We start from the raw sequence: 40,979 nt of genomic DNA, 5'->3' as shown, positions 1-40,979 counted from the left end.
GCGCACGCTCCGAGTCGCCGCGGGAAGCACCCACCCGGGAAGAGCCGGGAAACAAAAATGCGCCTGCGAATACATCAGCAGGCGCACACAAAGTTCATGGGAACCACTACTGCAACTAAAACGACTCTAGCAGGCCCGAGCGCGCTTCGGGTGAACATTTCGCCCGCAGTTTCCGGAGGGCGCCCCCGTGATCGCCGGGCCTGAGCCGTCATGGTCCTCAACACGCCTTGACAGCAGCCTCGTTGACACGTCCGCGAGGTTCCGGCGCCGAGAGCCCGGAAGGACGATCCCGGCGGACACGGCGAGCCCCCTCGTCCCGACGGCGCCGCACAAGTGATCACCTCGCGCTCGCCGGCACCGCTCAGGCGCCCCGGACTGCGCGTGCGGCATTATCACCCCTCACTCGAACGCAAGTGCACCGAATGGGCCCGCTCCCGCGATTTCCGGCGCATACTGGAGGGGATGAACAACTTCGCAGCAGCCCGCCGCCCCCTGCCGAACAGCCCCTTCAAGGCCCCGCCCGAGGCGCCCCGCAAGCACTTCGCCGTCGGCGACCGCGTCACGCACGACCGGTACGGCCTCGGCCGCGTCATCGGCGTCGAAGGCGACGGCGACACCGCCGTACTCGTCGACTTCGGATCGCAGCGGGTACGCGTCTCCCCGCCGTACAGCACGCTGTTCGTGCTCTGACCCGGCCGCCCCCGGCCCCCGCGCCAAGGGCGCACACGCCTCCCGGGTGGAGCACCCGGGAGGCGTCGCCAGAGGGCGGGCCGGGGGTGCCCGCGCGGGCGGACACGGATCATGGGCAGCGATGGTGCCCATGGACGGACAGGGGCAGGCTGAGAAGTGCACCCCGCGACGGACGGCCGATCGGACCCGCAGCCGTTACGGGCCGCGCCGGCCGCGCTCCACTCCACGCACCGAGTCCTCGGAGGTCACCCATGACCGATCCCGCTGCCCGCCACACGCTCGGCCCGATCGTGGTCGGCACGGACGGTTCGCCCCAGGCCCGGAATGCCGTAACCTTCGCGCTCCGCGAGGCCCGAATTCGCGCCACCGGCCTGCGGGCCGTCTGCGCGTACGAGTACACCCCCACCCGGCGCTCCGGCTTCGAATGGACGGTTTCCTCGGGCCCCGACCGCGACCCCGTCCCCCAGCAGCGCGACCTCGTCACGCAGGCGGTGGCCGACTCCGTCAAGGAACTGCAGGAGCAGCTCGGCGAACCGTTCGTGAACGTGGAGATCGTCTGCGAACCAGGCCGCCCGGCGCAAGTCCTCCTCGAAGCGAGCAAGGACGCCGGCCTGCTGGTCGTCGGCTCCCGAGGGTCGGGTGCCTGGGGACGCCTCGCCCTGGGATCGACCAGTACCGAGGTCGTCCACCACGCCCGTCTCCCGGTCGTCGTCGTCCCGGCGGAACACGACACCGGAGCTTCCTGAGCGGGTTCATGGCCGACAGTGGGGCCGGGGCCGAGTTCCGCGAGGGCGATCCGCTCAAGCTCCACCGCCGTCAGCAGTTGGCGCAGAGCGACCACCGGAGTTCGAACGTCGATCTGCGGTCAGACCGGCGACGACGGGACGGGGGCCGGTTCCTCCGGCGCCCGGGTGCCGGGGGGCTCCTCCTCGGTCCCGGGAGCGATGCCGCGGCGCTTGGCCACCCACACCGCAATGATGACGACCGCCAGCGCCACCAGGGCGATGGTCAGCCGAAGGCCGAGGTTGGCGTGGGAACCGAAGCCGAGTTTGACGATGGCCGGGGCGATCAGCAGCGAGACCAGGTTCATCACCTTCAGCAAGGGGTTGATGGACGGTCCGGCGGTGTCCTTGAAGGGGTCTCCCACGGTGTCGCCGATGACGGTGGCCGCGTGGGCGGGACTGCCCTTGCCCCCGTGGTGGCCGTCCTCGACCAGTTTCTTCGCGTTGTCCCAGGCACCGCCCGATGTCGCCAGGAAGACGGCCATCAGGGTGCCCGTTGCGATCGCACCGGCGAGGTACGAGCCCAGCGAGCCGACACCGAACAGGAAGCCGACCGCGATCGGGGCCATGACGGCGAGCAGGCCCGGCGTGGCCAACTCGCGCAGCGCGTCGCGGGTGCAGATGTCCACCACCCGGCCGTACTCCGGCCGTTCGGTGCCGTCCATGATCCCGGGCCGGGTGCGGAACTGTCGGCGGACCTCGAAGACCACCGCACCGGCGGAGCGCGAGACGGCGCTGATGGCCAGGCCGGAGAAGAGGAAGACGACGGCGGCACCGGCGAGGAGACCGACCAGGTTGTTGGGCTGGTCGATGGCCAGGCTCAGGCTCGACCCGTGGGCGGCCGGGCCGACCTGGGCCTCCGCGGTGTTGATGGCGTCGGTGTAGGAGCCGAACAGCGCGGTGGCCGCGAGTACGGCGGTGGCGATGGCGATGCCCTTGGTGATCGCCTTGGTGGTGTTGCCGACCGCGTCCAGTTCGGTGAGCACCTGGGCGGCCCGGCCGGTGACGTCGCCGGACATCTCGGCGATGCCCTGCGCGTTGTCGGAGACCGGACCGAAGGTGTCCATCGCGACGATCACGCCGACGGTGGTCAGCAGCCCGGTGCCGGCCAGCGCGACCGCGAAGAGCGCGAGGATCAGTGAGCCGCCGCCGAGCAGGTAGGCGCCGTACACGGCTGCGCCGATGGCCACCGCGGAGTACACGGCTGCTTCCAGGCCGAGCGCGACACCCGAGAGCACCACGGTCGCCGGGCCCGTCAGCGAGGTCCTACCGATCTCCCGCACCGGGCGGCGGCTGGTCTCGGTGAAATAGCCGGTGAGCTGCTGGATCACGGCTGCCAGCACGATACCGATGGCCACTGCGGCCAGAGCGAACAGCCGCGGGCTGCCCGCGTGCCGGGTGATCTCGGCCGGCACCCCGTGGAGACCGGAGAAGTGGGCCGGCAGGAATGCGAATACGGCGCCGGCCACGAGAACCAGCGATACGCCGGCGGAGGCGAAGAAACCGCGGTTGATCGCGGTCATCCCGCTGCGGTCACCGGCCCGCGGCGACACCAGGGCGATGCCGAGCACCGCCGTGAGCACCCCGATTCCGGGCACCACCAGCGGAAAGGCCAGCCCGATGTCGCCGAACGCGACACGGCCCAGGATCAGTGCCGCGACGAGGGTCACGGCGTACGACTCGAAGAGGTCTGCCGCCATGCCCGCGCAGTCCCCGACGTTGTCGCCCACGTTGTCGGCGATCGTGGCCGCGTTGCGCGGATCGTCCTCCGGAATCCCCTGTTCCACCTTTCCCACCAGATCCGCCCCCACGTCGGCGGCCTTGGTGAAGATCCCCCCGCCCACCCGCATGAACATCGCCAGCAGTGCCGCGCCGAAGCCGAACCCTTCCAGCACCTTGGGTGCGTTCGCCTGATAGATCAGCACCACCGCCGTGGCCCCCAGCAGACCGAGCCCGACGGTGAACATACCGACCACCCCGCCGGTGCCGAAGCCGATCCGCATCGCCTGGTGCGAATCCGAGCGCACCGCCTGCGGCGCGGCCGACGCCTCTCCCTCGGCGGGTGCCCGTGTCGCGGCCGCCCTCGCCGCCGCGGCCACTCGAACGTTGGCGCGTACCGCCAACTGCATCCCCACGTACCCGGTCACCGCTGAGAACACGGCCCCGACCAGGAAGAACACGGAACGGCCGATCCGCTGCCCCCAACCGTCCGCCGGCAGCAGCAACAGCACGAACGGCACCACCCCGGCGAACACCCCAAGAGTGCGGAACTGGCGCGCGAGATAGGCGTTCGCACCTTCCTGCACGGCTCCGGCGATCTGCCGCATGGCCGGGGTGCCCTCATCTGCTGCGAGCACCTGCCGTGCCAGTGCCCAGGCCACCACCAGGGCACCGGCCGCGATGGCCGCGACGACGACCACAAGGGTTCGGTCCGACCCGGTCAGCACCGGTGCGACCGCGGTCCGGACACCGACCATACCGTCCTCCTTGACGTTGCGCTGGTGCGCCCTGCGCCAGGCGCCCGTCAGGGGTTGGCCCCTGTTCAGACCGAGGCTAACCCCTGGTGCCAGAGGCCCTCAGAGCATTGGCGCCAACCGGGTGACCCACCGTGCGACCACTGCTGACCCGCCCGAGAATGGAGGCCTAGGGGCCGGCGGCGACGCATGACGCCGACGAACGCGCTAGGAGACACCGCCATGGACTTCGAAGTGATCGTCGAGATCCCCGAGGGCTCGCGCAACAAGTACGAGATGGACCATGAGACCGGGCGGATCCACCTGGACCGGATGCTGTTCACTGCTACGCGATATCCAGCCGACTACGGGTTCATCGAGCACACCCTCGGCGGGGACGGTGACCCTCTTGACGCGCTCGTCATCGTCGGGGAGCCGACCTTTCCGGGATGCAGCGTCACCTGCCGCGCCATCGGCATGTTCGTGATGACCGACGAGAAGGGGCCGGACGAAAAGGTGCTCTGCGTGCCCGCGCACGACCCTCGATTCTCCCACCTGCAGGACATCGAGGACGTACGCTCCTTCGACCTCATGGAGATCACCCACTTCTTCGAGGTCTACAAGGACCTCGAACCCGGGAAGTCGGTCGAGGGCTCGCACTGGGCCAACAAGGCCGAGGCGTACGCCGAGATCGAGGCCTCCCGCGCCCGCGCGGCGACCGGGAGCAGCTGACGCCGGGAGCTCGGCGCTGAGCACTACGCCAGGCAGGTCGTCCACCTCCACTGCCGCACCCGACTACCGTTCACGACCCGACCGGTGAGCAGAGATCAGGTCGCGGTACCACGCGTACGACGCCTTCGGCGTCCGCCGCTGCGTCGCGAAGTCGACGTGGACGAGGCCGAAGCGCTGGTGGTAGCCCTCGGCCCATTCGAAGTTGTCGAGGAGGGACCAGGTGTAGTAGCCGCGGACGTCGACGCCTTCGGCGGCGGCCTGGGCGAGGGCGTCGAGGTGGGTGGCGAGGTAGTCGATGCGGGGGTGGTCGGGGGTGGCGGTCTCGTCGACGGAGCAGCCGTTCTCGGTGATGGTGAGGGGCGGGAGGGCCGCGCCGTAGGTGTCGCGGAGGTGGACGAGGAGGTGGCGGAGGCCGTCGGGCACGACGGGCCAGCCGAAGGCGGTGTGGGGGACGTCGGGGATGTCGACGAGGTCGAAGGGGAGGGCCGGGTCGGTGGGGGCGGCGATGCGGGTGGGGTTGTAGTAGTTGACGCCGAGGCCGTCGAGGCCGGGGGTGTGGATGAGCTCCAGGTCGCCGGGGCGGACGGAGCCGTAGATGTCGTCGGGGACGCCCAGCGCGGAGAGGTCGGGGTAGCGGCCGAGGAGGACGGGGTCGGTGAACAGCCGGTTGTGGAGGGTGTCGTAGGCCGCGGCGGCGGCCAGGTCGGGTTCCGAGGCGGAGGCCGGCTGCACGGGGGTGAGGTTGTTGGAGAGCATGACCGCGTGACCGCGCTCGTGGAGGGCGGCGGCGGCCAGGCCGTGGCCGAGGAGCTGGTGGTGGGCCGCGGGGAGCGCCTCGAACATCAGGGCGCGGCCGGGGGCGTGGGTGCCCAGGGCGTAGCCGAACACCGTATGGACGAAGGGCTCGTTGAGGGTGATCCAGGTGGGGAGGCGGTCGCCGAGGCGGTCGGCCATGACGGTGGCGTACTCGGCGAAGCGGTGGGCGGTGTCGCGGTTCAGCCAGCCGCCGTGGTCCTCCAGGGCCTGGGGCAGGTCCCAGTGGAAGAGGGTGGGCAGCGGGGTGATGCCGGCGTCGAGGAGGGCGTCGACGAGGCGGTCGTAGAAGGTGAGGCCGGCGGCGTTCACGGCACCCGCGCCGGTGGGCTGGATGCGGGGCCAGGCGATGGAGAAGCGGTAGCCGTCGAGGCCGAGGCCGCGCATCAGCTCGATGTCCTCGGGATAGCGGTGGTAGTGGTCGCAGGCCACCGCCCCCGTGTGCCCGTCGCGGACGGCCCCGGGCCGGGCGACGAAGGTGTCCCACACGGAGGGGCCGCGCCCGTCCTCCGCCACTGCCCCCTCGATCTGGTAGGCGGCGGTGGCGGCACCCCAGCGGAACCCCGGCGGCAGGTCGTAGCGGTCCGGCACATCAGCCTCCCGGGCGTGAATATGAGGAAGGCTCATGTTACTGACGTCACGCCGAAACACCAGGGGGACCGACCGCCGGCGCCGAACCCGTCGGCCCCCGGTCAGCCTCCGACAGCGACATCGGCGAAGGGCACGGGACTCAGGCCGAGCGGGCCCCCGAAGGGAGAGTTCAGGGCGTAGACGAGGACGACCATGAAGGCGATGAGGCTGGTGAAGCCCATGGCCAGGACGAGGTGCGTACCGGTGCGCTCGATGCCGAAGAGGAACATCAGGCCCAGGGTGAGTGCGCCGCCGGCGAGCAGGCCGAACCACATGACGCCCGACATTCCCCGCCTCCCGTCCGCCTCACGGCCGTGGCGCGCCTGGTAGGCGACCGAGATCTGCCCGAACGCCAGCTGGTCGACCTGCTGCTGGGCATTGGTGGTGGGCTCGAAGGACGTCCAGGCGTTCTGTACGTCGTGCAGGAGCGTCCAGCCACGCGTGCCCAGCGGCCTGCCCTGCGCCATCAGGGGCCACTCGTCGTTCCGGACGTAGGCGGCGTAGGTGTCGGCCGCCGCGCGGGCCCGCTGAGCAGCGGCGGGTGGCAGCCCGTCGGCGAGCAGATAGGTCTGGTGCAGTGCCCCCGCCTCGGCGCTGATGTTGGTGTCGGCGTCCGACTTCGCCTCCCACACCGTCACCAACGCGAGGCCCAGCACCAAGGCGTACAACACGCCGACCATCATCGTCAGGTACTCGGCGGTGTCGTCCCGCACCAAGCCTTCCCGCGCCGAACGCCTCGCCCTACGGCCGTTCAGCAGGACAGCACCGCCGGCGACCACGACGAACCCGACGACGATGCCGATCACGGCGATCACGTGTTCCATGGCGCCCCCGAGCTCGGGTAGGTCCGGCGCCGCAGCCTCCGGCGACGCCACGCGATGGCTGCGGCGGCCGTCGCAGGAACGAACAGGAGCAGGAAGAACAGGAGAAATCTGTGCAGCAGCGGGGGCGTGCCGTGGCCGAACCGGCCGGAGTGCAGAAGGGGTGACGACACGTGGTTTCCCCCTGCGAGTGGCCCCGGGGAGCCGGAGGGTGTCGGCGTCGTGGACGCCGCGCCGCCGGCGCCACTCGGTGAGGCCTGTCCGGATCTGTGCCCGTTGCCCGGCGACCCGGCACCGGAAGCGCCGGTCCTCGGTGCCCTCGGTCCGCCCGAGGGGGACCCGGATGCGGGCGACCTGGGTGCACGGGCCCCGACCGCGGGAACTCCGGCGCCGACTACCCCGCCCGTCGTGGGTGTTCCAGGAACAGGGGCTGCACCGGCTGCTCCTGGGACACCCGCGGATGCTCCAGGAGCGGAGGCCGCACCGACTGCCCCCGGAACGCCCGCGGATGTTCCAGGTAGTACAGGAGCCGGGACCCCGGGCGCAGCGACTCCGGGTGCGGGGCCACCGGGCGCGGGGCCACCGGGCGCGGGGCCACCGGGCGCGGGGCCACCGGGCGCGGGCGCTCCGGCTGCGGGAACTCCGGGGGCGGCAGCCCCGCCCGCGGGCGCTCCAGGAGCAGCGGCCCCGGGCACAGGTGCACTGGGCGCAGGTGCCCCGGCTGCGGGCGACGCGGGTACAGGAGCTCCGGGGGCGAGGCCCCCGCCCACAGGGACCCTCGCTCCGCCTGCAGGGCCGCCCGGCGCCGGACCGCCAGGTGCAGAACCGCTGGGCGCAGGACCACCCGGCGCAGCGCCACCAGGTACAGGACCGCCGGGCACAGAACCACCAGGTACAGGACCACCCGGCGCAGCGCCACCAGACGCCGCACCGCCAGGTACAGGGCCAGGAGGTACAGAACCACCAGGGACAGGACCACCCGGCGCAGCGGCACCAGGTACAGGACCGCCGGGCGCAGAACCACCGGGCGCCGGACCGCCAGGTACAGGGCCAGGAGGTACAGAACCACCAGGTACAGGACCGCCGGGCGCAGAGCCGCCAGGTACAGAACCACCAGGCCCCCCTGCTCCGCCCGGGGGAGCCTCGGGTGCTGGGGCCCCGACTCCGCACGCAGGCACTCCAGCCATTCCAGCCGTTCCCGGCGCCACCGGAGCTCCCGGCATTCCCGGAGCTCCCGGCGTTCCCGGCGTTCCCGGCGTTCCCGGCGCTACCGGCGTTCCCGGCGTTCCCGGAGCAGACGCGCTCGCGCCCGGCGTCGCGGTTCCCGGCGTCGCCGCTCCCGGGGGCGGCGGTGCGCCCGGAGCCGGTGCACCCGCGCCGGGGGGTGGTGCCGGGTTGGCCTCCACGCCGGTGTAACCCGAGTGCGCCGTGCGGGAGAGGGCGCGGTGGCCGTAGGCCGTCACCCCGTGGGCGGTGACCAGGCCCTGGTGTTCACCGGGCAGGGCACGCACGGTCGCCGTGCAGACGATGGTGGCGACCGGCTGGAGTCGCGGGATGCCCCCTGCCTCGCCGTCCTGGCAGTGCGGCTCGGTCCCGGGCGCGAGGGTGTCGGCGATCCGGATGTCGGTCACCGGGGATCCGCCGCTGTTGCGCAGCAGGTAGCGCACCCGCACCTGGTCGCCGGCCTTCACCGTGGGGGTGCCTGATTGGCCGTCGACGGTCACGGACAGCTCCAACTCCCCCGCTACAAAGCCATCCTGGGGAAGGACGGCGAATGCGTTGGCCAGTGGCTGACCGGCGACCGAGCCGGCCAGCACAAGGCCGGCGACAGCCGCACAGAAGGACGATTTCCAGCCAGGCATATGATCCAGTTATGGCCTGGGGAGCGGCCCGCGCTCCTTCTGACACGCCATCCGGGGGTATCGACCCGCGCCGATCACACCACAGGGCTATCGGCAGCAGAGGCGGCCGTGCAGCGACCGCAGCCCCGCACCGTCCCGAACGTGCCCCACGGACGGGCACTGCCGGAGGACCTGCGTGACCACTGAGGAGCGGGTGCCAACCCGCTTCATTCGCTGGGCAATTCATGGACAAAGCCCGGTAAAGGCTGCGCGCGACGCCTTGAGGCGCCGGAAGACCCGTCAGTAACCTCGGGGCGACACCGCGCGACAAGGAACGCCTGCGGTGCGGCCCCCCGATGCCACCTCGGCTGTCATGCGCCTGACATGCCGCATTCCGGGGCCATCCCCCACCTCCCGTACAGCGCAAGCACCACGCCGGTCCGCGGCCACCGCCGGGGCCGGCCAGCACATGCCGCGATCCGTCAGCACGGGCCCGAGCCCGTACCGGCGAACACCCCGTTGCCGGCACAGGCCGCGCCCTCGTCCCCCACGGAGGGTCGACTCTTGCGCTCCCACTCCCCCAGCAGCAGCCTGCGCCCGCCCAGGGCGCGCAGGTTGCTCGCCGCCCTGCCGGCCATGGCCATGGCCGCGACCGGTCTGCTCGCGATCGCCGCGCCGAGCGCGAACGCCCAGAGCGACGCGCCCACGGCCGGCGCCGCCACCAAGCGGGTCTGTGCCGCCCCGAGCCACCCCGGCGAGATGGCCTGCCTGGCGCTCGTCCGCACCGACCTGGCCCAGCACCTGACGCTGGCCCCGGACATCAACCCGTCCGGGTACGGCCCGAGCGACCTCGCCTCGGCGTACAAGCTCCCCGCCTCGGCCGGCTCCGGCGCCACCGTCGCCATCGTGGACGCCCAGGACGACCCCAGCGCCGAGTCCGACCTCGCCACCTACCGCTCGCAGTACAACCTGCCGGCGTGCACCACCGCGAACGGCTGCTTCAAGAAGGTCGACCAGCGCGGCGGCACCAGCTACCCGACCGCCGACAGCGGCTGGGCCGGCGAGATCTCGCTCGACGTCGACATGGTCAGCGCGGTCTGCCCCAACTGCCACATCCTGCTGGTCGAGTCCGACGACGCCTCCATGGACAACCTGGGCGCCGCGGTCAACACGGCCGTCTCGATGGGCGCCAAGTACGTCTCCAACAGCTACGGCGGCTCCGAGGACTCCACCGACCCGACCTCCGACGCCAGCTACTTCAACCACCCGGGCGTCGCGATCACCGTCTCCTCCGGTGACTCCGGCTACGGCGTCGAGTACCCGGCGGCCTCGCAGTACGTCACCGCGGTCGGCGGCACCAGCCTCAACCACGCCTCCAACACCCGTGGTTGGAGCGAGTCGGTGTGGGGCAGCAGCTCGGGCGGTGACGGCGCCGGCTCCGGCTGCTCCGCCTATGACGCCAAGCCCGGCTGGCAGCACGACACCGGCTGCGGCAAGCGCACCGTCGCCGACGTCTCGGCCGTCGCCGACCCGGCGACCGGCGTCGCGGTCTACCAGACCTACGGCGGATCCGGCTGGAACGTCTACGGCGGCACCAGCGCCTCCTCCCCGATCATCGCCGCGGTCTACGCCCTCGCCGGCGCCCCGGCCTCCGGCACCACCCCGGCCTCCTACCCGTACGCGCACACGGGTTCCCTGTTCGACGTGACCAGTGGCGCCAACGGCAGCTGCTCGCCGTCCTACCTGTGCACCGCCGGCGCCGGCTACGACGGCCCGACCGGGCTCGGCACCCCCAACGGCACCGCCGCCTTCACCTCTGGCAGCACCGGCGGCAACACCGTCACCGTCACCAACCCGGGCAGCCAGAGCACCGCCCAGGGCTCCTCCGCCAGCCTGCAGATCCACGCCACCGACTCGGCCACCGGCCAGACCCTGAGCTACGGCGCGAGCGGCCTGCCGGCCGGGCTGTCCATCAACGCCTCCACCGGCCTGATCACCGGCACCGCGACCACCGCGGGCAGCTCCACCGTGACGGTCACCGCCACCGACGGCACCGGCGCCAGCGGCTCCACCACCTTCGGCTGGACCGTCACCGGCACCGGCGGCGGCTGCACCGGCACCCAGCTGCTGGGCAACCCCGGCTTCGAGACCGGCAGCGCCTCGCCCTGGACGGCCAGCTCGGGCGTGATCGACAACTCCAGCGGTGAACCCGCGCACGGCGGCAGCTGGAAGGCCTGGCTCGACGGCTACGGCAGCACGCACACCGACACGCTGAGCCAGTCGGTCACCGTGCCGGCCGGCTGCAGGGCCACGCTGAGCTTCTACCTGCACATCGACACCGCGGAGAGCACCACCTCCACCCAGTACGACAAGCTGACCGTCCAGGCCGGCTCCACCACCCTGGCGACCTTCAGCAACCTCAACGCGGCCGCCGGCTACACCGTGCACAGCTACGACCTGTCCGCGTTCGCCGGCCAGACCGTCACCGTCAAGTTCACCGGCACCGAGGACTCCTCCCTCCAGACCAGCTTCGTCCTCGACGACACCGCCCTCACCACCTCCTGACCCGACGACAGCAAGCGGGGGCCGCGGCGTGCACACGCCGCGGCCCCCGATGCCGTCCACAACACCCGGTCGGACCGGACGGCCAGGCCACCGACCGCCCGACAACCGGCACCGGGGCGGGGCCGGGGCGGCGGCGAGCGCGGCCGGGCCCGGCTACTCCGGGAGCAGTTCGGCGCGGCGGTCGGCGACCTCCCGGTGCAGGGCGTCGCGCACCGCCCGTACGGCGGGGTGGGTGACCGCCTCCCGCCGGACGGCCAGCGTGATCGGCAGGCGGATGTCGACCTCGTCGGCCAGCAGCCGCCGCAGCCCGGCCCGACCGGTGAGGAAGGCCGGCAGCACGCCGATGCCGGACCCCAGGCGGGTGGCTTCGAGCTGTGCGAAGACGTTCGTGGAGGAGAACGCGGGGGTGACGCCCGGCAGATGGCGTTCGATGTCGAGGTCGCCGACCTGCAGCATCGACTCGATGTAGAACACCAGCGCGTGGTCCCGCAGGTCGGCGACCGTCCCGGGGGACCCGCAGCGCGCGAGGTACTCCTCGCTGGCGTACAGGCCCAGCGCGTAGTCGGTGAGGTGCTCGGTCACCAACCGGCTCTTGGGCGGCCTGCCGATCGCCAGGGCGAGGTCGAAGCCGGCCGGGCGAAGGGTCAACTGCCTTGTGGCCGTGATGAGTTCGACCTGAAGTCCGGGGTGTTGCCGGCGCAGCCGGGCCAGTGCCGGGGTGACGACGAGGGTGCCGAAGCCGTCCGGGGCGCTCACCCGGACAGTGCCGTGGAGGGACGGCGCGTCCTGCCCGGACACCGCGTCGACGACGTGGACGAGGGCTTCCTCGATCGCGCGGGCGCCCTGGGCGACGGCCTTTCCGGCCTCCGTCAGGGCCCAGCCCTCGGTGCCGCGTTCCATCAGCCGCACGCCGAGGCTGCGCTCCAGCGCGGTGATGCGGCGGGACACCGTGGTGTGGTCCACGCCGAGCGCGTCGGCCGCCGCCACCAGGCGCCCGGTGCGGGCGACGGCCAGCAGGTAGCGGAGGTCGTCCGCGCGGAGCCTGCGCGGGTCGATCCCGCGCGGGTCGGGTCCGGGCACTTCGGACGGACGCACCTCGGGCGGGCGCGGGTCGAGCCCGCCGCGGTCCGGCTGCGGCGGTGGGGCCGGATCCTCGCCGACCGGGCCGGAACGGGGGTGCACCCGGCCAGCGTATCTGCATTTCTGCACACCAGGTCTGCGCGATTGACGATTGAACGCACAACGCGCGGGCGTCACAGTCGAACCCGCGCCGGGCGGAGCGCCCACCCACCCTCCCCCACCGTCGAGAGGTCCTCCATGGTTGCCAGCCTTTCCCTGCCCCGGATCCTGCGCGTCGGGCCGGGCGCCGCCGAGGAGTTGGGCGACGTCATCCTCGGGCTGGGGCTGAACCGCCCCCTCGTCGTCACGGACGCGTTCCTGGTCGGGACGGGCGCGGCGGAGCGCCTGACGGCCACTCTGCACAAGGCCGGTCTGCACCCGCGGGTGTTCTCCGACACCGTGCCCGACCCGACGACCGCCTCCCTGGCCGCGGGAGTGAAGGCGCTCGACGAGCACGAGGCGGACTCGGTCATCGGCTTCGGCGGCGGCAGCCCCATGGACACCGCCAAGGCCCTCGCCCTGCTCGGAGTCCAGGGCGGCCACATGCGCGACTTCAAGGCGCCGCGCGTCAACGTCGGGCCGGCGCTGCCGGTGATCGCCGTCCCCACCACCGCCGGCAGCGGATCGGAGGCGACCCAGTTCACCATCATCACCGACAGCGCCACCGACGAGAAGATGCTCTGCCTGGGCCCGGCGTTCCTGCCGCTCGCCGCGGTGGTCGACGTGGAGCTGACCATGTCGATGCCGCCCCGGCTGACCGCCGACACCGGCATCGACGCCCTCACCCACGCCGTCGAGGCGTACGTGAGCCGAAAGGCCAACCCCTTCTCCGACAGCCTCGCCCTCACGGCGATCGGCACCATCGGCCGCCACCTGCGCCGCGCCTACGCGGACGGCTCCGACGCCGTGGCCCGCGAGGCCATGATGCTCGCCGCGACCCAGGCCGGCATCGCCTTCTCGAACTCCAGCGTCGCCCTCGTGCACGGCATGAGCCGCCCGATCGGCGCCCACTTCCACGTCGCGCACGGCCTGTCCAACGCGATGCTGTTCCCCGCGGTGACCGCCTTCTCCGTGTCCGCGGCGCCCGGCCGGTACGCCGACTGCGCCCGCGCGCTGGGCGCGGCGACCGCCGCGGACTCCGACGACGCGGCCGCCGACAAGCTCGTGGACGCGCTCCGCGTCCTCTGCCGGGACCTGGCGGTCCCCACGCCCCGCGTGTACGGCGTCGACGAGGCCGCCTGGAAGCGGCTGACGCCCCTCATGGCCGAGCAGGCCCTGGCGTCCGGCTCCCCCGCCAACAACCCCGTCGTCCCGACCGCCGAGCAGATCCAGGACCTCTACGCCCGGATCTACGGCTGACCGCGGCGGCGCGCCACGACCGGGGCAGCCGCGTCAGTGCGCCGTCGCCGGGGTGTCGACGAGGAGGTCGAAGGCGAGCCCGCTGGAGCCCTCGCCGCGGCCGGTGCCGCGTTTGGCGCTGAGCCAGACGCAGACCCGCCCGTCCCGCCAACGGGTCCGGTTGTAGGCGACGGCGAGCCGGGTGCCGGACTGCGGGACCTCCTCCTGGTTGACGAAGTACGACTGCGGCGGCGTCGCGTCCAGGCCCTCGCGCAGCAGCGAGGTCCGCGGTTGGACGGGCGGCAGCACGTCGACGACGTTCGGCATCGCCGCACGCTGGAGCTGGATGGTGCGGTTGTCTCCGGGGACGTGCACCGGGATGAACGGGATCCAGTTCTCCGGGACGGAGTTCATCGCCTCGTACGCGATCGGCGCGAGCGGGCCGCCCGGCTCGGTGGGCGGGTGCAGCCGCAGGTGCCGCGCCTGGATCCCGGCAGCGACCTCGCTGCCCCGGCGTCCCTCGCCGGTGGCCCGCGGGACGGTCAGTTCGATGCCCCACACCAGGTTCGCGTTCTCGTCGCGGATCAGCGACACCTCCTCCAACGCCGGGCCGTCGGCGACCTTCGGCACGCTGGCGGGCAGGAACAGGCCGGTGTCGGCGGCCGCGCCGGGGGCGCTGTCGATCGTGTCGAGGGTGAACATCGACCAGCGCTGCCAGTCGTCGTCGAGCCCGGTGCCCGCCGAGGTGATCCACAGCCGCTCGCCGAACACGTCGGTGACGGCGAGGCCCTGGATCGTCGCCACGGTGCCGACCGGCAGCTCGCACGGGAGTTGGAACCAGTCGTTGCTGTAGACCAGCGCGAACTCCAGGAAGACCAGCCGGGCCAGGTCCGTGCTGTCCGGTGACACCGCGGCGAAGTTGGTGGCGCCGTCCTCCACCGCCCACCAGCGCGGCAGCGGCATGCCCGCGTACCGGAGCGGCGCCGGGAACACCGTGCGGTTGATCGGCGGCAGCGGCGGCTCGGTGCCGCCGACCGGGGCGGCCGGGTCGAGCGAGAAGGCGTGCCAGTCCAGTTCGCCGCCCGGGTACTCCTGCGCGGTGAGGACCTTCTCGCCGCCGCCCGGGGCGGAGCCGGCCACCGAGAAGCGGTGCTCCAGCCGGCGCGGGTCCCAGGCGCCGTCGGCGTCCGGCTGGTCGATCAGGTCGTCGAACCAGGCGACCAGGCGGTCGCCGAGCGCGTCGAGCGCAGGGCGGTGCAGGTGCAACAGGTCGCTGATGCCGTCCGACGCATGACCGCCGTCCTTGAGGTGGCGGTAGAGCAGGTAGCCGTCCATCCGGCGCCCGGCGACGGCCTGCAGGGTCGACCAGACCTCCGGGTCGGCGACCCGGGAAGCGTCGGCGTCCGTGGCCGGGTCGGGCAGCGCGATCGGGTACAGCCGGACGTACTGGCCGCGGAAGTCGAAGGCCACGCTGCCCAGCACCGGGGAGCGGCCCAGCAGCTTGAGCCACCGCCGGCCGATCGCCAGCCGCAGGTCGAAGGCGATCCGGTCGGCACCCGCCACGAACGGCACCGGACGCCGTTCGGCCAGCGCCTCCAACGGCCGGTCCGGCGGCAGCGGTTCGGGCGTCCCGCCGGCCGGGCGGAAGCGGCTGGGCCGGGCGACGGCGATCGAGTAGGTCGCGGTGACCGGCGAACCGCCGTCGCTGCCGCGGAACTCGCCGAGCTGCCACTGCCGGGTCAACAGCCAGAGCGGGTCCCGCACTTCGGCGCGCAGCGCCCGCTCGAAGTCGGTGGTGCGCGGCCGGCCCTCCAGCCGGTTCCACACCCCGACGGCCGGACGGTCCCGGGCGGCGAGCGCCTCGGCCAGGTTGTCGATGCGGGGCTCAGGCATGGGCGGCCTTCCAGCGCTGGTTGGCGATCGCGAGGTCGGTGGAGATCGTGATCGGCTGCCGGGTGGCGGACATGACGGTGGCCGGGAGCAGTTGGGCGTAGGCCGTGCCGTCGAGGTGCTCGGGTTCGACGCCCCGGGACTTGGCCAGGTCGAGCGTCTCCCCGATCGCGGCGATCAGGTCGTCGGTGTTCCAGGTGCCGGTGCGCACCGGCGGCACGACCAGCAGCATCGCCTGCGGCGGTTCGGAGTCCGGTCCGTCGTAGTGCAGCGCGATCCCGGTGGTCTCGCGCTCGGCGGGGATGACCTCCGTCCACTCGTCGAGCAGCAGGCCGACCTGGGTGGGCGGGGGGATCAGCGGGTCGGACGCGTAGTGGGCGGTGAACAGCACCTTGTCCTCGGTGATGGCCGTTCCGGGCTTGAACTCCATGGCCAGCCAGTGGTCGTCCGGCCGGTACGGGAGCTGGATCGGCACCAGCTGCGGTTCGGCGGACTGCAGCAGGTCGCCGAGGATCCCGCCGGGCCCGCGCAGGGCGTCGCTCAGCACGACGGCCTTCTCCCACAGGCGGGGCTTCTCGCGGACCCGGGCGATGCCGTGCGCCCAGTCGTCGACGGGGAAGTCCCGGCCGAACGGCGGCTGGGTGAGGTGCTGGACGAGCTTGCCGCTGTCGGCGCGGGCCTTCTTCCAGTCCGCGGCGAGCTGCGGGTCGGGGGTGAACTCCGGCACGGCGAGGACGTCCTGGCCGAGGAGGGCCTTGAGTGCGTCGGTCGCCGCCCCGACCCGGTCCGGCCCGGTGACGGCCACGTCGTGGGCGGCGAGGGCCGTGTCCGCGGCGGCGAGCCGGGCGAGGACCTCGGTGCGCAGCGCGGTCGCGCGGTCCAGCAGGTCGCGCCCCAGCAGGACGACCCGGTCCTGGAAGGGCCGGAGGCTGAGGTCGGTCGGGTCGAAGTCGGTCAGCGGGAGCTTGGCCGCGACTTCGGCGAGCAGGCCGCTGAGGGTCGTCCGGGTGGTCCTGGCCTCGGACCTGAGCGACTGCAGCTTGGCGTTGAAGGCCTGCCGCCGGTTGGCGACGACGGCGCGCATGGTGGCCGGCTGGGCGGGCAGCGGTGCGGTGGGCTTGGTGGCGATCAGGCGTTCCGCCTGTTGGAGCAGCCGGAACCGTTCGGCGGCGGAGGTGGCGGCCGGCAGCGCGTCGTAGGCGGCGAGCAGCGCGTCGGCCCTGGTCAGCGCGCGGGTCATGCGGTCCGCGGCCGCGGCCACGGCGGCCAGGACGTCGGTGAAGACGCCGCGGCGCCACATCGCGAGTTCGCCCCAGCCGCTGCGGACCATGCCGAAGCCGGAGGCCGTGGTGACCAGTCCGGCGTATCCGGTGAGCAGGGTGTCGACGGCGGCGAGGATCCGGTCGCGCTGGGGCTGGGCGTCGGCCGGGTAGAGCGGTGCCAGCGTGGCGAGGTAGTCCTCGACGTTCTTGCGCAGGGCGTCCAGGGAGGCGCGGACCGCGGCGGGGCGCTCCCGGGGCAGCGAGACGGCCGTGTCGGCGGCCCGGTCGGCGGGGGCGGGGCCGGAGGCGGGCACCAGGTCGCTGGGGCGCAGCGGTCGGGCGGTGGTCAGCAGTGAGCGCAACGCGGCGATCAGCGGGGAGAGTTCGAAGAAGGTGATCCGCCCGGCGACCCGGTCGGTGTAGCGGATGGTGAGTTCGGCGTCGGGCCGGGGGTTGTCGGTGGCGAGGACGACGCCGACGATGCGGTCGTCGAGGTCGGTCATGGCGCCTTCGCCGACCGGGCGCAGCGCCCAGAGCAGGTCGATCGGCTGCAGGCCGGTGTCGGCCTGGGTCACGGCGCGGCTGCGGGACTGTCCGGTCAGCGGGTCGGTCCAGGTGACCTGGGCGACGACGGTGACGGGTGCCGGGAGCAGGGCGGGCAGCCAGGCGTTGACGGCGGGTTCGGCCTGGGCGCGGGGGGTGTTGTGGGACAGCGGCGGTGCGCCGGCGTCCGGGGGGAGGCCGGGGGTCAGGCGCAGGCCGAGGCGGTGGGTGAGGGTGGTGCCGCTGCGGGGTGTGGCGACGACGGCGGGTTCGGGGGGCAGGCCTTCCTTGGCGTACGCGTCGAGCGTCGCGGAGGCGCGTTCGGGGTTGCCGAGCAGCGCCTGGTGGGTGCCTTCGGCGACGGCGAGGTCGGCGAGGGCGTCGTGGACGTCCAGGAGTCCCAGGACGGCCCGGTCGACGACGCCCTGCTGGGTGTCGTCGAGCCCGGGCAGGCCGTCGAGGCTGAAGGGGTAGGTGGTGTCCGGGGCGTCGCCGCGGGTCACGCGGCGTACCAGGGCGAGGCCGTCGATGACGTTGTGGGCCTCGATCTGTTCGATCGCGAGGGGTTTCGTCGGGTCCGGCTGGTCGGCCTGGTGCGGGACGGTCTGGGCGATCCGGCCGGCCCGGAGGGGGAACTTCAGGCGCAGGGCGGAGATGACGAAGTCGACCTCGGCCCGTTCGTGGCTGTCGTGCAGGGCGCGCTCCAGCCGGTAGCCGAGCAGGGCGCCCAGGGACTGGCCCTGGCGCATGCCGTCGAGCAGGCCGAGCGCGATCCGGACCCGTTCGGAGCTGAGGTTGACCGCGAAGGACCCGGGGTTCTGCGGTGAGCCGTTGGCGAGGTAGCCGGCGCGCAGGACGGCCGCGGTGCGGGCCTGGGCGGGTGACGGGGCGTGCAGGTGGCCGCCGTTCTTCTCGTCGTGCATGAGCGGCCGGCTGCCGCGGAAGACGTCGGCGAGGGGGCCGGTCAGGGTGACGTCGGTGAGCTGCCGCTCGCGGGGGCGGACGTCCTCCAGCCAGCCGTACGCGCCCAGGTGGAGGCCGCGTGCGGCGGGGGCGGTGCCGTCGGGGCCGTACCGCAGTTCGGCGAGGCGTTCGTTGGCCAGGCCCAGGCGCCAGGCGTCGAGCCGGTAGGTGGCGCAGTCCAGGTGCTCGGCCAGGACGCGTTCCAGCCGGGCGGTGGGCAGGGTGGCCAGCAGGTCGAGGGCGTCGGCCTGTTCGGCGAGGCGGGCGGTGCCGGGGGCGGTACCGAGGACCCGGGGGATGTGGTCGACGACCAGGCGGTCCGGGTTTCCGGTGATCTCCGGCGCGGGTGAGTAGAGCCGCCGGAACCGGCTCTCGCTCGGGATGCCCTGCCCGGGCTGCGGGATCCTGACGTGGATGAACGCCGGGTCGGCAGCGGCGATCTCGGCGGGGGTGGCGACGTCGGCGGCGATGGCCAGTTCGGTGGCGGCGTCCGCCCAGCCGAGCAGCAGCGCGTGCCGCAGCAGGAGGTGGAGCAGCGCGGAGGGCCGGTCGTCCTCGGGGAAGCCGGCCTCGGTGCGGACGGTCTCCAGGTCGGTGCGCGCGTGGGCGGCAAGCCACTGCAGGTAGTTGGCGCCGTCGGTGGTGTACGGCCGGACCGGGTCGGTCTCGGAGAGCGGGCGGTCGTCGACGGCCGGGGCGAGCAGCGGGTGCTGGGTGTCGAGGAACAGGCGGCGGATCAGGTCCGGGTCCTGGGCGGGGCCGCTGTCGGGGTGGCCGAGGCGGGTCAGCAGGGCGCGGATCGGGTCGGGCATGTGCAGTTGCCGTTCCAGGGCGGTCAGGACGGTCGGGCCGAGCGCGCCGAGGTTCTCCCGGTTGAAGATGTCCTCGACGCTCTGCGCGTACCGCTGGTAGTACTCGGCCGAGGTGGGGTGCAGCGCGAGGATGTCCAGCAGGTGCTGGTGCGCGTCGTCGGCCCGGCCGCCGAGGTGGGCGACCTTCGCGGCGGCGGTCTGCCAGTCTGCGGCGGCGGCCTGGAGCACGGTGTGCAGGCCTCGGCGGTGGGTCGCGGTGGCGGCGGTGTCCGGCCAGGCGAGCCGGGAGAAGGCGGTGGTGGGCAGGATTCCGTACGGCTGTCGGCCGATCCTGACCGCGGGGACGGGGCCGCGGCCGGAGACGTGGCGGAGGTAGAACTGCCGGGTCCGGTCGACGACGGCGCGGCTGAGGATCGGGTGGAGCGTGGTCTGTAGGTGGTAGCCCCAGGTCGCGGGCCACAGGGCGGTGTCGGCGGCGCGGGCGTCGCGCTGGTCGGTGCCGTCGGCGTTGGGCATGCCGGCGAGGTCGGCCGGGTCGAGGCCGAGCAGTTCGGCGAACCACTGGCCGTCGGTGCGGGTCGTCCAGTCGGTGCCGGCCTCGGCGGCCCGCAGGCCGGTGGCGGAGCGCAGGCCCGCGTCGGCCTCCTGGGCGCGGTCGAGGCCGGCGGGTGCCTGGGCGGTGTTGTTGGTGGGGGTGCCCTGGGGCAGCAGGCTGAGCCCCGCGGGGCTGCGGAGTTGGCGGGTGAGCTGGGCGGTGAGGTCGGCGGCGGACTGGTCCGGGGTGGACCGCCGGCGCAGGCCGAGCACCACCAGCCGGTCGAGGCCGCCGCGGAGGTCGGCGGTGAGCCGGATGCGGAAGCCCATGCCGACGGTGACGGCCCGGCCGAACTCGGTCAGCCAGCGCAGTTCGTCGGGGACGGTCATCACGCCGGTGGTCTCGTCGACCGTCAGGTGGTCGTCGGAGCCGGGGTCGGGGCTCACCGGCAGGCTCGCCGGGACGGGTTCGCCGTCGAGGTCGACGACCTTGCGGCCGCCGGCCCAGCCGAGGACGCGGAAGTGGTCGGGCAGCAGGCCTGCGCGGGCCGCGACCGTCCAGGACTGCGGGGCGATGCCGGAGGCGGGCGGGCGGGGCACGACCAGGAAGGCCATCAGGGCGGTGTCACCGGTGGCGACCGCGGCCGCCTCGATGCCGGCGGGACGGCGGGCGCGGATCGCCGCCGCCCTGGTCGGGCCGACGGCGTCGAGCAGCGCGGCGTCGGCCGTGCGCAGCGCGACCCGGTCGCCGTGGGCGCGCCAGACGGCCGTCCAGTAGTCGGCGGTGGGCCCGCGGTCGTCGGCGGGGAGGGCGGTGTCGCTGAGGACGACGAGCACGGTGGCGCCGGCGGGGACGGGCACCGGCCGGTCGGCGGGGTTGGCCGGCCGGTGGTCGCGCAGCAGCCAGGCGGCGCGGCCGGCGGCGATCCGGCCGACCAGTTCGTGCCAGGCGGCCCGGTCGCCGACGGCGGCGCCGCCGGTGCGCCACAGGGCGGTCCAGTAGGCGTCGAGTGCGCCGAGTTCGGCCTCGGTGGGCCGCGGTTCGAAGGAGTCGACCGACCACTCGTCGGGGAAGACGCGGACCAGCAGTTCGGTGGCGGTGAACCTGGTCTCGATCCGCACCGGGCCCAGCAGGACCGGGTAGTCGTCGCTCAGGTCGTTGTCGGCCATACCGGGAGCATCTCCTGTGCGTGGACGGCGACCATGACCGGCGCCTGGAAGAGGATGTAGGCGATGTCGGCGGAGCTCAGCCGGGAGTACCAGAGCGGCAGCGCGTCGTCCTCGGTGCGCTGCTGCTGCTTCTCCTGGTCGTCCTCGGAGCCGTCGAAGGGCGCGAGCGGGACGTGGGTGGCGTCGGTGAACTCGATGAAGCCGAGGTGGTCGGGATCGACGTGCTGCCAGGTGAGGTCGTTCCACACCTCGACCGACGGCAGGGGGCCCTCGGGTTCGTCGACGCCGAAGCGGGGTTCGCCGGGGCGTTCCTTGAGGACGAAGAACCAGCCGAGGTCGCCGGGGGGCTTGCCGCGGGCCTCGGCGGCGTCGAGGTCGAAGCCGAGCAGGTAGATGTCGGGTTCGACCTTGGCCTCGTAGAGCGGCAGCCGGACCAGATCGGCGGTCGGGTGGTCCTCGTCGGGCAGCGGGGCGGGGACGCGTTCGCCGGTGGTGACCGGGTTGCCGTCGTCGTCGAGCGGCCAGACCGCCCTGTGCGCGTAGACCGCCGTGTTCGGGTACTTCTTCAGCAGCTCGCCGCGGATGACGAGCACCAGGTCCTCCTTCTGCGCGGTGCCCTGCTGCTGCCGGTTGTCGTTCTGGCCGAGCAGGGCGGCGGGGCCCCAGCGGTGGATCGGCCGGATGTCGTACAGCCGCTCGCGGCGCTGCTCGGGGGTCTCGCCGGGCGGTGAGAGGACGGCGCGCGGGTCCCAGAACTGGCGGAACGGGGTGCCGCGCTGGTCGGTCGGGTACTCGCGCCAGAGCATCTCCCGGGCCATCTCGTGGTTGAGGCCGACCAGGAAGGACTCGATGAAGCGGCGGTTGTTGGCGAGCAGGGTGATGGAGTTCGCCGGGATCAGGTTCAGGTTGGGCGCGAACACGTCCACCGAGAGGTCGATCAGCGACTGGTACATCGGCAGGTCGATCACCGGGTAGGCCATCGCCTCGATGAACTCCTCGGCGAACGGCCGCAGTCGGTCGGGCAGGTCGACCGCGCCGAGCAGGCTCCTCGGGACGGTGGTGTCCGAGCGCAGCCGGGACAGCACCGCGTCGGTGGTCCCGGCGACGCCGAGCCGCTCCCGGACGGCCGGCTGCCCGACCGCGGCGGACGCGTCCCAGCCCGCGTAGAGCTCGTTCAGCGCGCCCTTGAACCGCTGGGCCTCGGGGCTGTCCCGGTCGCCGCCGGTGGTGGGCGGGACGGGGTCGCCGATCTCCTTGATGACGAAGTCCGGGCTCTTCGGGAGGGAGCCGACCGGGTCGGCGGGGGCCGCCGTCCGGACGCCGACCACGGGGTGCAGCACCTGGTCGAGCTGGCCCGGGGTCACCAGGGCGGCCGGTTTGACCTTGGGTGCGGCGGCGGTGACCGCTGCGGTGGCGGCGTCCATCCGCGGCACCAGTGCCTCGCGCGGCTGGTCCGGCGGGAAGGTGAGCGAGCGCATCAGCCGGGCGCCGGGGCGGGTGAGGCGCCGCATCGGGGCGGACAGCGGTGCCGCGGCGACCCGGCTGGTCGCCACCTGGAAGCCGACGGCCAGCTGCTCCGCGGCGCCGTCCGCCGCGTCGGTCCCGTCGGTCCCGTCCGACACGTCCGTCCGGTCCGTCCCGGCGGGCCGGCCGGTCGGGGTGGTCGCCGGGGTGGTGACCCGGGGGTGTGCGGGCGCCGTCAGGGTCAGGTACTTGCCGGTGGGCGGCGGCGCCACCGCGCCGGCCGGTGCGGCGGGCGGTTCCAGGTGCCTGACCTGGAGCCGGTGCCCGACCTCGCGGGCGAGCTGGGCCTCGCGGATCCGCGCGTTGGCCTGCAGCACGTCGCCGATCTGGGCCCAGGCGGCGTCCATGAACTCGTCCTGCCGGGCCTGGACGACCCGGGTGCCGAAGTTCGCGGCGACCCGGTAGCGCGGGTCGAGGTTGAGCCGGTGCACCCAGGCGCGGTTGGCGGGCGAGGGCAGCGGGTGGCCGGCGTCGTCGATCAGCAGGCGGGAGGTGAGCGCGTGCCAGCGGCCGTACAGCGGCGGGGTGATCACCGGGTCGACCCCGGCGGACAGCGCCTGCGCCTGGTCGCCGGGCAGCGCGGCGTGGGCGGCCGCCGGCGTGCGGTCCCGGTAGGCCTCGGCCAGGTTGACCAGGTTGGCGAGCGCCTGCTGGAAGGGGTGCGGGTAGGGCGCGGCGGGCGCCGGCTTGTCGTACCAGTTGTCCCAGTTCTCCCAGTCGTCGACCGGCTGCTCGGGCAGTTGGAGCGCGCCGCCGAGCCGCAGCACGCCGCCGATCGAGGCCGGGGTGGTGATCGGCGGCAGGCCGGGGCCGGCCGGGCGGTGGACGTCCATGCCCCGGCGGCCGACCTCGGGGGCGGGGCGGCGCGGCTGCAGCAGCCGGACGAGGTACTCGAAGTCGCCGGTGGCGCCGGTGGTGAAGGACCACCGGTGGTAGTAGGGCAGTCGGCCCTCGCCCTTGCGGTCGGGGTAGTGCGGGCCCCAGGCGGAGTACAGCGCGCCGGGGGCGAGGGCCGGGTCGAAGCCGAGCCCGGCGAGCCGGCCGGTCTCGAAGGCGGGCACCAGGAACGCCTCGTACGTCCGGTCCTGCTGGAGGTGGCGCGGGCAGACCAGCCGGGAGCAGGCGCGGTCCGGGTCGGTGCGCAGCACCTCGGCGAGCGTCTGCAGCACCTGGTCGCCGGGGCCGGAGAGCTCCCGGGCCACCTGGTCGTCCAGCGAGCCGTGGACGTGGACGTGTGCCCAGGCCCCGAGTTGATCCGCCGGGGGCAGGGCGTTCGGGTCCTTGACGGTGACGTACGGCAGGGGTGCGCCGCCGCTTCCCTCGTCGAACTCCGCGGGTGTGCCGGACGGGTCGCTCTTCGCGGTCAGGACGACGAGCGCCAGCCAGGGGGCGAGGCGGTCGGTGGAGCCGTCGGGCCCGGCCGGGCTGTAGCGCCAGAGGAAGTCCTCGTCGTAGAACTCGATGTGCGCGAGGTAGTTCGGCTCGACGTTGGTGGTGCCGGGCTGCGGCTCCCGCCGGGAGATCGCGCGGGCCTCGACGCCGACGACGTCGCCGGGCCCGTAGAGCTGCACGGGGCGTTCGACGGGCCGGGACAGCGGGGAGCCGTCCAGGGCCTCGCCGCTCAGCAGGAGCTTGACCGGGATGGTGGCGCGCGACGAGCTGCCCGGGTCGCCGGTGATCCGGGTGGAGAGGCCGGAGCGCAGCCAGGGCAGGAAGGAGTAGCCGTTCGCGGTCATGCGCCGCTCCCGTCGAACAGCTCGGTGGCGGCGGTGAGTTCGGTGGCCGTCGGGTCGGCGGCGGCCAGGCCGGAGCGGGTGGCGCCGCCGGTGACGAGCACCTTGGTGTCGGGGAGCACCGCGGCGGCGAAGGCCCAGCGGCCGGTGAGCAGGCCGGCCCGGGCGGTCCAGGTGTCGGAGGCCGCGTCGTAGGCGACGACGCTGCGGTAGCCGGCCTCGTCGGGGTCGCTGCCGGTGCCGCCGATCACCAGGACCTTGCCGGGGCCGAGGGCGACGGCCCGGTGCTGGGCGCGCCCGGCGGGCATGTCCCGTGCGGCGGTCCAGGCGCCGGTGGCGAGGTCGTACGTCTCCGCCGTCCGTCGGCTGAGCGGGTCGAAGGTGCCGTCGTCGCCGGCGCCCGGTGCGCGGCCGCCGGTCACCAGCACGGTGGTGTCGGACAGCGCGGTGGCCTGGTGCAGGGCGCGCGGCCGCAGCAGGTTCCCGGTCGGGGTCCAGGTGGCGCGGTCCGGGTCGTAGAGCTCGCAGAAGGCGAGGGCGGGGTCCCGGTCGGTGCCGACGGCGGCGGTGCCGCCGACGACCAGCACCTTGCCGTCCTTGAGCGCCACGGCGGGGTGCCCGGAGCGGGCGTCGGTCATGTCGCCGACGGTCGTCCAGCGGGTGGCGTCGGTGGTGGCGGCCGGGTCGTACAGTTCGGCGGAGCGCAGCGCCCGGGTGGTCCGGCCGGCCCGGACCGCGGTGCCGCCGGCGACCAGGACCTTGCCGTTCGGCAGCAGGACGGCGCTGTGGCCCCAGCGGGCCTGGTTCATGGTGCCGGCCGGGCTCCAGGTGTCGGCCGCCGGGTCGTAGACCTCGGCCGAGGCCAGGCCCGGTGCGGTGGAGCCGCCGATGCCGCCGGTGACCAGGACCTTGCCGTCGGCCAGGGCGGTGACGGTGTGCAGCCGCCGGGGCGAGGGCTGGGTGGCGGTGGCCTTCCAGGTGTCGTCGGCCGGGTTGTAGACGGCGGCCCGGCCGAGTGCGGCCCCGCCGGCGTCCGTGCCGCCGACGACCAGGACCTTCGTGGTGCCCTTGAGCACGACCGGTCCGTCGTGCTGCCCGTACCAGGCGGTGGCCCCGGTGAGGTCGTGGGCGGTGGCCCACTTCGCCGCGGCCACCACGGTGGGACTGGTCATGGTGTCGAACCTTCCGTCGTCAGGGGACGTACAACTCGGCGGTGGCGGCGAGTTCGACCGGGTCGGGGCCGGGGGCGGCGGCGCCCGCCAGGGCGGTGCCGCCAGCCACCAGGACCCGGCCGTCCGTCAGCTCCACGGCGGCGAAGTCGGACCGGCCGGTGGCCAGGTGCCCGGTGGCCGTCCAGGTGCCGAGGGCGGGGTCGAGGACGGTCACGCTGCGGTGGCCCGCCTCGCCGGCCGGGCCGCCGGTGCCGCCGACGAGCAGGACCAGGCCGGAGCGCAGGGCCAGGCAGCGGTGTGCGCGGCGGCCGCCGGGCATCGGGCCGAGGGCCGTCCAGGTGCCGGTGGCCGGGTCGTAGAGCTCGGCGGTGGCGAGGCTGCGCGGGTCGTGGCCGTCGGGGCCGGACACCGCGTCGCCGCCGGTGACCAGGACGCGGCCGTCGGCCAGCAGGGTGGCCTGGTGGCCCTTGCGGGCGGTCAGCAGGCTGCCGGTCGGGGTCCAGGAGCCCGTTGCCGGGTCGTGGAGTTCGCAGTGGGCGAGGGCGGCGTCCGGGCCGCCGGTCGGCAGGGCGCCGCCGACGACCAGGACCTTGCCGGTCTTCAGCAGGACGGCCCGGTGCCCCGTCCTGGCGTCGGTCATCGACGGGCCGGTGGCGGACCAGGTGCGGGTCACCGGGTCGAGCAGTTCCACGGTGGCCAGCGCCCGGCCGGCGCCGTCGGTGCCGCCGGTGACCAGCAGCCTGCCGTCGGTCAGGGCGGTCGCCGCGTGGCCGTGGCGGGCGGTGGCCAGCGCGTTCGCGGTGGGCGTCCAGGTGCCGGGGGCGGGGTCGAAGACCTCCGCCGTGCCGAGGACCCCGCCGTCGGCGGAGCGGCCGCCGGTGACGACCACCCGGCCGTCGCCGAGCCTGGTCGTGCCGTGCCCGCGGCGGGCGGTGGCCGGCGGCGGCGCGGCCGTCCAGGTGGCGGAGACCGGGTCGAACAGGGCGGCGGCGGCCAGTGCGCCGCCGGTGGCGTCTTCTCCCCCGGCCACCAGGACCTTGCCGCTGGTCAGCCGGACGGCCTCGACGCCGCGGGCGGCGGTCGGCGGGCTCCCGGCGGCGGACCAGCTCCCCGGGGCGGCCGGGGTGCCCACCGCCTCCTCCTCCGGGATGACGTGCAACCGGTCGGCGAGGCTGCCGTCGTGGCGGATCCAGTCGGCGAGGGCGTCCTCCGCGGTCGTCCGGCTGCGGAAGGTCGCCGCGGCGAGGCTGCCGGTCGGCGGGTGGGCCTGGACGTTGTTGCGGAGGTTCGCGACGACGTAGCGCCGGTCGGTGAGCCGTACGGTCTCGTCGGCCGGGAAGGGCCGGCGCAGCCCGGCCTCCCGTTGGGAGACCGGTGAACGGCTGGTGGCGCTGCCCTGGAGCAGTTGGTTGAACACGGCGGGGCTGACGTCGTGGAAGCGCTTGGGTGCGGCGACGGCGGAGCGGGCCGACATCGGGACGACCCGCCGGGCGTCGGCGGCGGTCGCGGGCACCCCGCTGTCGATGACGTGCAGTTCGTACCGGGCGCTGCGGCGGACGACGCGCGGTGAGAGCAGGGTGCCGGCGGCCGCGGTCAGCTCCAGGCCGGCGTCCTGGTTCTCGTAGGCCGGCCGGGAGAGCTTGGCCGCGTCGTCGAGGTCCTGGAACTGGGCCATCGCGAACTTGTCGCCGGTGACGGAGACCCGCGTCAGGCCGCTGTCCGGCGCGGGGGCGATGCTGAACCGCCGGCCGTCGCCGGGCCGCTGGGCGCCGATCCGGTCCAGCCGGACGTCCAGCGGGATCGCGCGCTGGCGGACGAAGAGCGTGCCGAGCGGGTGGAGGACCAGCTGGTCGGTGTCGGGCAGCTGCCGCAGGGTGACCAGGGCGTTGGCGCCGCCGGAGGGCAGTCTGGTCTGCCAGCCCTCGGTCTTGGCGAACTCGCCGGCCAGCAGCGGGAGCACGGCCACCGGGGGCAGGGTGGTGTTGTGCTCCTCGCCCCAGGAGATGTCGAAGTCGGCGGAGATCTCGAAGAACAGCAGGGAGATGGAGCCGCGGCCGTGCGCCCGCCAGGGCGAGGGGCCCTCCAGTTCGAAGTTCAGGTCGATGCCGAAGACGCCGACGCCGAAGGCCTTCAGGGTGACCCCGGCGGAGATCGCGATGGTGAACGCGAACGGCGAGAAGCGGAACAGCGCGTCGAAGGAGAGGTGGCCCTCGATGCCGAACCCGCCGAAGCCGAGCCGCAGTTCGGCCGCCGCGCCGAACTGGACGGTGTTGCTGGTGACGGCGAAGTAGCCGGAGACCCGGATCAGTTGACCCGGCCGGTTGAGGATGTCCACCGAGAGCCGCTTGGGCACCGGGAAGGGCAGCGGCGGCGGCTTGAAGGAGGGGTGGAAGCCGCCGACCGTCAGGACGAATTCCGGTGAGTCGCCCCAGGCGACCAGCAGGCCCATGCCACCGTCGATGGTCATCATGAGGACGTGCGAGTCGAAGAGTTCGGCGAAGAACCAGAGCCTCGACTTGTCGACCTCCAGCGCGCCCACGAAGTCGACCTGGAGCGCCAGCAGCGGCAGGTCCTCGCTGGGCAGGACGCACTTGAGCACGCCGAGGACGGCGATGTTCCCGGGCGGGATCTCGATGACGACCCCGAGCGAGACGCTGACCAGCGTGGGTGTCCCCCAGCCGATCTTCGCCATCGGCCCGATCAGGAACCGGCCTTCCTCGGGCGGGAAGAAGCGGCGCAGGTCGGAGAGGATCCGGGGGGCGTTGGCGATGACGTCCCGCGGGAACATCACCGACTCGACCGCGCCGGTGCGCACGCCCTCCGCCAGGGCCTGCAGGTTCATCGCGCGGTTGAGCCCGATCAGTCCGCCGACCGCGAGCAGGGTGAACCCGTAGCCCAGTTGGATGCCGGTGGCGCCGAAGTCGGTGGTGATCACGATCAGCAGCGAGAAGCCGTCGCTGCCGTCGGGCATCCGGGTGCTGATCAGACCGATCGCCTTGAGTTCGACCAGTCCGGCGAACTCCAGGTCCAGGGCGCCCGCGTACTCGCCGTGGTCCGGGTCGAAGTACAGGTACCCGCCGCCCTTGACCGGCCCTGCGTCCACCGAGAGGCCCACGCCCTTGGGCGGCTTGAAGCCGAAGGAGAGGTCGACCGGGCCGAGGTTGCCGTCCCCCTTGGGCCGCAGGGCCACGTCGGCGTTGAGCCCGATCTGCTCCACGACGGCCGTGACCGGGCCCAGTCGGGCGCGGAAGGACACGCCGAGGCCGATCGGCAGCCCGTCGGCGTTCGGCGAGGCGGAGATGGTCAGGCCCTGGATCTCCAGCGGGCCGAGCTCCAGGTGCGCCGGGAGCTGGATCTCCAGGTTGGACGTGCCGCGGAAGTAGAAGCCCTGCCGGTAGGAGACGCCGACGGTGAGGTCCGCACCGAGGGTGAACCCGCCGCTGGGCAGGACGGCGCCGACGAAGCCGTCCGCGCCGGCCGGGGAGAAGACGAACTCCAGCCCTTCCAGGCCGAACTCGGCGAAGAAGTCGACGGCCTCGCCGACCAGCCGGACCCCGCCCGCGCCGGAGATCCGGCGCAGCTGCAGCCTCGTGCCGTCGGCCCTGCCGAACAGCACCCGCGGGGCGTCGGCCGGGCCCGACCGCTCCACCCGGACGTCGATCGACCCCTTGGCGTGGACCGGCCCGGTGGACGACTCGAAGCCGAGGACCATCTCGATGCCCCGGCCGGGCCGCACCAGCAGCGCGACGCCGCCCTGGAGGTCGAGGTCGCCGCGGATGGTGACGGCGATGTCCGGGCCCAGGTCGAACCGGAAGCCCTGGCGACCGGTGAAGGAGGGCATGAGCGCGAGCCCGGGCGGGGCGTCGGCGGCGGCGGGCAGCGGCAGCAGGCGGACGGCGGCGGTCATCTCGGCCGTGGGCTGGACGCGTTGGAAGAGGACCGCGGCGAGCGTCTTCGGATCCGGCGCGAGCGGGTCCGGAGCGGAGCCCTGGACGGCCAGCGCCGTCGAGGGCGGGACCGTCCCCGTCTCGACGTCGGCGCCGATGGTCCGCAGCAGGTTGTCGAGCTGGGAGAGCAGCGCCGGGTGGTCGAAGTCGGCGGTGCCCCAGCCGAAGGCGTCCTTCAGCACCTGCGCCGGGTCGGTGAGCGCCCGGGGCAGGTCGCCGAGGTCGAGGCCGAGGTGCATGTACGGCGGGCGGTTGCCGGCGGCCGGGGCGTACCCGGCCTTGATCACGCCGAGGCTCCGCAGGGCGAAGCCGAGGTCGGGGTGGTAGCGCTGCAGGTAGCCGACGATCAGAAAGTCGAGGAGCTGGCCGGGGAAGAGGGTGAGGAAGCCGTCCGCGCGCAGGGCGTCGGGGATGGACGAGGGCGGTGCGTCGGTGATCGCGTGGATGCCCTTGATCAGCGCCTGGACGGCACCGAGCGCCCGCTTCACGTCGTCCGGCGAGAAGGAGGCCGACGCGGAGGCGCCGCCGTCGCCGACCGTCCCGTCGACGTTCAGCCCGCCGTCGCCCAGCAGGGTGTGCAGACTGTCGTAGAGCGTCTCGACGGAGTTGCGCAGGTCGACGAAGGGCTGCGGGACGTCGGTCGCGATCCAGCCCAGGCGGCGCAGCAGCGCGGTGAACGCGGCGGGGGTGGCCAGCCCGTCGCGCAGCGGCAGCAGCGCCTGCCCGACCTCCGCCAGGATCCGCTCGAAGGTGCCCGGCTCACTCATGCTTCTTCGCCTCCTTCTTGGACTCCGGGTAGAACTTCCTGTCGAGGAGCGCGTGGAAGGTGGGGTCGACCCGGTTGACGATCAGCCAGGCGCAGACGTGGCAGAAGTCCGTCGAGCCCCGGCGCATCTTGCAGCGGCCGGTCGGCCGGTAGTGGGCGCCGGCGAAGGTGGCGCCGCCCTCGAAGATCCCGATCGTCCGGGCGGACTTGCAGGGCGGGCTGAAGTCGGGGATGTCGACGGGGTTGTCGTCCTCCTTGTCGTTCTTCTGGACGTGGTCCGGGTTCTGGTTGAGCGGATCCCGGTGGTCCCGGAGGTACTTGAGCACGTCCGGCTCCACCACCAGGAGCGGCTGGTGCTGGTTGTCCTTCAGCGGGACGAAGGCGATCGAGCCCTTCACGAAGGTCGGGAAGGGCGCCGTCCCGGCCCGGGTGAGGATGATCGCGCCCTCCGCCGGGAGGACCCGGCCGACGATCAGGCCCTCCAGGTAGTGCGCGGCGCCGACGTCCAGCGGGAGTTGCCGGCCGAACGGCGCGATGCCGAAGTTGCGCAGCCGCACCTCGGTGAGGAGCTTCTGGGCCAGCTGCCACTCCGCGATGTTGCGCGAGCCGATGGTGATCTTGATGCCCTGGACCGGGCTGGTCACGTTCACCGAGTCGGTCAGCAGGACCGCGGCGGAGCGGATCCGGGGCAGCTGCAGCCATTTGACCTTGGCCGGGTCGATGTGCCGGTCCGGGTCGTCGCCCGCGCGCAGGAAGCCGAGCACCGACACGTTGTCGCCGAACAGGTCCGCCGACTGCTTCGCATCCGTGCCGTCGCCGTCGAACTCCTCGTACTCGTCCGACAGGTTGAAGCTGTGGCCGAACTCGTGCGCCACGGTCTGGACGATGTCGTCGAAGTCCACCTTGATGTCGGGCGGTGGGTCCCGGCGCTGCTCGCGCTTGTCCGTCGCGTTGGCGTAGACGTAGGAGAGCTGCGGGAGTCTGTTCATCGTCTGGGCCGTCACCGTGCGGCCGTTGAGGTTCGTCCCGCCGATCAGGCCGTCGTTGACGATCAGGGCGATCAGGCCCCGACTGGGCTGGAAGCGCGAGCCGTCGGGCAGCCACTGGGCGCCGACCGGGGCCGTGGAACCGGTGAGCTTCAGGCCGCCGACGAAGCGCAGCAGCGTGTTGGCGGGATTGACGTGCGACCCGTCCATGTAGAGCTCGGGCGGGTGCCGGCGCGGGTCGAGGGTGAGGTTGCGGGTCGGCTCGTTCTGGTAGAACTCCTGCAGCCTGGCGACGAAGGCCGTCACCGCCGCGGAGTGCCTGGCGTCGTCGGGGGGTTTGGGCACCGGGTCCGTGCCCGAGGCCCGGTCGGCCAGCCGGTTGCCCAGGTGGAAGCCGAAGAAGGTGTCCCGGGCGTGCAGGATGCCGACCGACTGGTGCGCCTTCCAGGCCTTGACGAGGTCCTCGGTGATCTTGTGCGGATCGATGTCGAGGTCCTGGTCCTGCCACGTCGCCGGGAGGTTGCTCCGGCTGTCCCCGCGCATGGGCAGCCCGACCCGGCGGACCAGCTCCTCCAGCGTGTAGAGCGTGCCGCCACCGATCCGCTTGGTCGGGATCGGGTAGCCGGAGCCCGTCGCCCGGCCCGCCTCGACCGTCTCCTCGCCCGCCGAGACCCGGAACCCGCAGGTGACGGTGTGCTGTTGGGAGGGGGTGAAGGCCTTGAAGGCGTTGAAACTCGCGCGCAGCATGCCGTACGGCTCGTGCGCGGGCTTCTCGAACATCTCGTGGACGGTCCGGGTGACGATCTCGTCGAACTTCGCGCGGTCCTGCTCGCGGAACCCCTCGGCGAGGAACAGCACGTTGTGCTTGTCGCCGAGGGCCGCCGGGTCACCCCCGCCCAGCTCCCACGTCAGCGCGTGCTGCGCGGTGTAGTCCGTCACCCACACGTTGAGCAGTTGCGCGCCGCCCAGGCCCGGGAACAGGCCGGAGAGCACCCACGGCGTGCCCGGCTGGGTGGGCAGCACGCCCCGGACCCGGCCGGTCGGCGACACGACGAGCTGCCGGGTGTCGGCCGGCACCAGCTGGACGTACCCGTGCCCGGTGATGTCGCCGATCAGGTCCGTCCCCGCGCCGGCATCGTCGCTGAACTTCGCGTACAGCGACGGCTGGGTGTGCGCGACGGTGGCGTCGAGCGCGGTGGTGACCGAGTCGTTGCCGAACCACCAGCCGACGACGGACCGGTGGACCTGGAGCCGGCCGACGAGGTACTGGTTCCCGAAGTGGGCCTGGAAGAGGAAGACCCCGGGAGTCGTGGCCGTGACCTTCCCGGTCGCCTTGTCGAACGTCGGCAGCCCCTCGAATCGGTGCTCCTTCGCGTTGAACGGCGCGAAGAAGTCGAACTCGCACTGGCCGGAGGGCACCGCGGTGACCACGAAGCCGTTCGTCGCGGGCGTGGCCTCCTTGCGCGTGGCCAGGGTCAGGACGAGCGGCGGTGTGCCGCTCAGGGCCATGTGCAGGTCGCAGTGCGGAAACAGGAGGAGATCGAGGTCGGTCACGGAGGCTTCTCCTGTCTGCCGTCCACGAGTTGGGCCCACCGGAGCCGCCACCGGCGCCGATGATCCGTAACCATACTGATGGGCACTGACAAATCCAGGGAATTATCGAGTCAATGCCCTGAACGGGTAATTCTCATTCGATCAACGCTCGGACGATATTTTCTTATGAATAAGGCTCCGGCGAATCGGAGCCGGGTGGATCGAGCAGCAGACGGCGGCGCGGCCGAAGTGGCCGGGGCCGCCGGAGACCCCCGTCCCCCGGCCGCCCCGGCGCATCCGCCCGCCGCGTCAGGCGAGTTCGCGCAGGCGGCGGATCGGGCCGGCCATGAGGATCGCGGGGCTGGCCAGGCTGGCGACGGCCAGCAGGAGCAGAGCGGTGCGGGGGCCCCAGGCGGTGGAGGCGGCACCGGCGGCGAGGGCGCCGACGGGGATGGCTCCCCAGGAGACGAAGCGGACGGTGGCCATCACCCTGGGGAGCAGGTCGGGCGGGGTCTGGGTCTGACGGTGGGTGCGGGTGACGATGCTGGTGACCACGACGCCCGCCGAGAAGCCGGCGTTGCCGACGGCGAAGACCAGCGTCGCCCAGCCGGAGCCGGCCGCCGGGAGGAGGAAGGCGAACAGCGCGCGGCGAACAGCGCCGCCCACCGCAGTGCGCCGCCGCTGCCGATCCGGGCGACCAGCCGGGGCGTGACGGCGGCGCCGAGCAGGCTGCCCAGCCCACCGGTGGCCATCAGGGCGCCCACTGCGGCGACCGGCGCGTCGAGGGTGCGGACCAGGAACACCGGAGTGAGGGTCATCAGGCCGCCGCAGACGAAGTTGACGGCGGTGGCGTCGGCGGCGCACGGCCCGATCACCGGGTGCCGGGTGACGTAGCGCCAGCCCTCGCGGATCTGCTCGCGGATGCCCGCGCCGGGGGCCCGTCCGGTCGGCTGTTCCGCGCGGGGCAGGCTGCCCAGCAGCACGGCCGAGACCAGGTAGCTGACCGTGTCCAGCACCATCGAGGCGGCGCCGCCGAGGAGTTGGACCAGCACGCCGCCGAGCGAGGGGCCGGCCAGCTCGGTCGCGGCGGAGGTGCCGGAGAGCAGGCTGTTGCGGGCGGTCAGCTGTTCCCTGGCGACGATCGAGGGCAGGAAGGTGGAGTTGCCGACGTCGAAGACCACGCTGGCGAGGCCGATGACCAGTGCCACCGCCACGAGCTGCGGCAGGCCGAGTACCCCGAAGGCGGCTGCCAGCGGCACCGAGGCCACGGCCGCCGCGCGGACCAGGTCCATCGCGACCTGGGTGCCGCGCAGTGGCAGCCGGTGGACCAGGACGCCGGCCGGCAGTCCGACCAGCAGCCAGGCGACGTAGGCCGCTCCGGTGATCAGGCCGACCTGCAGCGCCGTGGCGTGCAGGGTGACGACGGCGATCAGCGGCAGGGCCACCCGGGTGACTTCGTCCCCGAAACGGCTGACGGTCGAGGCGCTCCAGTAGCGCCAGAACACCCCCGCCCCGCCCCCGCGTTCCACCCCGCGCCGACTGCCCTCCTCCGGCCCGTGCCCGCTCCCCCGTTCCGTCCCGCGTCCCGTCGCAACCGCTGTGCGCGTCGCCACGTCCACCCCTTCCCGTCCGCCGCTCCCGCCGCGACCGCCCCCGTGCGCCGCTCCGGCAGGGCCGACCCGGCGGGTGCGCCGGCGAGCAGTCCGGCGAGTGAGTCTCATTTTGGAACTCACTATAATCGATACTCATGCGGCACACCGAAGCGGCTGACCCCGACTGCGCGATCTCCCAGGCCCTGACCGTGGTCGGCGACACCTGGACCCTGCTGCTGATCAGGGACATCGCCGGCGGCACCCACCACTTCGACGGCCTGCGCACCGCGCTCGGGATCAGCCGCCGGGTGCTCACCGAACGGCTCAAGGCGCTCGTCGAGGACGGAATCCTGGAGAAGCGGCTCTACCACCCGCACCCGCCGCGCTACGAGTACCACCTGACGGCGACCGGCCGCGGCCTGCTGCCCGTCCTGGTCGCCCTGCAGGACTGGGGCGGGCGCTACGTCCTGGGCGACGGATCACTCTCGGCCACCAGCCCCGCCGACTCCGCCGAGACCCGCCGCGTCCACGCCCTGGCCGGCCACCGGCTGCCGCCACTGGACCTCGCCTCCGCCACCGGCGAGCCCGTCGACCCGGTCCCGGCCGGCGCCGCCTGGACGGTGCTCTACTGCTACCCCGGCGCCTACCCGCCCGGCGGCCACGACTACCCGCCCGGCTGGGGCACCATCCCCGGCGCCGCCGGCTGCACCCTGGAGTCCAGCACCTACCGCGACCGGATGGCCGAGTTCACCGCCCGCGACGCCCGCGTCTACGGCGTCAGCACCCAACGCCCCGACCAACTGGCCGCGTTCGCCGAGCACGCGCGCATCCCGTTCCCGCTGCTCTCCGACGCCGAGCTGCAGTTGGCCGCCACGCTGCGCCTGCCCACCTTCCGGGCCGCCGGCGTGGACCGGCTCAAGCGGCTCACCCTCGTCCTCGACGCCACCCGCACCGTACGGGGCGTCCTCTACCCCGTCGTCGACCCGGCCGGCTCCGTCGAGGACGCCCTCACCCTCCTCGACCGGCTCGCCGACGAGTAGGCGCCCGGCCGACGGGCGGTCAGCAGGTCGGGGGGCCAGCAGGTCAGCAGGCCAAGGGATCAGGGGGTCAGGGGGTCAGCCAAGTCAGGAGGTCAACAGGTCCTCCAGGCCGTCGCCCCAGTCGATCCGGGTGTGCTCCGAGCCCGCCGGCACGAGCTCGGCCGTGGCACCCACGAACCGGTCGACCTCCGCGGCGGGGGCGGCGAGCAGGGCGACGCCCTCGCTCCCGGCCAGCGCGATGAGCAGGCGGGTGTCGTCGAACGGCGCGACGTGGACGTCGCCCTCGCCCGCGGGCGCGTGGATGCCGGCGGTCAGCAGGTCGCGCGAGATCGTCCACACCGTGCCCGCCTGGAAGGTGCTGAAGTCCAGGTCTATCGCGTAAGGGTCGTCGGGCCGGTAGGACCAGTCGACGTCCAGGTCCCGGCTGTGTTCGTCGCCGGTCATCAGCCGCATACCGATCCGGGCGGTGAGACGTTCCATCGAGCGGGTCCCCTTCCTCGGGCGTTCGTCGCGGCGCCCCGGGCGCCGCCGTACCGTGCCGTGCGTTCCGTGCCCTGCCCCGTGCTGTGCCCTGCGTTCCGTGCCGCGCCGGGCGTTCCGCGCGCTCGTCCCCGTAGGTCCGCTCCCGCGTGCACGTCGTGACGAGTCTCCCGTCCCGGCGGGCCGTTGCGCGAACCCGCCCGCATGTCTGTCCACGGGGAGCGCTCTGACGGAGGCTCAGTCGACCCGCGGCCCGGCGCCGGCCTCGACGTGGCGCTTGAAGTCGGCCAGGTCGTCGATGACCCGCCGGTCGACGAAACCGAGCGCCCCGGCCAGGTGCTCCCAGAGCCCGTGCGGCTCGACCTCCAGCTGGAGCATCACCCGGGTGGTCCGGTCGTCCACCTGGTGGAAGGTGACCACGCCGGAGTGCCTCACCGACCCGTCCCCGCCGTCCCAGGCCACCCGCTCGCCCTCGATCACCTCCGTGGTCACCGCCTCGAACCCGCGTCGGCCGGCCGCTGTACTCACCACCCAGCTGCTGCTGCCCGGGGCGTCCCGGTCGACGCTCACCACGCCGCGCATGAAGTGCGGGAACTCCTCGCACCGGATCCACTGCTCGTACACCGTGGCCAGCGGGGCCAGCACCTCGACCGACTCCTCGATCCGTCCCATCGCTCCTCCTCGTCCTCCCCGGCCCCGCCACGCCCGGCGGCGGCCCGTGGTGACCGCGTGCCCCGATCCCCGCCGGGCATGCACACGTCCTCGCGGCCCCCGCGGATACCGGAATCCGGAGGTGTGAGAGAGTCGGCGGCCGAACACGAGGAGGAGCCGATGAACGGGAACGGGTCCGAGGGCGGCGACGGCCCCGCCGGCGGCGGCCGGGTCCTGGTGGTGGACGACGACGCGGCGATCCGGCGCACCCTGGAACGCGGCCTGCGGCTGAGCGGGTTCACCGTCGCACTGGCCGAGGACGGCGAGACGGCGCTCGCCCGTCTGCTGCCCGCCGACCCGGACGCCCCGCCGCCCGCCGCGACGGACGTCCTGGTGCTCGACGTCTCGATGCCCGGCCTCAGCGGCGCCGAGGTCTGCCGGACCCTGCGCGCCCGGGGCGACGACGTCCCGGTGCTGATGCTCTCGGCGCTGGACGAACCCGCCGACCGGGTGGCCGGCCTGCAGGCCGGGGCGGACGACTACCTGGTGAAGCCCTTCGCCCTGGAGGAGTTGGTGCTCCGGCTGCGCGCCCTGCTGCGCCGCCGCCCGCCGCTGCCCACCGACCGCGTGCTGGCCGGGCCGCTGGCGATCGACCCGGCCACCCGGGAGGCCCGCCTCGACGGACGCGAACTCCGGCTCACCCGGCGGGAGTTCGAGCTGCTCACCCAGCTCGCCCGGAACCAGGGCATCGTGCTCTCCCGCGAGCTGCTGCTGGAACGGGTCTGGGGGTACGACTTCGAGGTGCGCAGTGACGCCGTGGACACCTTCGTCAGCTACCTGCGGCGCAAGCTGGAGGCCGACGGGCGGCCCCGGCTGATCCACACCGTCCGGGGCGTCGGCTTCGTGCTGCGCCTGCCCGGCGCGAACGGGTAGCGGCCGCCGTGAAGCTCTCCACCCGGATCGCCCTGTGGGCCGCCGCCGTGGTGCCGCTGCTGGTGGTGCTGGCCGGACTCCTGCTGCTGCCGCTGGTCGGCCGGGACCTGCGCCACCAGCAGGACGCCCGGCTGGCCGACCGGGCCGCCGCCGTCCTGCCGAGCGTGCGCGCGCTGGTCGCCGCCGACACCCGCGGCCGGCCCAAGGTCGAACAGAACCAGCAGCGCAAGGTCGTGGACGCCGCCCTGGACTCGGGCGTGCGGGTCACCGCGCAGGACGGCACCGTGCTGCTGTCGGTCGGCCCGCAGCCCGCCGACGACCGGGCCTTCCCCGGCACACCGGGCGGGCCGGCCACCGTCCACGACCACGGCGCGGCATGGCGGGTGCTGACCGTCCACGTCTCCGGCGGCGGGGCGAACGGCGGCAACGGCACCCTCTGGGTCAGCGAACCCGGCAGCCTGGCCGGCAACCAGACGGCGACGGTCCGCCGACGGGTCCTGCTCGTGGCGGCGGTCGCCGCGCCGCTCTCCGCCCTGATCGGCTTCGCCCTCGCCGAGCGCGCCACCGCACCGCTGCGCCGGCTCAGCCGCCGCGCGACGGAGCTCGACCCGGCGGCGCCCCGGACGCCCGGCACCGAGGACGGCGCGGGCGGCGCCCCCTTCACCGCGGAGCGCAGCGGCACCGCCGAGGTGGACGAACTCGCCGCCGCCCTCGCCCTGTTGCTCTCCCGCTACGACGAACAGGCCCTGCGCACCGCCCAGGCGCTGGAGACCGCGCGCTCCTTCTCGGCCGCCGCCTCGCACGAGCTGCGGACCCCGCTGATGAGCCTGGGCACCAACCTGGACGTCCTGGCCGCCCACCAGGACCTCCCGCCCGGCGAACGGGCGGAGATCGTCGCCGAGTTGCGCGACGACCACGCCCGACTGCTGGACCTGCTCACCGCGCTCGGCACGCTCGCGCGCGGCGACCTCGTCGAGGTCGACTCCTTCGGCCCGGTCGACCTCGCCGACCTCACCGACGCGGCCGCCTCCGACGCCCGGCGACGGCGCCCGGAAGCCGACATCACCGTCGAACTCCCCTCGGATCTGCGGGTGTTCGGATGGGAACCCGGCCTGCGGATCATGCTCGTCAATCTGCTGGTCAACGCCGCCGTGCACGGTCGGGGAGGGCCGCAGCGGACCGAGCCGGCCCGGGTGACGGTCCGGCTGGTCCCGGCCGGCCGGGTCGCCCTGCTCACCGTCGACGACACCGGGCCCGGCATCCCGCCGGGCGAGCGCGAGGCGGTCTTCCACCGCTTCCACCGCCGGCGTGACAGTCCGGGCTCGGGGCTCGGGCTCACCCTGGTCGCCCAGCAGGCCGCACTGCACCGGGGCACCGTGCGGATCGGCGAGCCGCCCGGCGGGACGGGGTGCCGGATGGAGGTCCGCCTGCCCCTGCCGGACACCGACACACCGACCCTGCGGCTCCCGGTACGGCGGGACTGGATCGCGGGCGAGGAGCGCTGAGGCCCTCCTCCACCCCGGCCCCCGTTCCACAGGGAATCCACAAGAAGCCGTCCTACGCTCCCGGCGACCGGGCCGGACCGGGCCCGCACCCACCGGCCCGGTCTCCGAGACCGTCCACGGCAGAAAGGGACGCCCATGTCCGCCATCCGTACGTCCGTCATGCCCGTCCGCCGCAGGGTCACCGGCCGCCGGGCCGCCGCCCTCGGCGCGCTCGCCCTCGCCGGCTCGCTGCTCGCCGCCGCACCCGCCCAGGCGGACGGGGCGGGCGGCTCGCCCACCGCCGCCGCGTCCGCCGCCTCCACGCCCACCGGTGACGGCGCGAAGGCCATCTGCAAGCGGCTGCCGAAGACCGAGCAGCACGTCACCAAGGCGCTCACCCGGCTGAACGGCGACGCCACCGTGCCCGGTTCGGTCGCCCGTCTGCAGCAGCGGGCCGACAACGCCAAGGCCGCCGGGCACACCGAGATCCAGACCCTCCTCAACGACCGCCTCACCGCCCGCAAGGGCCTGGTCACCACCCTGCAGACCCGGCAGAAGGACCTCACCGCCGTCGCCACCTGGTGCGGCGCGCACGACCAGGGCGCGTCCAAGTGACCCGCCGCCCGTCCGCCGCCCTCGCCGCCCTCGCCCTCGCCGGGGTCGCCCTGCTCACGGCCTGCGGCCCGTCAGAGCATCCGGCCCCCGGCGCCGCCGACAGCGCCCAGGTCCAGGACATGCAGCACAAGCTCGACGCCGCCGAGAGCGCGGCCGCGCAGGCCGACAACGACTCGGCCACCGACGACAACTGACGCCCGCCGAGCCTGACGAGCCTGACGACCGACGGTGCCTGACGACCGACGGTGCCTGACGACCGACGGTGCCTGACGACCGACGGTGCCTGACGACCGACGGTGCCTGACGGCCGACGGTGCCTGACGGCCGACGGCACCCGTTTGGCGCCTGACGACACCCGGTGCACCGGACACCGCTCGCCGACCGCTCGGCGGGCGGTGTCCGGCTGCCCGCCGGAGCCCGCCCGGCTCGACCGCGCCGAACCGCGCCCCGCCCGGCCTCAGGCCGTCACGGCGGGCTGTTCGGCGTCGCCGAAGCGGGCCAGGGTCAGCGCACCGGCCACCGCGGCCAGGAAACCCAGGACGGCAACCGGAGTCAGGTCGTGCCGGGTGTGGTCGCCGAGGACGAGCACCCCCACCACCGCCGGGCCCACCGTCTCCCCCAGCACCATCGCCGCCGTCGCGGCCGTCACCGACCCGTGCTGCATCGCCCAGGTCAGCGCGGCGAACCCGCCGATCCCCGCCACCGCGACCGCGTACGCCGAGGGTTCGACCAGCAACTGCGGCAGCCGCGGCTCCGGCAGCACCCGCACCGCCACCCCGACCACCCCGAACTGCAGGCCCGCCACCAGCCCCAGCAGCGGGGCACGACGGGCACCGCCGTACCGCACCACCACACAGCCCGCGCCGACCAGGGCCACCGAGACCAGCAGCACCCCCAGCCGCAGCGCGTCGTCGCCGGTGCCGTGGCCGTCCCGCCCGGCGGTGAGCGCCAGCAGCAACAGCCCCGTACAGACCGCCGCCACCCCGGCCCACTCGCTGCGTCGCAGCCGCACCCGCAGCACGCGGGCCGCCCCGACGGCCGTCACTGCGAGCGCGGAGGCCAGCGCCGCCTCGACCACGTAGAGCGGCAGCCGCTCCAGGGCGACGAGTTCGGCGGCGAAGCCGCACATGTCCATCCCCACGCCCACCAGGAACGGCCACTGCCGCAGCGCCCCGGCCAGTGCCGCGGCCTCACCCGCCCCCGAATCCGCCCCGCCGGCGCGCCGGGCGCCGACCGCCTGCAGCACGGTGGCCGAGCCGGTGAGCAGCGCGGCCACGAGGGCGGAGAGCAGGCCGATGAGCATGGCCCGACGGTACGACCCCGACCGCCCGTACCTCCGCCTGGCACGCCGTCGCCCGCCACCCGACGCCCGGACACCCACCCCGCCACCCGACGCCCGGCCCCCCCCCCCCCCGCCGCCCCGCCCCGCAGGACCACACCCGCGAGCCGGACCACCCCTGGCCCCCGGCTGGGAGTGTCATGAATCAGGTGGACACCCTGATCAAGGGAGACGCTGATGAGCTCGCTGACGGATCACCAGATCGGGTCGGTTCCTGACGGGTCGG

26 protein-coding genes are annotated in these 40,979 nt (G+C 73.8%); 10 read left to right on the top strand and 16 right to left on the bottom strand.

The window, feature by feature from the left end:
- Window positions 1–462: 462 nt before the first annotated feature.
- Both ACIGG8_RS39000 and ACIGG8_RS38995 read left to right on the top strand, forming a co-directional pair.
- A complete protein-coding gene (locus tag ACIGG8_RS39000; protein ID WP_350524404.1) occupies window positions 463–690 on the top strand; it encodes a hypothetical protein in 228 nt (75 codons plus the stop codon).
- Window positions 691–941: 251 nt separating this feature from the next.
- The gene (locus ACIGG8_RS38995; RefSeq protein ID WP_396553338.1) at window positions 942–1,436 is read left to right on the top strand and encodes a universal stress protein; all 495 of its coding nucleotides are present in this window, start codon (window positions 942–944) and stop codon (window positions 1,434–1,436) included.
- Window positions 1,437–1,555: 119 nt separating this feature from the next.
- Here the strand turns inward: ACIGG8_RS38995 and ACIGG8_RS38990 are convergent, their stop codons facing one another.
- Window positions 1,556–3,949, bottom strand: coding sequence for a sodium-translocating pyrophosphatase (locus tag ACIGG8_RS38990; protein WP_396553337.1), 2,394 nt, complete (start codon window positions 3,947–3,949; stop codon window positions 1,556–1,558).
- Between the two features lie 219 nt (window positions 3,950–4,168).
- Between ACIGG8_RS38990 and ACIGG8_RS38985 the strand changes: the two genes are divergently transcribed.
- Window positions 4,169–4,657 carry an inorganic diphosphatase gene (locus tag ACIGG8_RS38985; protein ID WP_396553336.1) on the top strand — a complete coding sequence of 163 codons (489 nt, stop codon included), beginning with the start codon at window positions 4,169–4,171 and terminating at the stop codon, window positions 4,655–4,657.
- Between the two features lie 63 nt (window positions 4,658–4,720).
- Here ACIGG8_RS38985 and ACIGG8_RS38980 read toward each other — a convergent pair whose 3' ends face one another.
- From ACIGG8_RS38980 to ACIGG8_RS38970, 3 genes are all read right to left on the bottom strand, one after another.
- Window positions 4,721–6,061, bottom strand: coding sequence for a GH1 family beta-glucosidase (locus ACIGG8_RS38980; protein ID WP_396553335.1), 1,341 nt, complete (start codon window positions 6,059–6,061; stop codon window positions 4,721–4,723).
- A 101-nt stretch (window positions 6,062–6,162) separates the two neighbouring features.
- Window positions 6,163–6,924, bottom strand: a complete 762-nt coding sequence (locus ACIGG8_RS38975) for a hypothetical protein (RefSeq protein WP_396553334.1) — start codon at window positions 6,922–6,924, stop codon at window positions 6,163–6,165.
- A 391-nt stretch (window positions 6,925–7,315) separates the two neighbouring features.
- On the bottom strand, window positions 7,316–8,035 hold the full coding sequence (locus tag ACIGG8_RS38970) for a hypothetical protein (RefSeq protein WP_396553333.1): 720 nt from the start codon (window positions 8,033–8,035) through the stop codon (window positions 7,316–7,318).
- A 1,291-nt stretch (window positions 8,036–9,326) separates the two neighbouring features.
- Between ACIGG8_RS38970 and ACIGG8_RS38965 the strand changes: the two genes are divergently transcribed.
- Complete coding sequence (locus ACIGG8_RS38965) at window positions 9,327–11,327, top strand: putative Ig domain-containing protein (protein WP_396553332.1); 2,001 nt, start codon at window positions 9,327–9,329, stop codon at window positions 11,325–11,327.
- 153 nt (window positions 11,328–11,480) lie between these two features.
- Here the strand turns inward: ACIGG8_RS38965 and ACIGG8_RS38960 are convergent, their stop codons facing one another.
- The gene (locus ACIGG8_RS38960) at window positions 11,481–12,509 is read right to left on the bottom strand and encodes a LysR family transcriptional regulator (RefSeq protein WP_396553331.1); all 1,029 of its coding nucleotides are present in this window, start codon (window positions 12,507–12,509) and stop codon (window positions 11,481–11,483) included.
- Window positions 12,510–12,644: 135 nt separating this feature from the next.
- On the opposite strand from ACIGG8_RS38960, the gene ACIGG8_RS38955 reads away from it, so the two are divergent.
- Window positions 12,645–13,805: an iron-containing alcohol dehydrogenase gene (locus ACIGG8_RS38955; RefSeq protein WP_396553330.1), complete on the top strand. Its 1,161-nt coding sequence runs from the start codon at window positions 12,645–12,647 to the stop codon at window positions 13,803–13,805.
- 33 nt (window positions 13,806–13,838) lie between these two features.
- Here ACIGG8_RS38955 and ACIGG8_RS38950 read toward each other — a convergent pair whose 3' ends face one another.
- From ACIGG8_RS38950 to ACIGG8_RS38915, 8 genes are all read right to left on the bottom strand, one after another.
- Complete coding sequence (locus ACIGG8_RS38950; RefSeq protein WP_396553329.1) at window positions 13,839–15,677, bottom strand: hypothetical protein; 1,839 nt, start codon at window positions 15,675–15,677, stop codon at window positions 13,839–13,841.
- The gene (locus tag ACIGG8_RS38945; RefSeq protein ID WP_396553328.1) at window positions 15,670–20,958 is read right to left on the bottom strand and encodes a hypothetical protein; all 5,289 of its coding nucleotides are present in this window, start codon (window positions 20,956–20,958) and stop codon (window positions 15,670–15,672) included. Before ACIGG8_RS38945 ends, ACIGG8_RS38950 begins: the two co-directional genes overlap by 8 nt.
- Window positions 20,940–24,218, bottom strand: a complete 3,279-nt coding sequence (locus ACIGG8_RS38940) for a hypothetical protein (protein WP_396553327.1) — start codon at window positions 24,216–24,218, stop codon at window positions 20,940–20,942. Before ACIGG8_RS38940 ends, ACIGG8_RS38945 begins: the two co-directional genes overlap by 19 nt.
- Window positions 24,215–25,387: a Kelch repeat-containing protein gene (locus ACIGG8_RS38935; RefSeq protein WP_396553326.1), complete on the bottom strand. Its 1,173-nt coding sequence runs from the start codon at window positions 25,385–25,387 to the stop codon at window positions 24,215–24,217. Before ACIGG8_RS38935 ends, ACIGG8_RS38940 begins: the two co-directional genes overlap by 4 nt.
- Before the next feature lie 19 nt (window positions 25,388–25,406).
- Entirely contained in the window at window positions 25,407–30,101 is a 4,695-nt protein-coding gene (locus tag ACIGG8_RS38930) for a DUF6603 domain-containing protein (protein ID WP_396553325.1), read from the bottom strand.
- Window positions 30,094–32,640, bottom strand: a complete 2,547-nt coding sequence (locus tag ACIGG8_RS38925; RefSeq protein ID WP_396553324.1) for a hypothetical protein — start codon at window positions 32,638–32,640, stop codon at window positions 30,094–30,096. The genes ACIGG8_RS38930 and ACIGG8_RS38925 overlap by 8 nt, the downstream gene beginning before the upstream one ends.
- Before the next feature lie 288 nt (window positions 32,641–32,928).
- Window positions 32,929–33,105 (bottom strand): hypothetical protein, encoded by a 177-nt coding sequence (locus ACIGG8_RS38920; RefSeq protein WP_396553323.1) that lies wholly within the window; start codon window positions 33,103–33,105, stop codon window positions 32,929–32,931.
- Window positions 33,105–34,148, bottom strand: a complete 1,044-nt coding sequence (locus ACIGG8_RS38915; protein WP_396553322.1) for an MFS transporter — start codon at window positions 34,146–34,148, stop codon at window positions 33,105–33,107. The genes ACIGG8_RS38920 and ACIGG8_RS38915 overlap by 1 nt, the downstream gene beginning before the upstream one ends.
- Window positions 34,149–34,366: 218 nt before the next feature.
- Between ACIGG8_RS38915 and ACIGG8_RS38910 the strand changes: the two genes are divergently transcribed.
- Window positions 34,367–35,251, top strand: coding sequence for a winged helix-turn-helix transcriptional regulator (locus tag ACIGG8_RS38910; protein WP_396553321.1), 885 nt, complete (start codon window positions 34,367–34,369; stop codon window positions 35,249–35,251).
- An 84-nt stretch (window positions 35,252–35,335) separates the two neighbouring features.
- Here the strand turns inward: ACIGG8_RS38910 and ACIGG8_RS38905 are convergent, their stop codons facing one another.
- On the bottom strand, window positions 35,336–35,731 hold the full coding sequence (locus ACIGG8_RS38905; RefSeq protein ID WP_396553320.1) for an SsgA family sporulation/cell division regulator: 396 nt from the start codon (window positions 35,729–35,731) through the stop codon (window positions 35,336–35,338).
- 237 nt (window positions 35,732–35,968) lie between these two features.
- On the bottom strand, window positions 35,969–36,403 hold the full coding sequence (locus ACIGG8_RS38900) for an SRPBCC family protein (RefSeq protein WP_396553319.1): 435 nt from the start codon (window positions 36,401–36,403) through the stop codon (window positions 35,969–35,971).
- 159 nt (window positions 36,404–36,562) lie between these two features.
- Here ACIGG8_RS38900 and ACIGG8_RS38895 point away from each other — a divergent pair, with 159 nt between their 5' ends.
- The 4 genes from ACIGG8_RS38895 to ACIGG8_RS38880 all read left to right on the top strand — a co-directional run bounded on the left by ACIGG8_RS38895 (window position 36,563) and on the right by ACIGG8_RS38880 (window position 39,608).
- Window positions 36,563–37,315 (top strand): response regulator transcription factor, encoded by a 753-nt coding sequence (locus tag ACIGG8_RS38895; protein WP_396553318.1) that lies wholly within the window; start codon window positions 36,563–36,565, stop codon window positions 37,313–37,315.
- 8 nt (window positions 37,316–37,323) lie between these two features.
- Window positions 37,324–38,820, top strand: coding sequence for a sensor histidine kinase (locus ACIGG8_RS38890; protein WP_396553317.1), 1,497 nt, complete (start codon window positions 37,324–37,326; stop codon window positions 38,818–38,820).
- Window positions 38,821–38,955: 135 nt separating this feature from the next.
- Window positions 38,956–39,414 (top strand): hypothetical protein, encoded by a 459-nt coding sequence (locus ACIGG8_RS38885; protein WP_350525803.1) that lies wholly within the window; start codon window positions 38,956–38,958, stop codon window positions 39,412–39,414.
- Complete coding sequence (locus tag ACIGG8_RS38880; RefSeq protein WP_396553316.1) at window positions 39,411–39,608, top strand: hypothetical protein; 198 nt, start codon at window positions 39,411–39,413, stop codon at window positions 39,606–39,608. The genes ACIGG8_RS38885 and ACIGG8_RS38880 overlap by 4 nt, the downstream gene beginning before the upstream one ends.
- 263 nt (window positions 39,609–39,871) lie before the next feature.
- On the opposite strand, the gene ACIGG8_RS38875 is transcribed toward ACIGG8_RS38880, so the two are convergent.
- A complete protein-coding gene (locus ACIGG8_RS38875; protein ID WP_396553315.1) occupies window positions 39,872–40,717 on the bottom strand; it encodes a hypothetical protein in 846 nt (281 codons plus the stop codon).
- Window positions 40,718–40,979 lie beyond the last annotated feature (262 nt).

This window comes from Kitasatospora sp. NPDC085464 (assembly GCF_044541955.1).
Taxonomy (GTDB): domain Bacteria; phylum Actinomycetota; class Actinomycetes; order Streptomycetales; family Streptomycetaceae; genus Kitasatospora.
Note: the sequence above shows the minus strand (reverse complement) of the source record. Positions and strands in the feature narration are given on the sequence as shown.

Bases quoted from the DNA above. Each gene is read 5' to 3' on its own strand.
- ACIGG8_RS39000 (WP_350524404.1), top strand. From the start codon at position 463: ATGAACAACTTCGCAGCAGCCCGCCGCCCCCTGCCGAACAGCCCCTTC.
- ACIGG8_RS38995 (WP_396553338.1), top strand. From the start codon at position 942: ATGACCGATCCCGCTGCCCGCCACACGCTCGGCCCGATCGTGGTCGGC.
- ACIGG8_RS38990 (WP_396553337.1), bottom strand. From the start codon at position 3,949: ATGGTCGGTGTCCGGACCGCGGTCGCACCGGTGCTGACCGGGTCGGAC.
- ACIGG8_RS38985 (WP_396553336.1), top strand. From the start codon at position 4,169: ATGGACTTCGAAGTGATCGTCGAGATCCCCGAGGGCTCGCGCAACAAG.
- ACIGG8_RS38975 (WP_396553334.1), bottom strand. From the start codon at position 6,924: ATGGAACACGTGATCGCCGTGATCGGCATCGTCGTCGGGTTCGTCGTG.
- ACIGG8_RS38955 (WP_396553330.1), top strand. From the start codon at position 12,645: ATGGTTGCCAGCCTTTCCCTGCCCCGGATCCTGCGCGTCGGGCCGGGC.
- ACIGG8_RS38950 (WP_396553329.1), bottom strand. From the start codon at position 15,677: ATGCCTGAGCCCCGCATCGACAACCTGGCCGAGGCGCTCGCCGCCCGG.
- ACIGG8_RS38945 (WP_396553328.1), bottom strand. From the start codon at position 20,958: ATGGCCGACAACGACCTGAGCGACGACTACCCGGTCCTGCTGGGCCCG.
- ACIGG8_RS38940 (WP_396553327.1), bottom strand. From the start codon at position 24,218: ATGACCGCGAACGGCTACTCCTTCCTGCCCTGGCTGCGCTCCGGCCTC.
- ACIGG8_RS38935 (WP_396553326.1), bottom strand. From the start codon at position 25,387: ATGACCAGTCCCACCGTGGTGGCCGCGGCGAAGTGGGCCACCGCCCAC.
- ACIGG8_RS38930 (WP_396553325.1), bottom strand. From the start codon at position 30,101: ATGAGTGAGCCGGGCACCTTCGAGCGGATCCTGGCGGAGGTCGGGCAG.
- ACIGG8_RS38920 (WP_396553323.1), bottom strand. From the start codon at position 33,105: ATGGCCACCGTCCGCTTCGTCTCCTGGGGAGCCATCCCCGTCGGCGCC.
- ACIGG8_RS38910 (WP_396553321.1), top strand. From the start codon at position 34,367: ATGCGGCACACCGAAGCGGCTGACCCCGACTGCGCGATCTCCCAGGCC.
- ACIGG8_RS38905 (WP_396553320.1), bottom strand. From the start codon at position 35,731: ATGGAACGTCTCACCGCCCGGATCGGTATGCGGCTGATGACCGGCGAC.
- ACIGG8_RS38900 (WP_396553319.1), bottom strand. From the start codon at position 36,403: ATGGGACGGATCGAGGAGTCGGTCGAGGTGCTGGCCCCGCTGGCCACG.
- ACIGG8_RS38895 (WP_396553318.1), top strand. From the start codon at position 36,563: ATGAACGGGAACGGGTCCGAGGGCGGCGACGGCCCCGCCGGCGGCGGC.
- ACIGG8_RS38885 (WP_350525803.1), top strand. From the start codon at position 38,956: ATGTCCGCCATCCGTACGTCCGTCATGCCCGTCCGCCGCAGGGTCACC.
- ACIGG8_RS38875 (WP_396553315.1), bottom strand. From the start codon at position 40,717: ATGCTCATCGGCCTGCTCTCCGCCCTCGTGGCCGCGCTGCTCACCGGC.